Source organism: Chromobacterium fluminis, assembly GCF_011602385.1.
GTDB lineage: Bacteria > Pseudomonadota > Gammaproteobacteria > Burkholderiales > Chromobacteriaceae > Chromobacterium > Chromobacterium fluminis.
Genome location: NZ_JAAOMA010000002.1, coordinates 1 through 57671 on the forward strand (window position 1 = coordinate 1; position 57671 = coordinate 57671).

Here is a 57671-nt window from a genome sequence, read left to right on the forward strand (position 1 = left end):
ACCTTCAAGGTGATGCCCAAACGCTGGGTTGTTGAGCGCAGCTTCGCTTGGTTGGAAAAGAGCAGAAGGCTGTGGAAGAACTGCGAGCGGAAACTCAATACCAGCTTACAGTTTATCCATCTGGCCTTCTTGGGGCTCTTACTCAAAAGACTTTGAACAGGCTCTTAGAGCCGCTAACAAAACCTCGCAGAGAACCTGAGCCAAGGCGCGCCGACGCAGGCAGTACAAGTAGTACGGCAAGGAGGCGCAACGCAGGATCAGGGGTTTTGTTAGCGGGTCTTAGGCAAGGTCCGGCATGGCGGCGGCGGGGCTGGACAGCGTCTCGGCGAGTTCGCTGTTGAGGCGGGCGAGCACGGCGTCCCGGGCGCTGGCGATGAAGAAGTGGTCGCCGTCGAACCAGTGGACGCGCGCGGGCGCGGCGGTTTCCCGCTGCCAGCCTTCGGTTTGTTCCGGCAGGCGTTGACGGTCGTCGCGCCCGGCCAGCACGGTGATGGGCAGGGCCAGCGGCGGGGCCGGCTGGTAGCGATAGGTTTCCACCAGTTCGAAATCGGTGCGCAGGGTGGGCAGCAGCAGATCCATCATTTCCCGGTGGGCCAGGATTTCCGCGGGCGTGCCGTTGTAGTCGCGCAGCGCGTCGATGAAGCCGTCGTCGTCCATCCGGTGCAGCATGCGCGGCGGCTGGCGGTGTTGCGGCGCGTCGCAGCCGGACACGATCAGCCGCCGCGGCAGGGGCCTGCCCTGAGCGCGCAGCAGCCGCGCCAGTTCAAAGGCGATCAGCCCGCCCATGCTGTGGCCGAAGAAGGCGAAGGGCAGTTCGTCGTCCAGCGGCAGTTCCCGCGCCAGCGCGTCCACCAGCGGCGGCAGCGCCTTGAAACCGGCTTCGCGGAAGCGGGCGGCGCGGCCGGGCAGTTGCGCGGCACAGACTTCTACTTCCGGAGGCAGCCGGCCTTGCCAGCCGGCATAGGCGCCGGCGTGGCCGCCGGCGTAGGGAAAGCAGTACAGGCGCAGCCGCGGCGCTTGGCTGGCGGGCTGGCGCTGGAGCCAGGGTGAGGGGTGCATCGATTCAGTCTCCTGTTTGCAGGGAAGGGGTGGGGCGGGGCTCCGCCGGGCCGGAGCCGCCGGGCGCGCCGATGGCGCGCAGCCGGGGGCTGCACAGCGCCAGCACGGCGACGCCGATCAGCAGCAGGCCGGCGCCGGCGAACAAGGCGCGCACCGGCGCGGACGCCAGGCTCACGCCGGCCAGCGTGGTGGACAAGGGCGTGACCGCCGCCATCATGAACATCAAAAAACTCATCACCCGGCCGCGCATTTCCGCCGGGATGCGGGCCTGGATCCAGGCCATCAGCCGGACTTGCACCAGGCCGCCGAAGAGGCCGATCAGGAACATCATCGCGCAACTGGCGGCAAACGCGGGGGACAGGCCCAGGCCGATGATCAGCGCGCCCATCAGGGCGTCGGCGCAGAATACCATCCATCCCAGCCTGCCCAGGGCCTTGAGCGGCAGCAGGCTGAGCAAGGCCATGCCCAGCAGGCTGCCGGCGCCTTGCGCGGACAGCAGGGTGCCGAAGTGGCCGGCGTCCAGGCCCATCGCGGTTTTGACCAGCAGCGGCAGGCCGATCTGGATGGGGCCGGCGGTCAGGAAGGCGATTACCGCCCAGTAGAAGAACAGCGCGCGCAGGGTGGCGTCGCCCCAGGTCCAGGCGGCGCCGCGGCGGATGGCGCGCAGGATGCCGGCGGCGGATTGCGCCGATTGCGCTTGCGCGGCGGCGGCGCGGGGCCGCAGCCGGCTGAGCATCAGGCCGGCGCTCAGGAAGCAGGCGGCGCCCAGCAGGAAGGCGAGGCTCAGGCCGCCGCCGGCGCGGACGCCGGGCAGGGCGATCAGCGCGCCGGCTAGCATGGGGCCGGTCAGCAAGGTGAGCTGGTTGACCGCCATGAACACGGAGTTGGCCTGTTGCAGCTTTTCTTCCGGCACGGTGTTGGGCAGCAGCGCGGCGGCGGACGGCCCGGTGAAGGCGGCGACCACGCCCATCGCCGCGGCGAAGGGGTAGAGCCAGGCCAGCGGCAGGCCGCCGCGGTAGGCGGCGTAGCCGAGCAGGGCCAGCAGCGCCGCGCAGCACAGCAGCGAGCACTGAAACACCCGCCGCGGCGAGTACCGGTCCGCCACCGCGCCGCCGACGATGATGAACACCGCGCGCGGCAGCTCCATCGCGGTGACGACCAGGCCGAGGGCGAGGCCGTCGCCGCCCAGCTGCAGCACCAGCCAGGGCAGGGCGATCAGCGCGGTCTGCTGGCCCAGGATGGCGCAGAACCAGGCGGCGGAGAGCCAGAGAAAGCGCCGGTCGCGCCAGAGCGAGGACGGCGGGGCGGCGGGGGCGGCGGACATGGGCTTAGACATGGCGTTCTCGCATCGCGCGCTCCAGGCTGTCCGCCAGCCCGGCCACATGCGGTTCGCGCAGCATGTCGGCGTGTTCGCCGGCGGCGCGGAACACCTGGACGGGGCCGGCGGCGTAGTCGGACCAGCCCAGGTCGGCCGGTCCGGCCGTGGCGGCGGCCAGGCCGTCGGTGATCCACACCGCCACCGGGCAGGGCGCGGTTTGCGGCTGATGGCCGCGCAGGCTGAGCAGGTTGGCGCGGTAGACGTCGAACATGGCTTCCACCCGGCGCGGGTCCATGCCCTGGGGGAACAGGCCGGAGGCCCGTACTTGCCGGCTGAGCAGCGCGAAGCGGCCGGCGCGGTCTAGCGGCCGCAGCATGTCCTCCGAGACGGCCAGCGTTTTGCCGGTGGCGATTTCCACGGTGCGGGCCATGTAATGCAGCAGCCCGGCTTCGTCCTGGGGCAGCTCGCTCAGGAAGCCGGCGTCCGGGCGCGGCGGCGCGTCCAGCGCCGCCAGCAGGCTGACTTCGGCGCCGGCCTCGACCAGCCGCCGCGCCAGTTCCGCCGCTACCGCCGCGCCGAAGGAATGGCCGGCCAGGATCAACGGTCCGTTCAAGCCGGCTTGCAGCACGGCGGCGGCGTAGCGCGCGGCCATGGCCGCCACGCTGTCGTCGGACGCGACGGCCGGGTCCAGCCCCGCCGCTTGCAGGCCGTAGACGCGCCAGCGCGGCGACAGCCGCTCCACCAGCTTCTGATAGCCGATGATCTGGCCGGAGCCGTCGTGCACCAGCAGCAAGGTGGCTTCGTCGCCATCGGTCCGGATCGGCACCAGCACCGACGGCGCGGCGGTTTGGCCGGCCTCCTGAACCAGCCGGGCGAACTCGGCGACGGTGCCGGAGGTGAACAGCGAGGCCAGCGGCAGCTCCACGCCCAGTTCCTCGCGGACGCGGGACAGCAGTTGCAGCGTGAGCAGCGAGTGGCCTCCCATGTCGAAGAAGCTATCGTCCACGCCTATGTTCGGCAGGCCCAGCGTGGCGGCGAACAGCGCGGCCAGCTGTTCTTCCAGTGGGGTGCTCGGCGCGCGGTAGGCGCGTGCGGTCAGTTCCGGCGCCGGCAGCGCGCGGCGGTCCAGCTTGCCGTTGGGCGTCAGCGGCAGCGCCGTCAGGCTGACCCAGGCGCTGGGAATCATGTATTCCGGCAATTGCTCCGCCAGCGCGCGGCGCAGCGCGGCGGTGTCCGCCTCGCCGTCCGTCGGCACCAGATAGCCCACCAGCCGCGGGGCGGCGGGCGGCGCGTGGTGCAGCGCCACCGCGGCGGCGGCGATGCCGGGCTGGGAACTGAGCGCGGCTTCGATCTCGCCGGTTTCGATGCGGTAGCCGCGCAGCTTCAGCTGTTGGTCGCCGCGGCCCAGGTATTCGATGCGGCCGTCCGCCAGCCAGCGCGCGCGGTCGCCGGTGCGGTAGATCCGCTCGCCGTGGCGGAAGGGGTTGGGGAGGAAGCGCTCCGCGGTGAGCCGCGGGCGGCGCAGATAGCCGCGGGCGACGCCGGGGCCGGCGAGGTAGAGTTCGCCGGCCAGGCCCGGCGGCGTCGGCTGCAAGGCCTCGTCCAGGATGTAGGCGCGGTAGCCGGGGATGGCGCGGCCGATGTCGACGGGCTGGCCGTCGCGCGCGGCGATTTCCGTCGCGGTGCCCCAGACGGTGGCCTCGGTGGGGCCGTATTCGTTGTAGAAGCGCCGGCCTTCGCCTATCAGATCGCCGGCCGACACCGTTTCGCCGCCGAACAGGACCGCGCGCAGCGATCCGCCCCAGCCGGCGGGCTGGGCCTGGGCGACGGTCCGGTACAGCGAGGGCAGGCTGAGCCAGACTTCGGCCCGCTCGCGCTCCACCAGGCCGGCCAGGTAGCCGGGCTCCAGCTGGCCACCGGCGCGGCTGACGATCAGCCGGCCGCCGCAGGCCAGCGACCAGAACAGCAGGGCCACCGAGCTATCGAAGGAGAAGGAGGGCAGCAGCAGGAAGGCGGTGCCCGGCCGCGACAGTTCCGCCGGATAGAAGGCGAGCCGGGCGGCGGTGGAGGCGTGGAGATTGCCGTGCTGGATCGCCACGCCCTTGGGGACGCCGGTGGAGCCTGAGGTGTAGATCAGGTAGGCGGGGTGCTCGGGCCGCAGCGGGCGGACGCGCTCGGCGTCGGCGGGGTTGCCGTCCGGCAGCGCGGCCAGTTGCGCTTGCAGGGCCGGGTCGTCCAGGTTCAGCCGCGTCGCGCCGTCCGGCAGCGTGACGTCGCTCAGGGTCAGCACGCAGCGCGGGACGGCGTCTTGCAGCATGAAGGCGAGACGGGCCGGCGGGTAGTCCAGGTCCAGCGGCAGATAGGCGGCGCCGGCTTTCAGCGCGGCCAGCATGGCTACCACGGTGTCGGCGGAGCGCGGCAGCGCGATGGCGACGATGTCTTCCGGGCCGACGCCGAGGGCGATCAGGCGTCGCGCCAGTTGATTGGCGCGGCGGTTGAGTTCGCCGTAGCTCAGGCTGCGGCGCTCGTCGCTCAAGGCCGTCGCCTCCGGCGCGGCGGCGGCGCTGGCCTCTATCAGGGGCAGCAGGGTGGCCGGCGCGGACGCCGCTTCGCCGTCTTGTTCCCGCAGCAGCCGGCTTTCGTCCGCGTCCAGCAGCGCCAGGCGCGACGGCGCTTGCTCCGGCTGCGCGGCCATGGCCAGCAGCAAGCGTTGCAAGCGGGAGGCCAGGCGGCGCGCGCCGGCTTCCTCGAACAGGTCGACGTCGTATTCCAGCATCGCCTGCAAGCCGCCGTCGGCTTCGTGCAGGGTCAGGGTCAGGTCGAAGCGCGGGGAGCTGTCGTCGCTGGACAGGGTTTCCAGCTCCAGCCCCGGCAGGCGCAGCGTGTCCAGCGGCGCGTTTTGCAGCACCAGCATGGTCTGGAACAGCGGGTTGCGCGTCAGCGAGCGATCCAGCCGCAGCGCGTCGACGATGGTTTCAAAGGGCAGGTCTTGCAGTTCGTAGGCTTCCAGCACCACATCGCGCACCCGCGCCAGCAATTGCAGCGCGCTGGGCGCGCCGCTCAGATCGACGCGCAGCGCCAGGGTATTGACGAAGCAGCCGATCAGGCCTTCCAGGTCCGCGTGCTGGCGGTTGGCGATGGGGCTGCCTATCACCAGATCGCGCTGGCCGCTGTAGCGAGACAGCAGTTCGGCGTAGCCGGCCAGCAGCACCATGAACAGGGTGCCGCCGGCGCGCTCGGCCAGCCGGCGCAGGCTCTGGGTTTCCGCCGGCGAGAAGCCGAAGCGGACGAAGCGCCCGCGGCGCGGGCGGCCGACGGCGCCCATGCCGCGCGGCCGGTCGCCCAGCAGCTCCAGTTCCGACGGGGCGTCGGCCAGGCGCGTTTTCCAGCGCGCCAGCATGTGTTCGAAGCGCTCGCCGGCCAGGGCGTCGCGTTGCCATTGGGCGAAGTCGCCGTATTGGATGGGCAGGGCGGGCAGGCGGGGCGGACGTTGCTCCAGCGCGGCGGCGTACAGTTCGCCGAACTCCCGCACTAGCACCCCCAGCGACCAGCCGTCGGACAGGGAGTGGTGAAGCGCGATCAGCAAAGCGGCGTCGTCCGGCGCGATGCTCAGCAGGGCGAAGCGCAGCGGCGGCGCGGCCTCCAGGTCGAATTTGGGCCGGGCGAAGGCTTCGGCGGCGCGATTCAGCGCCGCGTCCAGGCTCTCGCCGGCGGCCACGCGCAGCGTCTGTTCTTGCAGTTCCGGCCCGTCGCCGTTTTCGACGATTTGCCGCAGCTCGCCGTCGCACAGTTCGAAACGGGTGCGAAGCGCCTCGTGGCGGCGGACCACACCGGCCAGCGCGGCGCGCAGCGCGGCGAGGTTCAGGCGGCCGCGCAGGCGCAGGCCCTGGGCGATGTTGTAGACGCCGTTTTCGCTCTGGTCCAGCCGCTCCAGGAACCAGAAGCGTTGCTGGGCAAAGGAGGACGGCAGCGGCCGCGAGCGGTCCGCCAGGGGGATGCGGCGCTCCGGCGCGGACGCCGGCGCGACCGGATCTTCCAGCTCAACGCGTTCCGCCAGGGCAACGGCGAATTCGGCCACCGTCGGGTGTTCGAACAAGGTGCGCAGCGGCAGTTCGACGCCGAATTCGGCGCGCAGCCGGGACATGACCCGGGTGGCCAGCAGCGAATGGCCGCCGGCTTCGAAGAAGTTCTGTTCGCGGCCCAGGCTGCCGGCGCCCAGCACTTCGCCCCAGATGCGGGCCACCTCGCTTTCGGCGCGGCTGCGCGGCGGCGCACCGGCATCGACGCCGCCTTGTTCGGACTGGCCGGGTTCGGGCAGCGCGCGCCAATCCAGTTTGCCGCTATGGGTCAGCGGCAGCTTGTCCAGTGTGACGAAGGCGGCGGGCAGCATGTAGTCGGGCAGCCGCGCGGCGAGATGACGGCGCAATTCCGGCCCCAGCGCGTCGCGCGGCTGGCTTTGCGCCGGGGTGTTGAAGCAGTCGGCGGGCTCGCCGTCGTCGTTGCCGTCTAGCCGCTCCAGCGGCAGCGCGGGCAAGGCGTCGGCGGTGGCGGCCAGCGCCAGGTCGAATCGGCCGTCGGCGGCGTTTTCGCTCCAGCAGAGGCGCGCGGCCAGGCCGTCGGCCGCGGCTTCGGCCAGCAGTTCGGCCGGCTCGGCGGCCTCGGTGGCGTCAGGCAGCGCTTGCGCCCGCCAGGGCTGACCGTCGGCGGCTTCGTCGTCGGCCGTGCTGTTGGCCTGATCATGATCCAGCCAGGCGAGGAAGCGGTTGACCTCGGCGGCGCGGCGGTTGGCCAGGCCGGGCCGCAAGCGCGAGGCGTCGGCGGCCGGCGCGGCGGCGGCGCGCGGCGCGCCCTTGCTCAACACCACGTCGTAGCGGTAGGTGGTCAGTTCGCAGTCGCCGCCGTCTTCTTTCAGGCGGATTTCGATCGCGGCGATGTCGCCTCGGCGACGCGCCAGCCGGCGGAACAGCGCCGGGTCCACCAGTAGTTCCTTTTCTTCCGCGATCAGCGCGTCCAGTTGACGGCGCAGTTCCGCCCGCGTCGGGCGGGCGACGGCGGGCAGGCGGTGCAGCAGGCGGCTGGCCTGGAAGTGCCGCAGCAGGCCCAGGTGGCGCAGGTCGCCCAGCAGCAGTTTGCCGCCCGGACGCAGCCGCGCCAGCGCCTGGTCCACTACGTCCAGGAAGTAGGCGGCGTCGGGGAAGTATTGCGCCACGGAATTGACGATCACGGTGTCGAAGTCGTCCGGCAGGCCGGCCAGGTCGCGGGCTTCGCGCCGCTCCAGCTTCACCTGGCCCAGGCCGCGCGCGGCCACGGTGCGGCCCAGGCGTTCCAGCGCGCGGGCGGAGAAGTCCAGGCCGTGGTAGCGCTCGCTGTCCGGGGCGACGGCGAGCAAGAGCATGCCGCTGCCGACGCCGATTTCCAGCACCCGGCGCGGGCGCAGCGCGCGGATGCGGCTCAGGATCTCGTCGCGCCAGCGCCGCATGTGGGCGGCGGGAATCAGGGCGTTGTCGTAGGAGTCGGTCCAGCCGACCAGGTCGAGGTCGGCGTCCTCGGCCGGCGCGTCTTCGTAGATCATGTCGAAGGCGGGCAGCCAGCCCTTGTCCTTGTCCTTGGCGGCGGCGTCCAGACCGCTGCGCTTGGCGACGTAGGCGACCAGCCGCGCCTGATCGCCGTCGCCGCGCACCACCACGGCGGCTTCCGCCACCGCCGGGTGCTGGCTGAGCAGGGCCTGGATTTCGGCGGTTTCGATGCGGAAGCCGCGCAGCTTGACCTGTTGATCGGCGCGGCCGCGGTATTCCAGCTCGCCGCGCGGGGTGACGCGCGCCAGATCGCCGCTGCGGTAGAAGCGCAGGCCGCTGTCCAGGTGCGGGTCCGGCATGAAGCGCTGGGCGCTCAGCTCCGGCTGATTGACGTAGCCCAGCGCCACGCCGGCGCCGCCCACGTGGATTTCGCCCACCATGCCCGGCGGCACCGGCTGCAGGGCGTCGTCCAGCAGGCGGATGCACAGGTCGGGCAGCGCCGCGCCGATCACGCTGCCCAGCTTGCGCTTGATTTCGGGCAGGCCGATGCGGCGGAAGGTCACGTGCACGGTGGTTTCGGTGATGCCGTACATATTGATCAGCAGCGGGTAGTCGTCGCCGTGACGGTCCAGCCAGGGCTCCAGGCTGCTGAGGTCCAGCGCCTCGCCGCCGAAGACGACGTAGCGCAGCGCCAGATCGCCTTCGCGCGGGTTCGCTTCCTCGGCAGCCATCAATTGGCGGAAGGCCGACGGGGTCTGGTTCAGTACGGTGACTTTTTCCTCGCACAGCAGCTGGTAGAAGGCGTCCGAGGAACGGGCCAGCAGCGGCGGCACAATCAGCAGGACGCCGCCGTGGGCCAGCGCGCCCCAGATTTCCCACACGGAGAAATCGAAGGCGTAGGAGTGGAACAGCGTCCACACTTCGCGCGGGCCGAACTGGAACAGCTCGGCGCTGCTGGAGAACAGCCGGGCGCAGTTGCGGTGGCTGACCGCCACGCCCTTGGGCCGGCCGGTGGAGCCGGAGGTGTAGATGATGTAGGCCAGGCCGTCCGGGTCGTCGCCGGCCGGCAGCGCCGCCGCCGGCGCGGGCTCCGCCGCGTCCAGCGTCAGCAGCGGACCGGCGAAGGGCGGCAGCGAGGGCGCCAGCGCCTCGGTGCTGAGCACGGCGCGCGCGCCGCTGTCTTCCAGAATGTAGCGGATGCGGTCGGCCGGATAGGCCGGGTCCATCGGCACATAGCCGGCGCCGGCCTTGAGCGCGGCCAGCACGCCGATCAGCATTTCGAACGAGGGCGTCAGCCACAGGCCGACGGGATCGCCGGGCCGCACGCCGGCGGCCGCCAGACGCCGCGCGGCGGCGTCCGACAGCCGTTCCAGTTCGCCGTAACTGAGCTCTCGGCCGTCGCAGCGCAGCGCCGCGGCGTCGGCTTGCCGCGCGGCGAAGCGGCTGAAGGCGCGGTGCACCGGTTCGCAATCGCGCGCGGCGGCGCGCAGCGGCAGGGTCAGCAGGGCGGCGGCCTGCCGCGGCGTGGTCAGCGGCAGCGCGGCCAGCGGCGCGTCCGGCTGACGGCTGGCGGCGTCCAGCAGCAGGCTCAGTTGTTCGGCGAGGCGCTCGACGGAGAGCCGCTCGAACAGCGCGGTGTTGTAGGAGAAGGCGCCGGACAGGCCGTCCTCGGTCTCGCGCATGAACAACTCAAGGTCGAAGCGGGCGGCCTCCTGGCTCAGCACCGGGGTCAGCCGCAGCCCGTCCAGCGTCGGCATTGCCGCTGGGATGTTGAGCAGGGTGAAGGCGACCTGGAACAGCGGGTTGCGGCTGGGATCGCGGCTGGCTTGCCCCAGCGCGCCGACCAGTTGGTCGTAGGGCACGGCGGCGTGTTCCACCGCGTCGCGCATGGTGTCCGATTGCCGGCGGGCGAACTGGCGGAAGCTGTCTTCCGGGCCGATGCGGGCGCGGATCACCAGCATATTGGCGAAGAAGCCGATCAGCGCCTCGGTTTCCACTCGTTCGCGTCCGGCCAGCGAGGTGCCGATGGCCAGATCGTCCTGACGCGCGTGGCGGGCCAGCAGCGCTTGGAAGGCGGACAGCAGCAGGCAGAACAGCGTGGTGCGTTCGGCCGCCGCCAGCCGGCGCAGGCGCTCGGCGGTATCGGCGGGCACGGCGAAGCCTACGGTGGCGCCGTCGAAGCCCTGCACCGGCGGGCGGGGCTTGTCGGTGGGCAGTTCCAGCGTGGGCAGGCCGGCTAGCTGGGTTTTCCAATAGGCGAGGTCGGCGTCCCAGCGGTCTTGTCGGCCGCAGGCGTGCTGCCAGCGCGCGTAGTCCAGGTACTGGATGGGCAATTCCGGCAGATCCGGCGCGCGGCCGCGGCTGAGCGCGGCGTAGGCGCTGGCGGCTTCGTCCATCAGCACCGCTAGGGACCAAGCGTCGCCGACGATGTGGTGCAGGGTCAACACCACCGCGTGTTCGTCCGCCGCCAGCTTCAGCAGCGCGATGCGCAGCGGCTGGCCGGAGGACAGGTCGAAGGCATGGGCGCTTTCGCGGCGCGCCAGCGCTTCCAGCCGGGACGCGGCCTCTTCGGCCGGCAGGCCGGACCAGTCCAGGCGATCGATGAGGGCGCGGCCGGCGGGCTGCGGGATTTGCGTTGCCACGCCGTCCACTTCGCGGATGGCGGTGCGCAGGGAGGCGTGGCGCGTCACCACGCAATCGAAAGCCTGGCATAGCGCGTCCGCTTGCAAGGCGCCGCTGAGACGGAAGGCGGAGCAGATATTGTAGGCGGCGGCACCGGCGCTGAGCTGGTGCAGAAACCAAAGCCGCTGCTGCTGAAAGGACAGCGGGCCGGAGGCGGCGTCGCCGCGCGGAATCCGTCCGCCGTCCACGGGCGCGGGGGATGGGGGCAAGACGTCTAGCTCTTGTTCCAGCAAATGGTCGAGAAGGTCCAGATCGTTATCGTTCCAATCGCTAACGCTCATTTCAATGGCTTTCCAGGTGATGTGTTGTCGTCGCCCATCGGGCTGCATGTTTATCGCGCCCGATTTGATTTCGATTATTTTTCGAGGTCTGTAAAAATATTCAATTTGTGCGGTATATTCTTTGGCGGGTTTTGTGGGTCGGTATTCTCCGATTTAAACAATTCCAATTAGCAATGTTTTGGTTGAATAAATTATTTGTTTGGAACAGTCTTAATTTTCTAGCGACGGCATGGAGGTTGATATGACACAGGACGCGATGAACGAAACCAAATACATCGTGGTGATGAATCATGAGGAGCAATATTCGATATGGCCGGAATATCGCGAAATTCCCGCCGGCTGGCGCTCGCTTGGCGTCAGCGGCGCGGAACAGGAATGTCTGGACTATATTGAAAAGAACTGGACGGATATGCGTCCTTTGAGCCTGAGGCAGTTCATGCAGGAAAATCAAACGGCTTCCCCTTCCGCGAATTAATGGTTTCTATGTCTTGTTTTTGAAGTCGCCGCATTGCGGCGACTTTTTCATTGCAAAGGCAGCCGTCGCGTCAGCCAGGGCAGCAGCAGCCGGTTCAGCCGGGACAATAGCCGGTGGCGCAGGTCCAGCCAGTTGAGGTCCATGTGGTGGCGGGCATAGCCGCCGTCGGGATCGTCGGCCGGCGGCCAGGAGCTGCCGTCCGGCGTGGGCGAGCCGGGTTCGAAGTAATAGCCGGGGCAGCACAGCGTGGCCGCGTCGTCCAGGCAGCCGCTTTGCTGCACGCACCAGGTGAAGAAGCGCGGCCCCACGGTGACGGCGGTGCGCATCGCCGGCGATTCGCGCAGCCGGGCCGGCATCGCCGGGTCCAGCGGCGCGCACTGGCCGGCGGCCAGCCGGTCCAGCACGGTGTCCCACAAGGGGTGGCCGGGCGCGCTGCCTATCAGCGCGTTGTTGAAGCCGTGGGTGCGCGACAGGATCAGCCGCCTCTCCGGCAGCAGCGGGTCTATGGGCCGCAGGTTTTCGATGTCCATGTCGATGTAGAAGCCGCCGTGCAGCGCCAGGAACAGATAGCGCGCGGCGTCTATGCGCTGGATGTCGCGCTCGAAGCCGGCGTAACGAGCCGCGAACCAGGGATAGTGCTCGTCGACCAGCGCCTGCATCTTGGGCGCGTCCCAGAACACGAACTCCCAGTCCGGATGGCGTCGCATCCAGCTGTCGCGGTAGCGGCGATATTTGTCCGGCAGCGCGGCGGCGCCTTGATACCAGATCTGATGGATGCGGCGCGGAATGTCCGCGGCCGGGGTGGCGAGTGTCGGATTCACGAGAAGGTGGCTCCGCCGTCGATGGGGATGATGCGGCCGTTGAAGTAGTCGCATTCGATGATGAATTTCAGCCCCTGCCAGATTTCGGCCGGCTCGGCCATGCGCCGCAGCGGCACTTGGGCGATCAGTTCCTCGCGGGTCGCGGGCGCCAGGCCGGCCGCCATCGGGGTATCGGTCAGGCCCGGGGCGATGCCGGCCACGCGAATGCCGAAGGGCGCCAGCTCCAGCGCCCAGGTCCGGGTTAGCGCGTCCAGGCCGGCCTTGGACGCCGCGTAGTTGGACTGGCCGGGATTGCCGGCACTGGTGACCGAGGAGACGTTGACGATCAGGCCCGGCGTCTTGAGGCCGGACTCCACGCGAGCGGCGGCGAACTCGCGGCTCAGCAGATAAGGCGCGGTCAGGTTGGTTTCCAGCACCGACCGCCATTGCGCGGTGGGCAGCTTGCGGACGAAGCCTTCCACGTCCAGCCTCACCAGCCAGCCGTCGCGCAGGATGCCGGCGTTGTTGACCAGCAGATTGGCCGGTTCAGCCTGTTCCGACGCGGTTTTCAGAAAAGCGCGGACCGCGGCCTCCTGGCTCACGTCCAGCACCGAGCCGCGCACCGCGCCGGGCAGGCCGGCGGCGTCCTCTTCCAGCCGGCGCAGGCCGGCGGCGTCCAGATCCGCGGCGTGGACCCGCGCGCCGGCGCGGGCCAGCTCCAGAGCGAAGGCGCGGCCGATGCCGCTGGCGGCGCCGCTGACGATGGCGTTGATGTGTTCCAGTTTCATTCTGCGGTTTCCATGGTGGAGGGTTGAGCGGCGGCCCGGCGCAGCGCGTCGCGCTCGGCGTCGGACATGCCGCGCAGCTTCAGGTAGACGGCGGCGATCTTGGCGGCCAGGCCGGGCGCGGACTCGCGCTCCGCCAGCAGCGCGGCCAGGGCGCGCGGGGTTTGGGCGTGGAAGGTGGCGCGCAGCGGCAGCGTCTGCCGGAAGATTTTGTTGACGCGCACCTGGATGCGGGTGGCCAGCAGCGAATGGCCGCCCAGTTCGAAGAAGTCGTCGTCGGCGGCGATGTAGGCGCGTTCGAACACTTCTTCCCACAATGCGCACACCGTTTGCTCCAGCGGGCCCTGAGGGGCGCTGCCGACGCGGGTCGGCGCGCTGGCCGCCGGTTCGGGCAGGGCCTTGCGGTCCAGCTTGCGGTTGGCGGTCAGCGGCAACTGGTCCAGGGTGACAAAGCGGCTGGGCAGCATATAGCCGGGCAGCGCGGCGGACAGCTGGGCGCGGACCCGCTGCAAGGCAGTCGGGTCGGCTTCGTCGCCGGCGCGCCAGGCGCCGCCGTCGTCCGGCACCAAGTAGGCCACCAGCCGCGCGTGGCCTTGCGGGTCGCGGCGGACGGCCGCTGCCGCCTGGCGCACGCCGGGCAGTTCGCGCAGCCTGGTTTCCACTTCCTCCAGCTCCAGCCGGAAGCCGTTGAGCTTGGCCTGGCCGTCCAGCCGGCCCAGCACGCGGACGCTGCCGTCCGGCCGCAGGCAGGCCAGGTCGCCGCTGCGGTAGACGCGGGCGCCGGACCGGCCGGCCAGCGGATCGGGGCGGAAACGGGCGGCGGTTTGCGCCGGCGCGCCCAGATAGCCCAAAGCCAGGCCGTCTCCGCCGATCTGCAGTTCGCCCGCCAGTGGCGGCGGCAGCGGCTGGCCGTGGTGGTCGGCCACCCATAGCGTGGTGCGGCGGACGGCGTGGCCGGCCGGCGGCGGCAGTTCCGCGCCGTCCACCCGGTGCAGCGCGGACCAGATGGTGGTTTCGGTGGGGCCGTAGACGTTCCACAGCGCGGCGCCGGCGTCCAGCAGCGCGCGGGCCAGGTCGGCGGGCAGCGCCTCGCCGCCGCACCAGGCGCGCAGCCCGGGCGCGGGCTTCCAGCCGGCCTCCAGCAGCATGCGCCAACTGGCCGGCGTGGCCTGGATCACGCCGGCGCCGCGGCGCGCGGCCTCGGCGGCCAGCGCCGGGCCGTCGCCGCTGGCCGCAGCCGGCGCGATGGCGACGGTGCCGCCGCGGACCAGGGGCAGCAGCAGTTCCAGCGCCGCGATGTCGAAGGACCAGGTGGTGACCGACAGCAATACGTCGTCCGCGCCGAAGCCGGGCTCGGCGCTGAAATGCCTCAGGATGTTGGCCAGCGAGCGATGGGCGATCTGCACGCCCTTGGGCCGGCCGGTGCTGCCGGAGGTGAACAGGGTGTAGGCCGGCGCTTCAGGGTGGAGCGAGTCGCCGGGCAAGGGCGCGTCGTCGCCATCGGCTTGAGGCAGAGGCGTCGGCAGCGTCAGCAGTTTGGCGGACGCGGGCCAGCCGGTCTGCTCGCCGTCGACGAGGACCAGGCCGGGGAGGGCGTCTTCCAGGATGGCGTCGCGTCGCAGCGGCGGCAGCGCCGGGTCCAGCGGCAGGTATTGCGCGCCGGCCCACAGCGTGCCCAGCAGGGCGGTCAGCGCGCGTCCGTCCGGCGGCAGGGCCAGCGCCACGGTGTCGCCGGGAGCGACGCCGCGCTCCGCCAACCGGCGCGCCAGCGCGCGCGCGCCGTTCACCAGTTGGCGGTAGCTCAGCTCGCCGTCCTCGGCGGCAACCGCGATCTTGTCCGGGCTGAGCCGCGCGGCGGCGGTCAACATGGCGAGCACGTTGTCGCCGCGCTCCGGCGGCGGGAAGACGGCCGGAGGCGTCGGTTCAGCCAGACGCAGGTCGCCGACGCGGGCCGCGCCGCCGGCGATCTGCCTCAGCAGCCGCGGAAGCGCTTCCAGCAGCGCCGCGACGCGTTCCGCTTCGATGCGGCCGGCGTCGAATACGCCGTCCAGCTCAATGGCGTCGGCGCCGGGTTTGACGTAGAGGGTCAGCGGGTAGTTGGACTGCTCGCGCGCGGAGGCCGCGCCCACGCGCAGCGCTTGGGCGGCGTCGCCGACCGAGGCGCGAATCGGGTAGTTCTCATAGACCAGCACCACGTCGAACAGCGCCTGGCGCGCGGACAGGCCGCTCCAGCGCTGAATGTCCACCAGGGCGCTGGCTTCGTGCGGAACTAGCCGGCTTTGGGCGTCTTGCAGCCGGCCGAGGAAATCGCCGATAGGCTGCGCGGCCGAGCAGTCGGCGCGCAAGGGCAGGGTGGAAATGAACAGGCCGACGGCGGCGTCGCAGCCGGGCAGCGATTCGGGCCGGCCGGCCATGGCGACGCCGAACACTAGGTCGTCGCAGCGGCCGACGCGGGACAGAGCCACCGCCAGCGCGCCCTGGAACAAGGTGTTGAGCGTGACTTTGCGCTCTCGCGCCGTCCGCCGCAGCTCGGCGGTCAGCGCGGAGTCCAGCCGCAGCGAATGGGTGCGCGGCTGGGGCGGGCCGCCGGCCGGCAGCAGGGCCAGATCGGCCGCGGCGGCGTAGCCGCTGAAGTAGTCGCGCCAGAAGTCTTCCTGGGCTTGGCGGTCGCTGTGCGCGCGCAGCCATTTGATGAAACGCCCGAAGGAGGGCGCCGGCGGCAGCGCCGCGCTCTGGCCTTGGCTCAGCCCGCGGTACAGGGCCAGCGCCTCGTCGAAGACGACGGCCATGGACCAACCGTCCAGCAGCGCGTGGTGATGGGTCCAGACCAGCCGCCAAGGCGCGCCGTTCCGGGTCAGCAGCGCCAGGCGCATCAAGGGCGGGGCGTCCAACGCGAAGCCGGCGGCGCGGTCGTCGGTCAGATAGCGTTCCAGCGCGGACTCGTCCGGCGTTTCGCGGACCGAGAACGGCAACGCGGGCGCGCGATGGACCCGTTGCAGCGGCGCGGCCAAGCCTTCCCAGGCGAAGCTGACGCGCAACGCGTCGTGCCGCGCCAGCACCTGTTCCCAGGCTTGACGCAGCAAGGCCGGGTCCACCGCGCCGTCCAGTTCGGCGACCACTTGTTCTATGTAGACGCCGGCGGGGCCGGAAGAGGCTTCCATTCGCGAGTGGAACAGCATGCCTTCCTGCACCGGCGTCAGCGACCACAGGTCGACGATGTCGCCGCGCTGGCCCAGCGCCGCGGGCAGGCCGGCTTCGTCCAGCGCGGCCAGCGGGAAGTCGTCCGGCGTCAGCGCCGCCGCCGCGGCGTCCGCGTCCAGGCTCAGCAGCGCGAGCAGCCGCTGCCGCATTTGCCGGGCGAGGGCTTCCACCGTCGCGCGCGGCAGCGTGGCGCGGCCGTAGTTCCAGCGCAGGGACAGTTTGCCGTCGCTGACCAGGGCCACGATGTCGATCAGCCGGGGGCGCAAGCCGTCCGGGTCTTCCATCGCGCCCACGGATTCCGGCGCGGGCGCCAGCGCGCCGTCGGCCGGCAGGCTGGCGTCGAACTGGCCCAGATAGTTGAAGGCGATTTGCGGTTCCGGCATGGCGGCCAGCGTGCGGGCGTCGGCGTCGTCCTTCTGACGCAGCGCGCCGTAGCCGGCGCCGCCGGCCGGCACCGCGCGCAAGGCTTGCTTGACCCGGCGTAGCAGCCGCGGCGGCGAAGCCTCGGCCAGGCCGGTCACGGTCAGCGGATACATGGCGGTGAACCAGCCCACGGTGTGGGAGAGGTCCAGCGCCTCGTCGTCTCGGCCGTGGCCTTCCATGGTGAGGACCAGCGCGTCGGCGTCCAACCAGTCGCGCAGCGCGCCCAGCGCCGCCGTCAGCAGCATTTCCTCGGCGCTGGCGCGCAGCGCTCCGCCGCGGAGCAGGGCGGCGGTTTCGCCGCCGTCCAGCGACAGCTCAACGGTGTCGGTCGCGCCGTAGCGGTTGTCGCGTGCCGCCTCCGCCGTCAGCGGGATGCGGACCGCGTCGGCGGCCAGCCGCGCCTGGTCTAGCCAGTAAGCGCGTTCTTCGGCGGAGGGCGCGAGCGGGCGCAGCGCCCAATGGCCGAAGCCGACGTTCGCCGGCATGGGGGCGACGCTGGCCAGCAGGCTGGCGAGATCTTGCAGCAGCACGCGCCAGGACACGCCGTCCACAATCAAATGATGAATGACCAGCAGCAGCCGGCCGGCTTCGCCGTCGCCGCAGTCGAAGTGCACGGCTCGCAACAGCGGCCCGCGTTCCAGATCCAACTCGCGCTGCGCCGCTTCGGCGCGGGCCTCGATGGCGGCGGCGCGTTCAGCGGCAGGCAGCGCGCTCAGATCGACGCGTTCCAGCCAGTCTTCTTCGCGCAAGGCCTCGCGCGGCGCGTAGTGTTGGCGCCAGCCGTCGGCGCCGGCGGCGAAGCGCAGGCGGAAGGCGTCGTGGCTTTGTTCCAGCCGCAGCAGGGCGCTGCGCAGCGTCGGCGCGGCAATGCCGGCGGCCACGCTCAGCAGCAGCGCCTGGTTCCAGTGGCCGGGACGCGGCAGGGTGTTTACGCGTTCGAAGAACCAGCCTTGGGCCGGCGTCAGCGGAAGCGGAGCGCCGGGTGGAATGTTCTCCAGCTTGGCTTCCTGCCGCGCCGGGCGCGCTTGGGCGGCCAGCTCGGCGATGGTGGGGTGGCTGAAGATGTCGCGCGCGGCCAGCGTCAGGCCGGCCTGGCGGGCTTGAGCCACGATTTGCAGGCCTAGGATGGAGTCCCCGCCCAATTGGAAGAAGTTGTCGTCGGCGCCGATGTCCTCGCGGCCCAGGATTTGCCGCCAGATCGCGGCCAGAGCCTGTTCCTCTGGGGTCTTGGGCGCGCGGCTGGGCCTTGGGGCCGTCGCGTCCGCCTGCGGCGCGGGCAGCGCGGCGCGGTCGGTTTTGCCGTTGGCGCCGACCGGCCATTGCCGCAGCGCGATCAACTGCGCGGGCAGCATGTATTCCGGCAGACGCAGGCGCAGCGCCGCCAGGATGGCCGCGCGCCAATCTCCGGCCTCGGCCTCAGGCGTCAGCCCGACATAGCCGGCCAGCTTGTCCGCGCCGGAGCGGTCGCGGTAGAGCGCGGCGGCGGCTTGGCGCACGCCGGGGCAGGCGGCGAGGCCGGCTTCGATCTCTTCCAGTTCCACGCGCTGGCCGCGCAGCTTGACCTGGCCGTCGGCGCGGCCCAGGTATTCCAGCAGGCCGTTCGGCAGCAGGCGCACGATGTCGCCGCTGCGGTACATGCGGCCGCCGGGCAACGGCGACAACGGGTCCGGGATAAAGCGCCGCGCGGTCTGCGCCGGCTGGCCCAGATAGCCGCGCGCCAGGCCGCAGCCGGCGATGTAGAGTTCGCCGCGCACGCCGTGCGGCACCGGATTGAGGCGGGCGTCCAGCACGTGGAAGACGGCGCCGTCTATGGGCTGGCCGATGCCGACGGCGGGCGCGGGCGGGTCCGTGCGCAGGTATTCCGCGCTGGAGGCGTCGATGGCGGTTTCGGTGGGGCCGTAGAGGTTGACCAGCGGGATGTCCAGGGTGGCGTGGAAGCGGGCTTGGGTGGCGGCCGGCAGCGCTTCGCCGCCGACGAAGACCCGGCGCAGCGTGCGGCAGCCGGCGAAGTCCGGCGTCGACAGCAGCACGGCCAGCAGGCTGGGTACCAATTGCAGCACGGTGACGCCTTGTTCGCGCACGGCGCGGATCAGGTAGTCCGGGTCGCGGTGTCCGTCCTCGGTCGCCAGCAGCAGCCGCGCGCCCTGGGTCAGCGGCGCCCAGAACTCCCAGACCGAGGCGTCGAAACCCACCGGGGTTTTCTGCAGCACCGCGTCGTCCGCGTCCAGCGGGTAGCGGCGGTTCATCCAGGCCATGTGGTTGTCCAGTGCGGCGCGGGCTACGGCGACGCCTTTGGGGCGACCGCTGGAGCCTGAGGTAAACAGCAGATAGGCCAGCGCGTCGCCATGGACGGGCGCGGCGGGGGCCGCCGCGTCTTCGTCGTTCAGATCTTCGGCCAGGTTCGCCTGCAAGACGGCGCAGCCGGGCGGCGCGTAAGCGGCGGGATCCAGGCTGAGCAGCAGCGCCGGGGCGGCCTCCTGCAGGATGTCGCGGCGGCGGGCCTCGGGCTGGCCGCGGTCCAGCGGCAGATAGGCGGCGCCGGCTTTCAAGGTCGCCAGCATCGCCACCACCAGTTCGGGCGAGCGCGGCAAGTCCAGCGCCACCACCGCGTCCGGGTCAAGGCCATGCGCCAGCAGCCGGCGCGCCAGCCGGTTGGCCTGGCCGTCCAGCTGGGCGTAGCTCAGCGCTTCGCCGTTTCCGGCGACGGCGGGCGCCTCCGGTTGCCGCCGCGCGATGGCGGCGACCGCCTGCGGCACAGAGAAGGCCGCGAGGCCGGCGGACGGTCCGCGGAGCGGCTCGACAGCGGTCTCCGTCAGCGGGACATCCAGGCACAGGGCGTCGGGATCTCGCGCCAGCGCGGCGGCGGCGGCCAGGTAGAGCTGGCCGATGGCGGCCACTTGCTCGTCGGGGAAGGCGGCGCGGTCGTAGGAAAAGCCCAGGGCGACGGCGCCTTCGGCGCGGCTGGCGCTGAAGGTGACGGCCAGCGGGATGTCCACCGCTTCCAGGCGGCTGCTGTCCAGCACCTCCAGGCCGCCGGTCTCGCTCAGCTCGCGGTAGACGTGGAAATCCACATAGTTGAACGAGGCGTCGAAGCGGGCGGCCTCGTCCAGCTTGAGGATTTCCGCCAGCGGGAAGAAGCGGCGGGGCAGGCTGTTTCCCTCCGCCGTCATGGTTTCCGCCAGCAGCGCGCGCCAACTGCCGCCAACGCGGACGCGCAGCGGCAGGGTGTTGAGGAAGAGTCCCAAGGCTTCGGCGCCGTCGGCGTCGGCCGGACGGCCGTTGCTGACCAGGCCGGTGACGATTTCGTTCTGGCCGCACAAGCAAGCCAGCACGCGGGCGTGCACGGCCAGCAGCAGGGTTTTCAGCGGCATGCCGCTGTCCGCGGCCTGCCGGATCAGCGCCGCGGCGGTGGCGTTTGGCAAGCGCGTTTCCCGCGATCCCACCCTGGCCTTGCCCGTCGGCGCAACGCGTTGAGGCCAGCGCGGGATGGCGGCGGACGGCAGGCCGTTCAGCTGCGCGCGCCAGTAGTCTCGTTGCGCCGGATCGGCCAACGCCGCGCGTTCGGCGGCGACGAACTCTCGGAAGGCCGCGCGCGGCGCCCGCGCGGGGCCGCCTTGGTCGCGCATCCGTTTGAACAAGGCCGAGCACAAGGTGGCGACGCTCCAGCCGTCCAGGATGGCGTGGTGGAAAGCCAGCGTCAGCTGCCACTCGTCGTCGGCCAGCCGCAGGCAGCCGACGCGCAGCAGCGGCGGCCGTTCCGGCGCGAAGCGCTGTTCGCTTAGCTGTCGCAGCTGACTGGCGACGGCGTCGTCCCTTTGCTGCGGCGACAGGCCGCGCAGGTCGTCGATTTCCAGGCTGGGCGTCAGATCGCGCCAAACCAGTTGCAGCGGCTGGGAGTAGCCGGCCAGCGCGAAGCCGGTGCGCAGCAACGGGTGTTCGCGGCTCAGCTCCGCCAGCGCCCGGCGCAGGCGCTCCGGGTCGATGTCGGCGCGCAGCCGGTGGGAGAACACGTCGTGGTACAGGTTGCGGCCGTCGTCGTATTCATTGTGGAACAGCATGCCGGCCTGCAGCCTGGCCAGCGGCAGCGCGTCTTCCACCTCGGGCGGCAGCCGCGCGCGGTCCGCGGCGTCTATCAGCGCGAACGGGGGCAGTGCCGCGTCCGGCGCGGGCGTGCTTTCGGCTTCGCCTATCGCTTCGACGATGGCTTCAATGGTGCCGTGGCGGAAAATGTCCTGGATGCTCAGCGGGCAGCCGCGCTCCTTGGCCAGGCCGGCGATGCGCACGCTGCGGATGGAGTCTCCGCCCAGCGTGAAATAGTTGTCTCGTATGCCTACGCGGGGCAGGTCCAGCACCTGGCGCCAGATATCCGCCAGCAGTTTTTGCCTGGGGGTGGCCGCTTCGACATAGGGCGTGTCCAGCGCCGAACGCGCGCCTTGCGGCGACGGCAGCGCGCGCGCGTCCACCTTGCCGTTGAGGGTGAGCGGAAACTCGGCCAACGCGATGAAGACCGCCGGAATCATGTGGGCCGGCAAGCGCGCGGCCAGATGGCGGCGCAGGGTTTCGGCGCCGGCCGCGGCGGGGTCGTCGGCGAGCAGATAGGCGATGAGTTGGTCGTCGGCGGCGACGAGATGGACGTCGCGCACCGCCGGGTGGCTCAGCAGCGCCGCGCGCACTTCGCCCAGTTCGATGCGGAAGCCGCGAATCTTCACTTGATGGTCGATGCGGCCGCAGTAGAGCAGTTCGCCGTCGGCGGTTCGCCGCGCCAGGTCGCCGGAACGGTAGCGCCGTTCCGCGCCGACGCCGGGAAAACGCTCGGCGTTGAGTTGCGGGCGGTTCAGATAACCGAGGCTGACGCCAGCGCCGCCGACCAGGATTTCACCGGGCGCGCCCAAGGGAACGGGATGGCCGCAGGGGTCCACCAGTTCCAGGCTCAGGTCGTCCAGCGGTTCGCCTATCGGGCTGAGTTCGCCGCCGGCCTCAAGATCGGCGGCGAGGATGCGGCGGAAGGTGACGTGCACGGTGGTTTCGGTGATGCCGTACATATTGGCCAGCCGCGGACTGTCGTCGCGGTGCCGCTCCAGCCACGGGCTCAATTCCGCCAGCCGCAGCGCCTCGCCGCCGAAGATCACCCAGCGCAGCGCGGACGGCCGCGGCAGCGGGGCGGCGGCTTCGGCCGCTATCGCCAGCTTGAACGCGGACGGAGTCTGGTTCAGCACGGTGACGCCTTCGCGGCCCAGCAGTTCGACGAAGGCGGCCGGATCGCGGCTGAGCTCGCGCGGCACCACGACGCAGCGGCCGCCGTGCAGCAGCGCGCCCCAGATTTCCCATACCGAGAAATCGAAGGCGAAGGAGTGGAAATAAGTCCAGACGTCGCTTTCGTCGAAGGCGAAGTGGCGGGCGCTGGCGGAGAACAAGCGCAGCACGTTGCGGTGGGAAACCAGCACGCCCTTGGGCTGGCCGGTGGAGCCGGAAGTGTAGATCACGTAAGCGCCGTGCCCAGCTTCCAGGCCGGTGGGCGGCCGCGCCGCCGGCCTGGCGCCGCAGCCTATCTCCGCCAACGACAAGCAGCGGTGCTCCGCCGGCAGCCGCGGCTTGAGTTCGGCGTCGGTCAGCGTGAGCAGCGCTTGGCTGTCGGCCAGTTGGTAGGCCAGCCGCTCTGCCGGATAGTCCGGATCCAGCGGCAGATAGACGCCGCCGGCCAGCGTCACCCCCAGCATGGCGGCGATTTGTCCGGCGGAGCGCGGCAGGCAAATGCCCACCCTGACGCCGGGCGCCACGCCGTCCTGGCGCAAGCGTTCCGCGATGGCGGCGGCTTGGGCGCGCAATTGCCGGTAGCTTAGTGTCGCGGGGCCGTCGCTGACGGCTATGCGGTCTGGAAAGCGTTCGGCGGCGGCCAGGAAGCCTGCGGCCAGGGTGTCCGGCCCGCCGCGGCTAGCCAGCGAGGCCGATGCGGGCGGTTGGATCGCGCTTGGCCGGACCAGGCCCAACTCGCGCAGCGCGGCGTCCGGCCGCGCGGCGATCTGGCGCAGCAGTTCCAGATAGGCCTCGGCCAGCGCCGCGGCCGGAGCGTCGTCCACTCGAGCGCGGTCGAAGCCCAGCTTCAAGCTCAAGCCGTCCGCGCCCGGCACCAGGGTCAGCGTCAGCGGATAGTGGGTGCGCTCGCGCTGGGAGACGTCGGAAATCCGGAAGCCCAAGCCGTCCGAGGGCAGGGCATCGCCTATCGGGAAGTTGTCTATCGCCACCAGGGTTTCGAACAGCGGCTGGCCGCGCGGCACGCCGCTGTGGCGCTGGACTTCGGCCAGATCGCTGTGCGACAGCGATTGCAGCTCCAACTGAAGGCGTTGCACCTCGGCCAGCCATTGCGGCAGCGCGGCGTCGGCCGGCACCGGCAAGCGCAGCGGCAGGGAGTTGATCAAGAGGCCCACCATGCCGTCCACGCCGGGCAGATCAATGGCCCGGCCGGACAGCGTAAGACCGAAGACCACGTCGTCCTGGCGGCTGTATCGGCTGAGCAGGATGGCCCAGGCGCCCAGCAGCAGGCTGCCCGGCGAGACCCGGCAGCGTTCGGCGGCGGCGGCGAGGTCGCCGTCGGCGCGGTAGTCCAGCCGCATCTCGATCTGGCCGACGTCGGCGCCGGCCAGCGCGCCAGGCAGCGCCGGCCGGTCCAGGCCCAGCGGCGTGGGCGCGGCCAGATCGCCCAGCGCGGCGCGCCAGCGCTTGGCGGCGTCGTCCTGGTCCTGGCGGCCCAGCCAGCTCAGGTAGGCGGCGAAGGGCGGCGGCGCCGAGGGCAGCGCCGCGCCGGACAGCAACGAGAAGTAATCGCGCATCAGGATGGGTAGCGACCAGCCGTCCAGCAGGATGTGATGGTGGCTCCAGATCAGCCGCCATTCCTCCTGCCCGTAGCGCAGCAGGGTCAGCCGCATCAGCGGCGGCCGGTTCAGCTGGAAGCCGCGGCGGCGGTCTTCGTCCAGCAGCGCTTCCAGCCGCCGTTCGCGCTCGGCGGGGTCGTCCCGGCTCCAGTCGTGGACGTCCAGCGGCGTTCGCGCGTGGCGAAACACCACTTGGCGGGGCTCGGCCTGGCCCTTGGTGACGAAGGCGGTGCGCAGGATGGGATGGCGCTCGGCCAGCCGCTCCAGCGCGTCGGCCATGGCGGCGGGATCCACCGCGCCGTCCAGCCGGCAGATCAATTGCTCGAAATAGACCGGGGAGCCGGGCGCGAACAAGGTGTGGAACAAGACGCCGCGCTGCAGCGGGCTCAGGGGCAGGATGTCCTGGATCTGGTCTTTGAGGTTCGGTGTGCTTGTCATGTTCATTCGATGTCGGTGAGGTCGTCCAGCAAGGCGGCCAATTCGTTCTCTTCCAGCGCGACGCCGGCGAAGTCCGAGGTGTGGTAGGCGACGGCGGGCTGGCCGCCGGCGCGGCAGAGCGCGGCCAGTTCTTCCAGCGCCAGCCGGCACTGTTCGGCCAGCGCCGGGGTGTCGTGGGCGTCGGCGTAGTCGAAGTCCAGCCGCAGGCGGCCTTTCTCTATGCGGGCGTTGACGGCGACGGCGTGTGGTAGCCGCTGGCGCGGGTCTTGCGCCGGCCCGGCCTCTAGCGTCGACAGCCGCGCCCGCAGCCGTGGCAGCACGCCGTCGGCGGCGTCGTCCAGCCGGCCCAGGTAGTTGAAGCTGAGCGGCCGAGGCGGCGCCAGGTCCAGAGCGGCGGCCTGGGCCGGATCGCCCAGATAGCGCAGCACGCCGAAGCCGATGCCGCCGCCGGGCACGCCGCGCAGCGCGGCCTTGGCCGCCGCCGCCGCCGGCTCCCAGCCGTCGCCGGCCGGCTCTATGCGCAGCGGGTGCAAGCAGGTGAACCAGCCCACGCTGCGCGATAGATCGGGCGCGGGGCCGGCCGCCGCCTTGCGGCCGTGGTTTTCCAGGTCCAGCGCGAGCGCGGGCAGGCCGCTCAGCCGGCGCCAGGCCAGGGTCAGCGCCGCCAGCAGCAGTTCCTGCGGCTGGGCGCGGTAGCGTTCGGCGCCGCCCTCCAGCAGCGCGGCGCTGGCGTCGGCGTCCAGGCTGACCGTCGCGCGGCGGCGTTCCGCCACGCGGCCGACGGCGGCGAGTCCGGGCGGCGCGGCCAGCGGGGAGACGGCGCGGCGCCAGTAGTCGAACTCGCCGGCCAGCGCGGGCGCGTGCTCGGCCAACGACTGCGCCCAGGCCCGGTAGCTGACGGGCACCGGCGGCAGCGAGAGTTCAGCTCCGTCTGCGGCCTCGCCGTAGGCTTGGTCCAGGTCGTCCAGCAAAATGCGCCAGGACACCACGTCTACTACCCAGTGATGGGCGATCAGCAACAGTTCGGCGCGGCCGTCCGGCCCGGCTTCGATCAACACGGCGCGCAGCAGCGGGCCGCGCTCCAGGTCCAGCGAGGCTTGCAGCCGCGCGCCGTGGGTTTGCAGCTCCGTCTCGCGGGCGGCCGCTTCCGTCGCCCGCAGCGTCAGCGTTTCAAGCGGCAGCGCGGCGCGCGGCCCGTAATGCTGGCTCCAAGCGCCGTCGGGGCCGCGGCGCAGCCTCAGGCGCAGCGCATCGTGCCTCAAGGCCACGGCTGTCAGCGCCGCCTGCAAGGCGGCGGGGTCCGCGGCGGCGTCCAGGCTCAATCGCAGGCTGAGGTTCCAGTGCTGCGGCGCGGGCCAGTCTTGTTGTAGGAACCAGCGCTGGATAGGCGCCAGCGGCGCCTCGGCCTGTTCCGGCTCCTCGATGTGCGCCCGCCGCGCGGCGGCGCCGGCCACGGCGGCCAGTCCGGCTACCGTGGGATGGGCGAACAGCGCGCGCGGCTCGATGTCGAAACCGGCCTGCTTAGCGCGCGAGACGATCTGCAGGGCCAGAATGGAGTCGCCGCCGACGGCGAAATAATTGTCGTGAACGCCGATGCCGCTCCGCCCCAGCGCCGAGCGCCAGATCTCCAGCAGCGCGGCCTCGGCCGCGTTCAGCGTCTTGTCCGCGTCCGGCGAGTCCGGCGCGGCCTCCTCCGGCGACGGCAGCGCCGCGCGGTCTATCTTGCCGGCCGGGGTCAACGGCCATTGCCGCACGCTGACGATGGCTTGCGGCAGTTCGTGGGCCGGCAGGCGGGCGGCCAGGTGTTCTCGCAGCGCGGCGGCGTCGAAGTCGGTTTCCGGTTTGAGCCGCGCGTAGGCCACCAGTTGGCGGCGCTCGCCGTCCAGGCGGATCAGCGCCAGCGCTTTGTCCACGCCCGGGTGGGCGTTTAGCGCGGCGGCGACGCCGTCCAGCTCGATGCGGTAGCCGCGGTGTTTGACTTGGCCGCCGGCGCGGCCGAGAAAACGGATGCCGCCGTCGGGCAGGTATTCGCCGAGGTCGCCGCTGCGGTACAACCGCGCGCCGGGCAGGCCGGACACGGCGTCCGGTACGAAGCTGGCGGCGGTGCGGCCGGGCTGGCCGATATAGCCGCGCGCCAGCGCCTCGCCGCCGATGTGGATCTCGCCGGGCACGCCGGGCGGCACTAGCGCGCCCCAGCGGTCCAGCAGATAGAGGCGGACCCCGGCCATGCCGCGGCCTATGGACGGCAGCGGCTCGACGGCGTCGCAGACCTGCATGCTGGCGCAGACCGTGGCTTCGGTTGGGCCGTAGGCGTTGACCACGCGGCGGGCGGCGGCCCAGCGCGCCAGCAGGCCGGGCGAGGCGGCTTCGCCGGCGGCGATCAGGGTGCGCAGGCCGGGCAGATCGTCTTGGCCCAGCGCCGCCAGCAGCGCCGGGGGCAGGGTGGCGTGAGTCAGACCGTGGCGCTGCGCGGCGCGGCGCAGGGCGCCGGCCGGGTCTTGCGCGGCGTCGGCCTCCGGCAGGCACAGGGCCGCGCCGCTGCCCAGCGCCATGAAGATTTCCGACACCGAGGCGTCGAAGCTCAGCGGGGCGAACTGATAGACCCGGCTGCCGGCGTCCACCTGGAAAACTTCGCATTGGGCGCGGCAGAGATTGGCGACGCCGCGATGGCTGACGCCCACGCCCTTGGGCCAGCCGGTGGAGCCGGAGGTGTAGATCAGATAGGCCAGATTGTCGACGCCGGCGGCGCAGGGCGGGGCGGAGTCCTGCGCGGCGTCCGGCGAGTCGGCGGCTTGGTCCAGCAAGAGCAGGCTGGCCGGCAGCCGGCTCAGCGTCGGCAGCAGGCGGGTTTCGCTGAGCAGGATGGCGGCGCGGCTGTCGGCCAGCATGTAGTCCAGCCGCTCGGCCGGGTAGGCCGGGTCCAGCGGCAGATAGACGGCGCCGGCCTTCAGCGTGGCCAGCAGCGCGGTCACCGCGGCCGCGCCGCGCGGCAGCAGCACGCCCACCACGGTTTCCGGGCCGGCCCCCAGCGCTTGCAGCCGGTGGGCCAACTGATTGGCGCGGGCGTCCAGCCCGGCGTAATCGAGCGCGCCGTTTTCGTCCAGCAGCGCCGGCGCGCGCGGCGCGGCGGCGGCCTGGCGCTCGAACAGACGCTGTGCCAGTTCCGGCGAGGCCAGCGGCGGCCGGGCGGCGTCGGCGATCCGCGCCCGCCGCGCTTCCGCCGGCAGCAGCTCGATGGAGGCGACGGGGGCGTCCGGCGCGGCGACGATGGATTCCGCCACGGCGAGCAAGCCTTGCAGCAATGCCTCGGCCGCGGCGTCCGCGACGCGGCTGCGGTCGAAGGTGAGCTTGACGGTCAGGGCCGCGCCCGGGATCACGGCCAGCGTCAGCGGGTAATTGGTGTGTTCGCTGAAGCGCGGCGTTTCAAAGCCCAGGCCGGCGGCCTCGTCGCGCAGCAGCGCGTCGGCGGGGTAGTTCTCGAAGACCAGCAGCGAGTCGAACAACTGGGCATTGTCGCGGCCGGCCCAGCGCTGGACGTCCACCAGCCGGTTGTGGGCGTAGTCCTGCACCCGGGCTTGATTGGCCTGTACCTGGGCCAGCAGCGCGCGCGCGTCGGCGGCGGGGTTAAGCCGCACCCGCAAGGGCAGGGTGTTGATGAACAGCCCTATCATTTCGGCTATGCCGGGCAGATCGCCGTTGCGGCCTGACAAGGCCGCGCCGAAGACGATGTCCTCGCCGTGGCCGCTGCGCGCCAGGGTCAGCGCCCAGGCGGCCTGGAACAGGGTGTTCAAGGTGCTGGCGCAAGCCTGCATCGCGGCGGCGGCGCGCGCGCTCCATTCCGGCGACAGCCGGATCTCCCGCTCGACGAAGTCGGCGTCGCCGTCGGCGGGGCCGGCGAGCAGGGTGGGGTGTTCCAGCCCGGAAAAGTAACGACGCCAGAAAGCTTCGTCCGAGCGGGCGCGGCGGCCGGCGCGGTCCAGCCAGCCGATATAGGCGGAGAACGGCCGCGCCGGCGGCAGGGCCGGGGTTTCGCCGCGGCTGAGCGCGCGGTACAGGGTCAGTAGCTCGCGGAAGAATAGCGGCAGCGACCAGCCGTCCAGCAGCAGGTGGTGATAGCTCCAGATCCAGCGCCAGCGGTCCTGGCCCAGCCGGATCAGCGCCAGCCGCATCAGCGGCGCGGCGTCCAGAGCGAACGGCCGCGAGGCGTCTGCGGCCAGGTAGTCGGCTAGCGCGGCTTCGGGCTCGGCCAGATCGGACCAGTCCAGCCGGCTGATCGGCAGCGGTGCCGCGCGCATCGCCGCCTGTAGCGGTTGGGCCAGGCCCCGCCAGTGGAAGCTGGAGCGCAGCAGCGGATGACGCGCCAGCATTGCGCGCCAGGCCTCGGCGAAGGCGTCCGAGTCCAACGCGCCGTTGACCACGCTGCTGAGCTGTTCCAGATAAGCGCCGTCGGCGGCGTCGGCCACGCTGTGGAACAGCATGCCCTGTTGCAGCGGGGACAGCGGATAGAGATCGTCGAAGGGGCCGGTCCGGCGCGCCAGCTCGTCGACGGCGGCCTGCTCCAGACGGGCCAGCGGGTAATCGGCGGCCAGCAGCGGCGCGGCTTCGATCTCGTCCAGCGCCAGCGCCAGTTCGCGGGCGAAGGCGTCGGCCCAGCCGGCGACGGTGGCCGCTTCGAACTGGCCGCCGGGGTAGCGCCAGTCCACGCGCAGCTTGCCGTCCAGCACTACCAGCACCAGATCCAGCGCGAAGGGGCGCAGGTTGTCGGCGGCGCGTTCTCCGGCGATCAACTCGGGCCGCAGCTGGAACCAGGCCTTGTCGACGCCGCGCGGCGCGCCCAGGTAGTTGAAACTGATTTCCGGCAGGCCGGCCGCGTCCAGTTGCCGGCGCGCGTCCAGGTCCGGCCCCAGCCAGCGCGCCTGGCCGTATTCAGGCGCGACGGGGGTTAGCCGCGACAATTGCGCGGCGATGGAAGCCAGGAGCTCGGCCGCGCCGGCGGCGGCGGCGTCGCCGGCCACGCTCAGCGGATACAGCGCGGTGAACCAGCCCACGGTGCGGGACAGGTCCAGGCCGGACTCGGCGTCGCGGCCATGGTGTTCCAGCGTCGCCGCGAAGCGCGGCGCGTCGAGCCGGGACGCCAGCGCGCGCCACAGCGCCAGCAGCAGCAAGGCGCTGACGCGCTGGCCGGCGGCGCGGGCGCCGGCGCGCAGCAGGCGGCCGGTCAAGGCCGCGTCCAGTTCGCGGCTGAGCAGCCGCGAGGCGGCTTCGGTATTCGCCGTCGGGGCGGCGGCGTCGCGGCGCAGCGTCGGGAAGCCGGCCGCGGCCTGGCTGAGCCAAGGCGAGGGGTCCGCCTCGGCGGCCTCGGCCCGTTGCAGCTCCGCCCAGCGGCGCCATTGGGTTGGCACGGCGGGGAGTCGCGGCGTTTCGTCGCGCGTCAGCGCGTCCAGCGCCTGGTTCAGATCGTCCAGCAGAATGCCCCAGGACACCGCGTCCACCGCCAGATGGTGGACGATCAGCGCCAGCAGCGGCGCTTGCCGGCCGCGGCGCAGCAAGAGCGCGCGGGCCAGCGGGCCGGCGTCCGGGTCCAGCTGGCGCTGGGCCTGTTCTATCGCCGCGCGCGCGGCCTCCTCGCTCTCGTCCGTCAGCTCCAGTTCGCGGCAGGGCCAGCCGCCGGCCGCCTCGGCCAGCGCCGGCTCCGGCGCGAAGCGCAGGCGGAAGGCGTCGTGGCGCGCGGCCACGGCGTCGAGCGCGGCTTGCAGCCGGACCGCGTCCACGGGGCGGGCCAGTTGCAGCGCCAGCGCCTGGTTCCAGTGTCGCGGCTCGGCTAGACCCAGGCCGGCGAACCAGCGCTGGATGGGCGTGGCCGGCAGCGGGCCGGCAGCCGCGGCTTCCTCCTCGATCGCGGCCGTGCCGAGCGCGGCGGCCAACTGGCGGATGGTGGGCTCCAGCAGCAGCTGACGCGGACTCAGCGCCAGGCCTTGCGCCCGCGCCCGGGCGACCACTTGAAGGGAGAGGATGGAATCGCCGCCGAGGGCGAAGAAGTTGTCGTCGATGCCGGGCAGGGGCACGGCGAGGACGTCGGCCCAGATGTGGGCCAGCGCGCGTTCGGCGTCCGAGCGGGCTTCGACGCGCAGGGCGGCGCTGAGCGCTTGCGGCGCGGGCAGGGCGGCGCGGTCCACCTTGCCGTGATGGGTCAGCGGGAAACGCTCCAGCGCCACGATGACGGCAGGCAGCATGTGCTCGGGCAGCTCGGCGGCGAGCGCCGCGCGCAGGGCGGCGGGTTCGGCGTCGCCGACGGCGTAGGCCACCAGCCGCGGTTCGCCGGCGGCGGGTCGGTCCAGCAGGACCAGCGCCTCGCGCACGGCGGGCAGCCGGCACAGCGCGGCTTCGATCTCGCCCAGCTCGATGCGGAAACCGCGCAGCTTGACCTGATGATCGGCGCGGCCCAGGTATTCGATCTCGCCGTCGGCGCGGCGGCGGGCCAGATCGCCGGAGCGATACAGGCGAGAGCCGTCGGCGGCGAAGGGATTGGGCAGGAAACGGGCGGCGGTCAGCGCCGGGCGGTTCCAATAGCCGCGAGCGACGCCGGGTCCGCCGACATAGATCTCGCCGGGCACGCCGACGGGCACCGGCTGCAGGAAGCGGTCCAGCAGATGGAAGGCCAGATCGGGAATCGGCTGGCCGATCACCTGGCCGCGACGAGCGTCGAGATCGGCCTGACGGATGGCGCGTTCGGTCACGTGGACGGTGGTTTCGGTGATGCCGTACATATTGACCAGCTCGGGACGGCGATCGCCGCGTTGTTGGAACCAGGGCTCCAGGCTGGCCAGCTCCAGCGCCTCGCCGCCGAAGATCACCAGGCGCAAGTCGGGCAAGGCGTGAGCGGCGGCGGCGGGGATCAGCTGGCGGAAGGCGGCCGGGGTCTGGTTCAACACCGAGACGCGATGCTGCTGCAGCCAATCGGCGAAGGCCTCGGGCGAACGGGACACCCAATAAGGCACCACCAGGCAAGTGCCGCCAAACAGCAGCGGCCCCCAGATCTCCCACACCGAGAAATCGAAGGCGTAGGAGTGGAACAGCGACCACACATCGTCGGGCCCGAAAGCGAAGCGCTCGGCGGTGGCGGCGATCAGTCGGACCACATTGTGATGGCTGACCACGCAACCCTTGGGTGTGCCGGTGGAACCGGAGGTATAGATGACGTAAGCAGCCTGCTGCGGATGCAGGCGGCGCGGCGGCGGCGCGGCGTCGCCCGACGAGACGGCGACGTCCAGCCAGCGCAGGGCCAGTCCGGCGGGCAGGGCTTCGGCGGATTCGGCGTCGCCGACGACGACGTGGATGGCGCTGTCGCGGACCAGAAACTCCAGACGCTCGGCGGGATAACCGGGGTCCAGCGGCACATAGGCGGCGCCGGCCTTGAGGATGGCGAGAATGGCGACGAGGAGATCGGGCTGGCGCTGGCAGCAGAGTCCGACGCGCTGTTCCGGTAGCACGCCGAGCTGGAGCAATTGGCGGGCCAGTTGATTGGCGCGGGCGTCGAGTTCGCGGTAGCGCAGCGCGGAGGTGTCGCCCTGGACGGCGATACGCTCGGGAAAGGCCTGGGCGGCGCGTTCGAACCAGCTGCACAGATCGGGGTGGGGCGGCGCGACGGCGAGAGGCGTCGCGCCCAGGGCCTGGGCGATTTGCTCGGCGTTCAGCAGCGGCAGCCGCGCCACCGGACAATCCGGTTGGGCGACCGCGGCTTGCAGCAGTTCGCGGTAGTGTTCCAGCCAGCGGGCCGCGGTGTCGGCGCCGATCAGGCCGGCGCGGTATTCCAGCGTGGCGCGCAGGCCGTCGCCGGCCGGCTCCAGCATCAGGCTCAGATCGAATTTGGCGTCGGCGGGGAATAGCGGCAGCGCTTCCGCTTCCACGCCCTGCCAGTCCAGGCGGCCCAGCGGCGCGTTCTGCAGCGCGAACAGGGCGCGGAACGGCGCGTCCTGGGCCTGGGCGCGCGGGCCGGCCAGCTTTACCACTTGATCGAAGGGCGCGTGCTGATGGGCGAAGGCGTCCAGGCAATCGGCGCGGTTGCGCGTCAGCAATTGAGCAAAGCTGGGCGAGCCGCTCAAGTCCTGGCGCAGGATCAGGGTGTTGACGAAGAAACCCAGGGTCTGTTCGAACTCGGCGCGGTCGCGGTTGGCCACCGGGCTGCCGACGCAGACGTCGTCGCGTCCGCTCAGCTTTTGCAGCAGCGCCTGGAAGCCTGAGAGCAAGGCCATGAACAAGGTGGCGTCGGCGGCGAGGGCCAGTTTGCGCAGCGGGTTGATCAGCGGGGCCGGCAGCGTCAGGCTGACGTGGCCGGCGGCCTCGCTCCGGCTTGGGCCGGCGGCGTAATCGCCGGGCAGCTCCATTTCGCCGTCCAGGCCGGAGAGGCGTTCGCGCCAGTAGTTCAAGGCCTCGTCGTCTTGGACGCGGGTTTCGCGTTCCCATTCCGAGAAATCGGCGTATTGCAGCGCCTCGGGCAGGGCCGGCGCGGGCAGGCCGGCGGCCAGCGCCGGATAGAGCGCGCCCAGCTCGCGCACCAGCACGCCCAGCGACCAGCCGTCGCAGGCGATGTGATGGACCACGATGGACAGCACATGGTGTTGCGGGCCGAGGACGAACAGGCGCGCCCGGATCACCGGATCGCGCCGCAAATCGAAGCGCAGGGCGGCTTCCGCGCGCAGCAGCGCCGCCAGGCCGGCTTCGTCGCAGGCGGTGAGCGGCAGCTCGCAGCCGGCTTCCGGGCGGATCAGTTGGCAGGGTTCGCCGTCGATCAGATCGTATTGGGTGCGCAGGATCTCGTGGCGCGCCACCAGGGCGCCCAGCGCGGCTTGCAGCGCGGCGGCGTCCAGCGCGCCGCGCAGGCGCAGGGCCAGCGGGATGTGGTAGGCGGTGGAGTCCGGCTCAAGGTCCGTCAGCGTCCATAAGCGGCGCTGGGCGCCGGATTGCGGGAAAATATAGGCGTCGAAAGAGGCGTGGGCGTCGATTGCGTTCATGGTTGGCCTTGCTTGGACTGCTGGAATGAGGTGTCGCCGTCGGCGCCGGGGGTGACGCGCGCCAGTTGGCGGCGCGCCGGCCGCACCGGCGCGGCGGCCGAGGCCTGGCCGCGCAGCGCGTCGGCGGCTTGCGCCAGTTCCGCCGCGCGCGGATGTTCGAACAAGAGGCGCAGCGGCAGCGGCACGCCCAGGCGCTCGCGCAGCCGGTTGGCGGCGCGCACCGCCAGGATGGAGTCGCCGCCCAGCTCGAAGAAGCTCTCGTCGCGGCTGACTTGCGGCAGCTGCAAGAGCTCGGCGAACACTTCGGCCACCAGGTATTCGCTGGGCGTGCGCGGCGCTTCGAAGGCGCGCCGGGCCAGCGGCTCCGGCGCGGGCAGGGCGGCGCGGTCCACCTTGCCGTGATGGGTCAGCGGGAAACGCTCCAGCGCCACGATGACGGCGGGCAGCATGTGCTCGGGCAGCTCGGCGGCCAGCGCCGCGCGCAGGGCGGCGGGTTCGGCGTCGCCGACGGCGTAGGCCACCAGCCGCGGTTCGCCGGCGGCGGGGCGGTCCAGCAGGACCAGCGCCTCGCGCACGGCGGGCAGACGGCACAGCGCGGCTTCGATCTCGCCCAGCTCGATACGGAAACCGCGCAGCTTGACCTGATGATCGGCGCGGCCCAGGTATTCGATTTCGCCGTCGGCGCGGCGGCGGGCCAGGTCGCCGGAGCGATACAGGCGGGAGCCGTCGGCGGCGAAGGGGTTGGGCAGGAAACGGGCGGCGGTCAGCGCCGGGCGGTTCCAATAGCCGCGGGCGACGCCGGGGCCGCCGACGTAGATCTCGCCGGGCACGCCGACGGGCACCGGCTGCAGGAAGCGGTCCAGCAGATGGAAGGCCAGATCGGGAATCGGCTGGCCGATGACCTGCCCTTTGCGGGCATCCAGATCAGCCTGACGGATGGCGCGCTGGGTCACATGCACGGTGGTTTCGGTGATGCCGTACATATTGACCAGCTCGGGACGGCTATCGCCGCGTTGTTGGAACCAGGGTTCCAGGCTGGCCAGCTCCAGCGCCTCGCCGCCGAAGATCACCAGGCGCAAGTCGGGCAAGGCGTGAGCGGCGGCGGCGGGAATCAGCTGGCGGAAGGCGGCCGGGGTCTGGTTCAACACCGACACCCGGTGTTGTTGCAGCCAATCGGCGAAGGCTTCCGGCGAACGGGACACCCAATAAGGCACCACCAGGCAAGTGCCGCCAAACAGCAGCGGCCCCCAGATCTCCCACACCGAGAAATCGAAGGCGTAAGAGTGGAACAGCGACCACACATCGTCGGGGCCGAAAGCGAAGCGCTCGGCGGTGGCGGCGATCAATCGGACCACATTGTGATGGCTGACCACGCAACCCTTAGGGGTGCCGGTGGAGCCGGAGGTATAGATGACGTAGGCGGCCTGCTGCGGATGCAGACGGCGCGGTGGCGGCGCGGCGTCGCCGGAGGAGACGGCGACATCCAGCCAGCGCAGCGCCAGTCCGGCGGGCAGGGCGTCGGCGGATTCGGCGTCGCCGACGACGACGTGGATGGCGCTGTCGCGGACCAGGAACTCCAGGCGCTCGGCGGGATAGCCGGGGTCCAGCGGCACATAGGCGGCGCCGGCCTTGAGGATGGCGAGAATGGCGACGAGGAGATCGGGCTGGCGCTGGCAGCAGAGTCCGACGCGCTGTTCCGGTAGCACGCCGAGCTGGAGCAATTGGCGGGCCAGTTGATTGGCGCGGGCGTCGAGTTCGCGGTAGCGCAGCGCGGAGGTGTCGCCCTGGACGGCGATACGCTCGGGAAAGGCCTGGGCGGCGCGTTCGAACCAGCTGCACAGATCGGGGTGGGGCGGCGCGACGGCGAGAGGCGTCGGGCCCAGGGCCTGGGCGGTTTGTTCTGCATTCAGCAGCGGCGCGGCCAGCCAGTCGGCGTCCGGGTCGGCGGCCAGCGCCGTCAGCGCCTGTTGCAGATAGGCGGCCATGTCCTCGATCTGCGGCGCGTCGAATTCCGCCTCGTCCCAGGCCAGCGTCAGCTCCAGGCCTTGGTCGCGCGGGTCCCGGCTGAACTGCACCAGGCAGGGGAAGTCGGTTTCCTCGAACACTTCCACGCCTTCCACCGTCACCTCAGGCAAGCGCAGCGCCTGTCCGTAGACATGGAAGTGGATGTAGTTGAAACCGACCTCGAAGCCGCGCCGTCCCTGATTCAGCTGCATGACGGCGGCCAGCGGCAGGCGGCGCAAGGGCTGCAGCGCGGTTTCCTCTGCGAAGACGCCGCGCGCCAATTGCGCCCAGCTGCCGGCTTGCAGCGCCACGTTCAGCGGCAGGGTGTTCAGGAACAGGCCCAGCGCGGCGGCGCTGTCTTCGCGCTCGGGGCGGCTGTGGGTGACGTAGCCGGTACTGGCGGCGGCGGAACCGGTCAGCAGCGCCAGCACGCGCAGATGGGCGGTCAGCAGCAGGGTTTTGAGCGGCAGCGCCAGCCGCGCGGCGGCGGCGTCCAGCGCGCCGGACAGCTCGGCCGGCAGCATGCGGCTGAGGCGGCGGACGCTGCGCGCGCCGGCGGCTGGGCGCGCAGGCCTCAGCCGGGGCAGGATGGAGGCTTCCGTTCCGGCCAGCCGTCGCCGCCAGGCCGTTTTCAGTTCCGGGTCGTTCTCGGCCTGTTTTTCCTGTTCGATGAACAGCGCGCTCAGCGCGCCGGCCGCGTCGCTACCGGCTGTGCTGTCCGGCTGGCGGGCCAGCCGCAGCAAGTCGGTGACCAGGGTGGCCACGCTCCAGCCGTCCAGAATCGCGTGATGGAAGCTCAGCGTCAGCCGCGCGCGGCCCGTTTCCAGCCGGAACAGGGCGAGGCGTAGCAGCGGCGGGGATTGCGGCTGGAAGGGCCGGGCTTTTTCCGCGGCGACGAAGTCGGCCAGCGCCTGGCTTTGCGCCTCGGGCGCCAGCGCGCGCAAGTCGGCGATGCTCAGTGGGATGTCGCCGTCGCGATGAATCAGTTGCAGCGGTTCCGAGTAGGCGTTCCAGTGGAAGGTGGTGCGCAGCGCGGCGTGGCGTTCCGCCAGGCGGCGAACGGCGGCGCGCCAGGCGGCCTCGTCCCAGGGCAGGCGCAGGTCGAAGCTGAAGATGTCGTGGAAGATGGCGCCGTTTTGCGACAGCTCGCTGTGGAACAGCATGCCGGCCTGCAGCCGCGACATCGGCAGCGCTTCGATCACATCGTCGGGCAAGCGCAGCCGGTCGGCTTCGGCAATCAGGGAGAAGGGCCGCCGCGCGGCGGCCTCGCCGGCGGCGGCCGCGTCCGGCGCTTCGCACAGCTGACGGATGGTGGGCAGGCTGAACAGTTTTTGCACGCTCAGGGCCAGGCCCTGGTCGCGGGCGCGGGCGACCACTTGCAGGGAGAGGATGGAATCGCCGCCGAGGGCGAAGAAGTTGTCGTCGATGCCGGGCAGCGGCACGGCGAGGACGTCGGCCCAGATCTGGGCCAGCGCGCGTTCCGCGTCGGAGCGCGGCTCGACGCGCGGCGCGTCGCTGGCGACCTGCGCGGCAGGCAGGGCGGCGCGGTCCACCTTGCCGTGATGGGTCAGCGGGAAACGCTCCAGCGCCACGATGACGGAGGGCAGCATGTGTTCGGGCAGTTCGGCGGCCAGCGCGGCGCGCAGCGCGGCCGGCTCGGCGTCGCCGACGGCGTAGGCGACCAGCCGCGGTTCGCCGGCGGCGGGGCGGTCCAGCAGGACCAGCGCCTCGCGCACGGCGGGCAGACGGCACAGCGCGGCTTCGATCTCGCCCAGCTCAATGCGGAAACCGCGCAGCTTGACCTGGTGATCGGCGCGGCCCAGGTATTCGATCTCGCCGTCGGCGCGGCGGCGGGCCAGATCGCCGGAGCGATACAGGCGAGAGCCGTCGGCGGCGAAGGGATTGGGCAGGAAACGGGCGGCGGTCAGCGCCGGGCGGTTCCAATAGCCGCGAGCGACGCCGGGGCCGCCGACATAGATCTCGCCGGGCACGCCGACGGGCACCGGCTGCAGGAAGCGGTCCAGCAGATGGAAGGCCAGATCGGGAATTGGCAGGCCGATCACCTGACCGCGACGGGCGTCGAGATCGGCCTGACGGATGGCGCGCTGGGTCACGTGCACGGTGGTTTCGGTGATGCCGTACATATTGACCAGCTCGGGACGCTGGTCGCCGCGTTGTTGGAACCAGGGCTCCAGGCTGGCCAGCTCCAGCGCCTCGCCGCCGAAGATCACCAGGCGCAAGTCGGGCAAGGCGTGAGCGGCGGCGGCGGGAATCAGCTGGCGGAAGGCGGCCGGGGTCTGGTTCAACACCGAGACGCGATGCTGCTGCAGCCAATCGGCGAAGGCTTCCGGCGAACGGGACACCCAATAAGGCACCACCAGGCAAGTGCCGCCAAACAGCAGCGGCCCCCAGATCTCCCAGACCGAGAAATCGAAGGCGTAGGAGTGGAACAGCGACCACACATCGTCGGGGCCGAAAGCGAAGCGCTCGGCGGTGGCGGCGATCAATCGGACCACATTGTGGTGGCTGACCACGCAGCCTTTGGGCGTGCCGGTGGAGCCGGAGGTATAGATGACGTAGGCGGCCTGCTGCGGATGCAGGCGGCGCGGCGGCGGCGCGGCGTCGCCCGACGAGACGGCGACGTCCAGCCAGCGCAGGGCCAGTCCGGCGGGCAGGGCTTCGGCGGATTCGGCGTCGCCGACGACGACGTGGATGGCGCTGTCGCGGACCAGAAACTCCAGACGCTCGGCGGGATAACCGGGGTCCAGCGGCACATAGGCGGCGCCGGCCTTGAGAATGGCGAGAATGGCGACGAGGAGATCCGGCTGGCGCTGGCAGCAGAGACCGACGCGCTGTTCCGGGCTGACGCCGAGCTGGAGCAATTGACGGGCCAGTTGATTGGCGCGGGCGTCCAGCTCGCGGTAGCGCAGCGCGGCGGTGTCGCCCTGAACGGCGACGCGCTCGGGAAAGGCCTGGGCGGCGCGTTCGAACCAGCTGCACAGATCGGGATGCGGCGGCGCGACGGAAGCGGGCAATACGACGGCGCGCGGCGGCTTGGCCAGCGTTTGCTGCGGATCGCGCAAGAGGCTGTGCAGCAAGGGTTCCACGCCGTCGATGAAGGCGGCGGCGTCCAGCTCGGCGAAGCCGGCCAGGTTGTAGTCGAGGTCCACTTTCACCGGCTGGCGGGAGTCCGCCTCGCGCACGAAGACCTTCAGCGGATAGTGCTGCGACAAGGCGCGCATCGCGGTCATATTGCTGACGGTGCCGTCGAACATGGCGTCGTAATCGTGCTTCTCAAACGACAGGCTGATTTCGTAGGGCAGCCGGTCCCGGCTGAGGCCTTCGGTTTCGCCTATCGGGAAGCGGTGATGGCGGAAGTCGGCTCTCAGTTCGCGCTGGATCAGGCTGAGCAGCTCGGCGAAGCTCCAGTGCGGCCGCAGCTTCAAGCGCAGCGGGCACAGGCTGGCGAACAGGCCGGGGGTGTTCTTGGCCAAGGCGCTGCGGCGGTTGAGGATGGGCAGCGCCAGCAGCAGATCGTCGGCGCCGAATTCCCGCAGCGCGTGGGTGTAGATCAGGCCGATGAAAAAGTGGAAGACGGTGGCCTGGTGCGCGGCGGCCAGTTCGCCGATGCGGCTATAGCTTTCCGCCGATAACTGGAAGCTGCGCTGGCCGCAGGCGAGGTGTCCGCCTGCGTCGGCGAACAGCCGGGTTTGATAAGAGGCGAGCTTGTCTTGCCAGTATTGCCGGTCCTTCGCGTAATGGCGCGATTCGTAGTAGCCGTCTTCTTCCTCCACCAATTCGGCCGGCGTCATCGTCGACGCCGGCTCCGGCAGCATGCCCTGGCGCAGGGCGTTGTAGTAACGACACTTCTCGCCGTAGAGCTGGGCGATGGCCCAGCCGTCGAAGGCGATATGGTGGAAGCGGCCGTACAGGATGAAATCCTTTTCCCCGTGCCGCAGCAAGGTGTAGGCGGCCAGCGGCGTTTGACCGTCGAAGGGGAAGGCGCGGGCGAAGTCGCGCTCGGTCCATTCCTTGGCCGCGCGCTCCGGATCCGTCTCGCCGCGGGTGTCTATCACCGTCAGCGGGCGGGGATGGCGCGGGCAGAGCACTTGGCGCGGCTGGCCGTCGGCATCGTCTATGGCGATGCGCAGCGCCGGCGTGTGCTCCGTCAGGGCGGCGAGCGCGGCTTGCAGGGTTTCGATATCGAGTGCGCCCTGGATTTTGATAAAACCGCCGATATTGAATAGTTCGGGTGCGGAGAATAACGATTGATGAAAATAAATTTCCAGCTGCCGGCGTGTAAGCGGGAAGGTTTTCATTTGAGTTATTCCAATCTTATTTAGAAAGTATTATGCCGAAATATGCTTTTGTACTGCTTTGCGTTTCGCGTAAATCTACACTGATGTGAATTAAATTAGTGAAGCAATTTGACTGGCAAATAAGTCAGGTTTTTAATGGTTGCCATACATGATAGCGTCATTCTATTAAGATAATGGGATAGCTAAATCAGCGATTCGCATTATAAATTTTCAAATATTCCTGCTGAATACGGTTTAAATAATTCATGTTTAATCCGTATTGTTTTTATTTTTACTTTTGTATTTGCGAGGAGTTTTGGAATGAATTCGAATGATGCGGAAAAACCTTTGGCCGCCAGCCGTCGTGACTTTTTGACCGGAGGCTTGAAATTGGCTTCCGCAGGGGCCTTGGCGGGGTGGTTGCCGGCCGAGCGGATCATGGCGGCGAGGCTGACTTGCAGCCAACCCAATAATTTCCCTGCGGAAATTCCCTTATATAAGCAAAGCTTCAAGAACTGGGCCGGCGACATCAAGGTGGACGATGTCTGGACCTGCGCGCCGCGTTCCGCGGACGAGGTGGTGAAAGTGGCCAACTGGGCCAAGGACAACGGCTATAAGGTGCGGGCGCGCGGCATGATGCACAACTGGTCGCCGTTGACGCTGGCCGCCGGCGTCAGCTGCCCGGCGGTGGTGCTGTTGGACACCACGCGCTATCTGACCGCGATGTCCGTCGACGCCTCGGGCCCGGTGGCCAAGGTCACCGCCCAGGCCGGCATCACCATGGAAGCCTTGCTCACCGGAATGGAAAAGGCCGGCCTGGGCGTGACCGCCGCGCCGGCGCCGGGGGATCTGACCCTGGGCGGGGTGCTGGCCATCAACGGCCACGGCACCGCGATTCCGGCCAAGGGCGAACGGCGTCTGGCCGGCGCCAGCTACGGCTCGATCAGCAATCTGGTGCTCAGCCTCACCGCCGTGGTCTACGACAAGGCCAGCGGCGCTTACGCCTTGCGCAAGTTCGTCCGCAACGATCCGCAAATCGCGCCGCTGCTGGCGCACGTAGGCCGTTCGCTGATCGTGGAGGCCACTTTGCAGGCGGCGCCCAACCAGCGCTTGCGCTGTCAGAGCTGGTTCAATATTCCCTATGGCGAAATGTTCGCCGCGGCGGGCAGCGGCGGGCGCACCTTCGCCAGCTATCTGGACAGCGCCGGCCGGGTGGAGGCGATCTGGTTCCCCTTCACCAGCAACCCTTGGCTCAAGGTGTGGACGGTGACGCCGAACAAGCCGCTGTTCTCCCGCCAGACCGACAAGCCGTTCAACTATCCCTTCTCCGACAACCTGCCCGACGAAGTGACCGATCTGGCCAACAAGATTCTGTCGCTGGGCGACGGCAAGCTGACGCCGGCCTTCGGCAAGGCGCAGTTCGCCGCGGCCAGCGCCGGCCTGGTGGCCACGGCCAGCTGGGACCTGTGGGGCTGGTCCAAAAACCTGCTGCTCTACGTCAAGCCCACCACCTTGCGCGTCACCGCCAACGGCTACGCGGTGCTGACCCGCCGCGAAAACGTGCAGCGCGTGCTCAACGAGTTCGTCACCTTCTATCAGGCGCGGGTGCAGGCCTATCAGCAACAGGGCCGCTATCCGATGAACGGGCCGGTGGAAATCCGCGTGACCGGGCTGGACGATCCTAGCGAGACGGCCTTGAACGGCAGCGTGGCGCCGGCCTTGTCCGCCATCCGCCCGCGGCCGGACCATCCGGAATGGAACGCCGCGGTGTGGCTGGACATTCTGACGCTGCCGGGCACGCCGTACGCCAACCAGTTCTATCGCGAGATAGAGCAGTGGATAGAAGCCAATTTCAACGGCTCCTACGCGGCGGTGCGTCCGGAATGGTCCAAGGGCTGGGGCTATACCGACCAGGCGGCGTGGGCGGATGCCGCCATGCTGCAAACGACCATTCCCAACGCCTTCCGCGCCGGCCAGCCGGCGGCGGCCAATTGGGACGCGGCCAAGGCGGCGCTGGCGACGTATGACCCCTACCGCCTGTTCTCCTCGCCCTTGCTGGACAGCCTGGGCCTCTGAACGGCTTTAGACGCTGGAGCTTGTTGAAGACGGCGCGCGCTCCGATGACGGCGCGCCGTTTTTTGCCGCGCGCTCGCCTCCGCCGGGCCGCGGGCGCTACACTGCAAGCATCGCCGCCGCGCCGGATTCGCGCCCCTTAGCCCAGCCATGTCCACCTGCTACGCCCAAGTCGATTGCAATTCCTTCTACGCTTCCTGCGAGCGGGTGTTCAACCCGCGCCTGGCCGGCACGCCTATTGTCGTGTTGTCCAACAACGACGGCTGCATCGTGTCGCGCTCGGCCGAGGCCAAGGCTTTGGGCGTGCCTATGGGCGCGCCTTACTTCCTGCACAAGGCGCGGTTGGAGCAGTTGGGCGTGGCGGTGTTTTCCTCCAACTACGCTTTGTACGGCGATTTGTCCGGCCGCGCGATGCGGCTATTGGCCGGTTTCGCGCGCGCGCAGGAGGTGTATTCGATAGACGAATGCTTTCTGGACATCGGCGGGGAGCCGGAGCCGGAACGGCTGGCGCAAGAGATGCGCTACGCCATGCTGCGCGGCCTGGGCCTGCCGGTCTGCGTCGGCATCGGCCCCAGCAAGACCTTGGCCAAGCTGGCCAACCACCTGGCCAAGCTGGACCCGTCCCGCGACGGGGTGATGAATCTGCAAGCGCTGGATGCGGCGGAGCTGCGGAGCTTGTTGGCCGCCGTTCCGGTGGAGGATATCTGGGGCGTGGGGCGCAAGCTTTCGGTCAAGCTGCGGCTGGAGCGCATCAACCACGCCGCGGCGCTGGCGGCGGCGGACCGGGATTGGCTGATTCGCCGTTTCGGCGTCACCGTGGCGCGCATCGCCGACGAACTGGACGGCCTGTCCTGTCTGAGCCTGGAGGAGGCGCTGCCGCCACGGCAGTCTTTGATGTCCACGCGCTCCTTCGGCCACAAAGTGACGCGGCTGGAGGAGGCGCGAGAGGCGGTGGCGATGCACGCGGCGCAAGTGGCGGAGCGCTTGCGGCGACAAGGCTCTCTGGCCTCCTTCCTGCAAGTGAGCCTGCAGCGCGGCGTGTATCAGCAGGGCACGGTGCAGCGCGACAGCGAGGTGGTGCCGCTGTTGCCGGCCAGCGCCGATAGCCGGGTGCTGGTGGCCGCGGCCGGACGGGCGGTGGAGCGTTTGTGGCGGCCCGGCGCCGGCTACCAGAAGTGCGGGGTGATGGCCTGGCAATTGGTGGACGCGGAGCGGGCGCAGCCGGATTTGTTCGCCAGCGGGCCGGATCCTGAGAAAGGAAAACGCTTGATGGCGGCGCTGGACGCGATCAACCATCGCATGGGCCGCGGCACGGTCAAGCTGTTGGCGGAAGGGCTGGAGCAGCCGTGGAAGATGAAGCAGGACATGCTGTCGCCGGCCTACACCACGCGCTGGGAGGACATCCCGGTGGCGAAGGCGAAGTAGGCGCGGCCGGATGCGGCGGAAAGCGGATGGGGCCACGGCTCTTGGAGTAAAATGCCGCTCTTGATTTGCAACCTGCGGGGCCAGGGCGGCGGCTATAGTGCAATCAAGCCGCCGCGCGCCGCACTTGAAAGCCAGACATTGAACCCTCTGTTTGCCCAGCCTTGCGCCATCGTCGACTTGGAAACCACCGGCGGCCACATCAGCCGCGACCGCATTACCGAGGTGGGCGTCATCCTGATCGACGGCGACCGGGTGGAGCGCTTCAGCTCTCTGATCAACCCCGGCCAGCCCATCCCTCCCTTCATCGAGAACATGACCGGCATCTCCGACGCCATGGTGGCGGAAGCGCCGAGCTTCGCCGATCTGGCCGAGCGCTTGCTGACCATGCTGTCCGGCCGCCTGTTCCTGGCGCACAACGCGCGCTTCGATTACGGCTTCCTGAAAAACGAATTCCGCCGCGCCGGACTGCGCTTTCAGAGCCAGTCGCTGTGCACGGTCAAGCTGTCGCGCCGGCTCTACCCGCAGTTTTTCAAGCACAGCCTGGACAGCTTGATAGAGCGTTACGACATCCGCCTGCCGGAGCGGCATCGGGCCTTGGCGGACGCGGAAGCGGTGCATCGCTTCCTCGGCATCGCCAGCCAGGAGCTGGGCGAAGCGGCCGTGGGCGCGGCGATGGCGGCGGTATTGGCCGCGCCGCCGGAACTGGCCGGCCTGCCGGCGGCGCTGCAAGAGCAACTGGAACTGCTGCCGGACGTGCCGGGGGTGTACGCGCTGTACGGGGAGGAGGGCAAACCCTTGTACGTGGGCAAGGGCGGCAATCTGCGCACGCGGGTGCTGGCGCATTTCGCCGCGGTCAAGGGCGGCGGCAAGAGCCGCGAGGTGCATATCGGCGAGCCCATCGGCCGGGTGGAGTGGCAGGAGACCCTGGGCGAGTTCGGCGCGCATTTGCTGGAACTGCGCTTGATTCACGCCTTGAAGCCGCAGCATAACCACCGCGGCAAGCTGAGCCCGGAACTGTGCTCCATCCAGCTGGAGACGGAGGACGGCTTCACCCGTCCCAAGGTGGTGTACGCGCGCGAGCTGGATTTCAGCCGTACCGCGGATTTGTACGGCCTGTTCCGCCATGCGCGGGAGGCGCGCAAGATCCTGGCGGAAATCGCGCTGGGCAACGCGCTGTGCCAGTCGGTATTGGGCGTGGAGGCGGTGACCAGCCGCAAGGGCGCGCCGTGCGCGGCTTTGAAGTTGGGACGCTGCCGCGGCGCCTGTATCGGCCGCGAGCCGGCGGAGGTACACGATATCCGGTTGCTGGGCGCCTTGGCCAAGCTGAAGGTGAAGGCCTGGCCGTTCGCCGGCGCCATTGCGGTGGTGGAAACCGACGAGGTGACCGGCGAGCGCGCCGAGCATGTGTTCGACCGCTGGTGCTATCTGGGCTCGCGCCAGGGCGACGGCGGTCCGCTGGAGGGCGCGCCGTCCTTCGATCTGGACAGCTACAAGCTGTTGGAAGGCTGGCTGCGCAAGCCGGCGGAGGGCACGGCGCTGCGCGAGCTGTGAGTCAGAGCCAGTTCTTCAGCAGCAAGGCCGCCAGCAGAACGGCGATCAGCGCCAGCAGCCAGTTCTGGCGCTTCTGTTCCCGCATCAGCTGGATATAGCCGCTGATCAGCAGCTCGCTGTTGGCGGAGGACAGCGCGTCATTCAGTTTGCGCGGCAGCGTGGGCAGGGTGGTGGCCCATTGCGGCGCCTCGTGCTTCAGCGTGCGCAGCAGGCCGCGCCAGCCTATTTGCTCGTTCATCCACTTGGTCAGGAAGGGCTTGGCGGTGTCCCACAGGTCCAGATTGGGATCCAGTTGGCGGCCCAGGCCTTCGATATTGAGCAGGGTCTTTTGCAGCAGCACCAGTTGCGGCTGGATCTCCACATTGAAACGACGGCTGGTTTCGAACAGGCGCAGCAGCACCATGCCGAAGGAGATTTCCGACAGCGGCTTCTCGAAGATGGGTTCGCACACGGTGCGCACCGCCGCTTCCAGCTCCTCGGCGCGGGTGTCTTTCGGCACCCAGCCGGATTCGATGTGAGCGGTGGCGACGCGGTGGTAGTCGCGGTTGAAGAAGGCGAGGAAGTTGACCGCTAGGTAGTGCTTGTCGGTGTCGGTCAAAGTGCCGACGATGCCGAAGTCCAGCGCGATGTAGCGGCCGTCGGCGGCGACGAAGATATTGCCCGGGTGCATGTCGGCGTGGAAGAAGCCGTGGCGGAACACCTGGGTGAAGAAGATTTCCACGCCGAAGCGGCTGAGCTTGGACAGGTCCACGCCGGCTTCGCGCAGCCGGTCTACCTGGCCCACCGGGATGCCGTGCATCCATTCCAGCGTCAGCACGTCGCGGCTGGTGTAGTCGTAGAACACCTCGGGCACGATCAGCATGTCCGAGTTCTTGAAGTTGCGGCGCAGCTGCGAGGCGTTGGCGGCCTCGTGCATCATGTCCAGTTCGTCGTGCAGGTATTTGTCGAACTCGGCTACTACTTCGCGCGGCTTCAAGCGCTTGCCGTCGGTGAACAGTTTTTCCACCCAGCCGGCCAGCGTGGTCATCAGCGCCAGGTCTTGCTCGATCACCGGCTGAATGCCGGGGCGCAGCACCTTGACCGCCACTTCGCGGCCGCGGCTGCCGTCGGGCTGGCGCAGCCAGGCCTTGTGCACCTGGGCCACGGAGGCACTGGCCACCGGGGTGTTGTCGAAGTCGACGTAGAGCTCGTCCACCTTGCGGCCCAGGCTGCGTTCTATCATCTCCCGCGCCTGCAGGCCGTCGTAAGGCGGCACCTGGTCTTGCAACCGCGCCAGTTCGTCGGCGTAGTCCGGGGGCAGCAAGTCGCGGCGGGTGGACAGCACCTGGCCGAACTTGACGAAGATGGGCCCCAGGCTTTCCAGCGCCAGCCGCACCCGCTGCGGCAGCGGCGCGCTGGTGTCGCGGCGCAGCGGCAGCAGGCCGAACAGCTTGTGGACGAAGCCGAGTTTGGAATGACCTTCCAGGAAGTCGTCCAGGCCGAAGCGGTAGAAGGTGGAAACGATCTTGATGAAGCGCGAAATCCGCATGTGCCGTCAGGCCTTTGTCTGTTCTTGTTGCAGCGCGGCCTGCAGCCGCGCCAGGCGTTTTTCCAGGCGGCTGGCGTCATCGCGCAAGGTGTCCACCGCGGCGACGAAGCCCTGCACCTGCCGGCGGCCGGTCAGAACCGGCGTTTCCTCGCGCAGATGCTCCACCCAGTTGGCGGCCAAACGCCAGGCCACCTGGCCCTTGAAGCCGAGCAGGCCGCGCGCCAGCGTTTCCGCGCGTTGGGCGGCGGCGTCGCCCACCAGCCGGGACAGGTCCTCGGCGGCGCTCCACTGCAAGCGGCCCAATAGGCGGCCGACGGCGGCGGCCAGTTCGGCGTCGCCTTCCAGCTGGATGTCGTTCAGCGCCGGGTCGCGCCCGGCCACCGCCGCCAGCGCGACGGCGTGCTTGAGCCGCACCGTGGCTTCCGGCTCGCCCTCGCAGGCGGCCAGCCAGCCGTCGTCGGTGAACACGCCGGCCACGTGGAAGGGCGGCAGCGCCACGGCGACGCGCCGGCCGGCGTGCGCGGCCAGTTCCGCCCGCACCGCCGGGTGTTGGTTCAACAGATGGTTGAATGCCGCGATCTGGATGCCCATGCGCTGTCTCCGCCGTGATTGGAAGGTGAAGGGGTCTAGTCTGATCAAGGCGGCATTGCCGGAGCGCCGCGGATCGTAATCAGGCTCTTAGAAGCTGTTCAAAGTCTTGCGGGCAAGAGCGAGACAAGGCGAAAGCGAGCGAAAAAGCGGAATGTACACGTGGCACATGAGCATTTTTGAGCTGGTTTTCAACGCCGTATCGCTGACGCGCAGCAGACCTTGAACAGGCTCTTAGAACTTGTAGCCCTTATGCAGGGCCACCACGCCGCCGCTCATATTGTGGTAATCCACCTTGCCGAAGCCGGCGTCCAGCATCATCTGCTTCAGCGTTTCCTGATCGGGATGCATGCGGATGGATTCGGCCAGGTACTGATAGCTGTCGGGGTCGTTAGCCACCAGCTTGCCCATGACCGGCAGCGCCTTGAAGGAGTAGAAATCGTAAAACGGCGACAGCGGCTTCCACACTTTGGAGAACTCCAGCACCATCAATTTGCCGCCCGGCTTCAGCACCCGGCACATTTCCTTCAGCGCCGCGTCCTTGTGGGTCATATTGCGCAGGCCGAAAGCCACCGACACCGCGTCGAAGTAATTGTCGGGGAAGGGCAGCTTCTCCGCGTCGGCCAGCGATACCGGCAGCATCAGGCCGTCGTCCAGCAGCCGGTCTCGGCCCACGGTCAGCATGGAGCTGTTGATGTCGGTCAGCCACACTTCGCCGCTCTTGCCCACGCGCTTGGCCCAGCCGCGGGACAGGTCGCCGGTGCCGCCGGCGATGTCCAGCACCTTGTCGCCGGCCTTGACGCCGGAAGTGGTCAGGGTGAAGTGCTTCCACACGCGGTGCAGCCCGCCCGACATCAGGTCGTTCATCACATCGTATTTCTTGGCCACCGAGTGGAACACATCGGCCACCTTGGCGGCTTTTTCGCTTTCGGCTACGGTCTTGAAGCCGAAGTGGGTCGTCTTGTCCATGGTCACTCCCTGCTCGCGCCTGCGGCGGCGAGGCGATTGAGATAATCCTGCCAGTACTGGTCGCGCTTGGCGCCCAGCTCGTATAGATAGCTCCAGCTGTACAGCCCGCTGTCGTGGCCGTCGTCGAAGGTGATCTTCAGCGCGTAATGGCCCACCGGCTCCAGCGCGGTGACGGCGACATGGCGCTTGCCGGTTTGCAGTACTTCCTGGCCGGCGCCGTGGCCGCGCACTTCCGCCGAAGGCGAGTAGACGCGCAGGTATTCGCAAGGCAGTTCGAAGCGGGCGCCGTCGTCGAAGCTGATTTCCAGCACGCGGGACACCGCGTGCAGCTGGATTTCCTGCGGCGCGGGCGCGTCGGGGGAGAGTCCGGACATGGTCTGATCCTCAAAGGCGGCCGATTAAGCCGCGCATCAGTCTTTTCGTTCCAGCAGCATGGCGTCGCCATAGCTGAAGAAACGGTATTCCTGCTCCACCGCGTGCTGGTAGGCGGCGCGGATTTCCTCGTAGCCGGCGAAGGCCGAGACCAACATCAGCAGCGTGGACTTGGGCAGGTGGAAATTGGTCAGCAGGCGGTCCACCACCCGGAAGCGGTAGCCCGGGGTGATGAAAATGTCGGTTTCGCCGCAGCCGGCGGCCAGCTCGCCGCCGCGGGCGGCGGATTCCAGCGCGCGCATGCTGGTGGTGCCCACCGACAGCACTTTGCGGCCGGCGGCGTGGGCTTCTGCTATCAGCGCGCGGGTGGTTTCCGGCACTTCGTAAATCTCGCTGTGCATCTTGTGCTCGGCGATATTATCCACCCGAACCGGCTGGAAGGTGCCGGCGCCGACGTGCAGGGTGACATAGGCCAGTTGCACGCCTTTGGCGCGCAGTTGCTCCAGCATGTCTTCAGTAAAGTGCAGGCCGGCGGTGGGCGCCGCCACCGCGCCGCGTTCGCGGGCGTAGACGGTTTGGTAGCGCTCGTCATCCTCGTGGCCGGCGCCGCGTTCTATATAAGGCGGCAGCGGCAGCTTGCCGGAGGCTTCCAGGATGTCGAACAGATTGTCTTCGGCCAGGAAGCGCAGCTTGAACAGTTCGCCGTGGCGCTCTACCATTTCCGCCTCCCAGCGATCGGCGAAGATCAGCCGGGTGCCGGGTTTGGGCGATTTGGAGGCGCGGACGTGGGCCAGCGCGGTGTGCGCGTCCAGCACGCGTTCGATCAGCGCCTCAACCTTGCCGCCGCTGGCTTTTTCGCCAAACAGCCGCGCCTTGATCACGCGGGTGTCGTTGAACACCATCACGTCGCCGGGGCTGACCTGATCGATGAAATCGGTAAAGCGCAGATTGGCGCGGTCATGGCCGGCCACGCGCAGCAAGCGGCTGGCGCCGCGCTCCGCCGGAGGGTGCTGGGCGATCAGGCGCTCGGGCAGGTGGTAGTCGAAGTCGGAAAGCTGCATAAGACGTAAAAGATTCAGAATCGGCAAATTATACCCGTGCCGCCGCCCGCCGGCATCTGCTTAGTGAGCGAAGTGGCGGGATTTGCGCTGAATCAACATCGATTTTCGGCAAGACGGTAAAAACTTGCCAGGGGGAAAAACGCCCGTGGATACTAGTGCTTTGACTCGAAGAATCGCCGTGTTTGGCGTCCAAACAACTGTTTGAAATGATGCAAAAGCTAGACATCTTGCAGCGAATTGCGGCAAACTCGCGCCCAAGATGATAAACAGGAGCAGGCTTTGACCGGAAAAATCCTCGTGTTGCACGGCCCCAACCTCAATCTGCTGGGACAGCGGGAGCCGCAGCACTACGGCCGGGAAACGCTTGACGATATCAACCAGCGGCTGGAACAGCAGGCTAGCGCCGCGGGGTTTGAATTGTCGGCATTGCAGAGCAATGCGGAACATGTGTTGATTGATCGCGTGCAGCAGTGCCTGCATGACGGTACTGCCTTCATTCTGGTCAATCCGGCCGCTTTCACCCATACCAGCGTCGCCTTGCGCGATGCGTTGGCGGCGGTGCGAGTGCCGTTTATCGAAGTCCACCTTTCCAACGTTCATGCCCGCGAACCGTTCCGCCAACATTCGTATTTCTCCGACCTCGCGGTCGGCGTGATCTGCGGACTCGGCGCCCATGGTTATGAACTGGCGCTTGCGCACGCCATCCGGCACCTTGCCGCGCAAGCCTAACTCACTCTACCGAATATCCCACTCGAAGGATTATCAATGGATCTCCGTAAACTCAAGAAGCTGATCGATCTCGTCGAGGAATCCGGCATCGCCGAACTCGAAGTGACCGAGGGGGAAGAAAAAGTCCGCATCACCCGCGTATCCGCCGCGCCGCAGATGGCCTACGCTCAGCCGATGACCGCGCTGCATGTGCCCAACGCCCAAGCCGCCGCCGTGGCCGCTCCGGCCGCCGAGGCCGCCGCGCCGGCCAGCAACGACAAGAACGCGATGAAGTCGCCCATGGTGGGTACTTTCTATCGCTCGCCCAGCCCGGGCGCCAAGAGCTTCATCGAGGTGGGTCAGAGCGTTAACGCCGGCGATACCCTGTGCATCATCGAAGCGATGAAGCTGATGAACGAGATCGAAGCCGACCGCTCCGGCGTGGTCAAGGCCATTCTGGTTGAAGACGGCCAGCCGGTGGAATTCGGCGAGCCGTTGTTCATCATCGAGTAAGCCAGACGACAGGCTGACGGCAAGGGGGCACGGCGCAGCGTCTGTGCCCTTGTCGTTTGCCACGACAGCATTGGCGGCCCCGCCGGCGACAACGCCGGCGGGGCCGCCAGCGGAGAATTCCATGTTTGAAAAAATTCTGATTGCCAACCGGGGCGAAATCGCCCTGCGTATCCAGCGCGCCTGCCGCGAAATGGGCATCAAGACCGTGGTGGTGCATTCCGAGGCCGACCGCGAAGCCAAGTACGTGAAGCTGGCCGACGAGTCGGTTTGCATCGGCCCGGCGCCTAGCGGCAAGAGCTATCTGAACGTGCCGGCCCTGATCGCCGCCGCCGAAGTGACCGACTCCCAGGCCATCCACCCGGGTTACGGCTTTTTGTCCGAGAACGCCGACTTCGCCGAGCGTGTGGAGCAATCCGGCTTTGTGTTCATCGGCCCGCGTCCGGACACCATCCGCGAGATGGGCGACAAGGTATCGGCCAAGAACGCGATGATAGCGGCTGGCGTGCCCTGCGTGCCGGGTTCCGACGGCGCCTTGCCGGACGATCCGGCCGAGATCGTCAAGATCGCCAAGAAAATCGGCTTCCCGGTGATCATCAAGGCCGCCGGCGGCGGCGGCGGTCGCGGCATGCGGGTGGTGCATACCGAAGGCGCCTTGATCAATTCGGTGCAGATGACGCGCACCGAAGCCGGCGCGGCTTTCGGCAACCCCACCGTCTACATGGAAAAATTCCTGGAAGAGCCGCGCCACATCGAAATCCAGATCCTGGCCGACGAATACGGCAACGCCATCTATCTGGGCGAGCGCGACTGCTCCATGCAGCGCCGCCACCAGAAGATCATCGAGGAAGCGCCGGCGCCGGGCATCACCGACAAGCAGCGCCAGAAGATTGGCGAAGCCTGCGCCGAAGCCTGCCGACGCATCGGCTACCGCGGCGCCGGCACTTTCGAATTCCTGTTCGAGCGAGGCGAGTTCTACTTCATCGAGATGAATACCCGCGTGCAGGTTGAGCACCCGGTGACCGAGATGATCACCGGCATCGACATCGTGCAAGAGCAGATCCGCATCGCCGCTGGCGAGAAACTGCGCTACAAACAGAAAGACGTGGTGTTGCGCGGCCATGCGATGGAGTGCCGGATCAACGCGGAGGACCCGTTCACCTTCGTGCCGTCTCCGGGCAAGATCGAAAGCTACCATCCGGCCGGCGGCCCGGGCATTCGCATCGATTCGCATATTTACCAGGGCTACACCGTGCCTTCGCATTACGATTCCATGGTGGGCAAGCTGATCGCCTTCGGCGATACCCGTGAGCAGGCGATGGCGCGGATGCGGGTGGCGCTGTCGGAAATCTCCATTTCCGGCATCAAAACCAATATCCCGCTGCATCAGGAACTGTTCATGGACGCGGCCTTCCAACGCGGCGGCACGTGCATTCATTATCTGGAGCAGCGTTTGTCGCAGCAGAAAAAAGGGGGCGCGTGATGGCCTGGCTGCAAGCCACCATTGACGCCGAGTCAACCGTTGCCGAGCGTCTGGCCGACGCGCTGATGGACGCCGGCGCGCTGTCCACCGCGATCGAGGACGCCTATGCCGGCACCGAGCGCGAAGAGCCTATTTTCGGCGAGCCCGGCGAGCCGGTGGACAAACTGTGGAGCCGCAGCCGCATCATCACCTTGTTTGATGAAGCGGCCGACGTGGCCTTGCTGATCGCCGCCGCCGCCAATGCCTGCGGTCTGAGCCTGCCCAGCTACAACGTGGAGCGGGTGGAAGAACAGGATTGGGTGCGTCTGACCCAGTCGCAGTTTGATCCGATCCGGATTTCGGACCGGCTGTGGATCACGCCGACCTGGCACGAACCGCCGGCGCCGAACGCCGTCAACCTGCAACTGGATCCGGGCCTGGCCTTCGGCACCGGCAGCCATCCCACCACGCGCTTGTGCCTGCAGTGGCTGGACGCGCATCTGCAAGGCGGAGAAAGCGTGCTGGACTACGGCTGCGGCTCGGGCATCCTCGCCATCGCCGCGCTAAAGTTGGGCGCGGTCTCGGCCTTGGGCGTGGATATCGATCCGCAGGCGGTGCGGGCCAGCCAGGACAACGCCGAGCAGAACCAGGTCAAGGCGGATTTCCGCCTGCCGGACCAGAACCCGGAAGCGGTCTACGACGTGGTACTGGCCAATATCCTGGCCAATCCGCTGCGCATGTTGGGCCAGTTGCTGGCGAGCCACGTCAAAACCGGTGGTAGAATCGTGCTTTCAGGCATTCTCGCCGAACAAGCCGAAGAACTGTCGGCCATCTACGAACAATGGTTCCAGATGGACGCTCCGGTGTTCGACGAAGGATGGACCAGACTGACAGGAACCCGACGCCCCACGGTATGACATATACGACACAGTGCCCCAATTGCCAGACACGCTTCAAGGTCAATGATGCCCAATTAGCGGCCGCCAATGGCTTGGTGCGCTGCGGGCGCTGTTCGCATGTGTTCAACGCCACCGAGCATTTTGTCGCGGCGGAAGCGCCGCCGGCGGAGCCTCCGCGCGCCGCGGCGCCTCAGCCGGCCGTTCAGCAGCCGGCTGCCCAGCAGCGCGAGGCGCTGGACGATTTCGAACTGGAAGTGCCGGATTTCGATCCGGGCGCCAGCGCGGCGGAAGCGCCGCCGGACGAGTTGCTGATGCCGCCTCCAATGGCGGAGGAAGCGCCGGCCGCGCGCGCCGACGTCGAGGAATTCCAGCGCGCTTTGGCGGAGGCGATGCAGAATCGCCATGTCAGCGCGCCGCTGGGCAATCCGTTTGACGCCGAGCCACCTGCCGCCGCGGAGCCCGCGCCGGAGGTGTTCGGCAACCGCCGCCGCCCCGCGCCGGAACCGGAACCCGCGCCGACAGCGGTGCCTGAACCCAAGTTTGAAGAGCCGCCCGCCAGGCCGATGCAGCAAGCGCGCGTCGAACCACTGCCTAGCCACGGAGAAGGCGAGCCGGACGAGTCGCCGCGGGGACGCCATCCGGCGCTGACCTTCCTGGCCGTCCTCGCCTCGGCGATCGGCGTGCTGGTGTTGGCCGGCCAATTGGTGTATTTCAACCGCACCCGCATTGCCGCGGAAGTGCCGGAACTGCGTCCGACGCTGGAAAACCTCTGCGGCGCCGTAGGCTGTGCGGTGCCTTGGCCCACCGACATCGCTCGCGTGCGAACCGAGTGGTCGGAATTGGCCTTCGTCCCGGATTTCCCCAATCTGATCCAACTGTCCGCCACGCTGAAGAACCACGCCACTTACTCCCAGGCCTATCCGATGCTGGAAGTGACGCTGAAGGATTCGGACGATCAGGTGCTGATTCGCAAGGTGTTCGCGCCCAAGGAGTATTTGAAGGCCGATGATTTCAAGCTCGGCCACTTCAACTCCAACAGCGAGGTCAAGGTGACTATGCGGCTGGACGCGGGCAAGGTGCATGCGATGGGGTATAGCCTTTACTGGTTCTATCCCTAGCGACCAACGGAGATAGCACCTCTCCCGTACTGATGTATGGTTGCCAGTGCGCTGTTTACCTCTAGTGGCCGCTCCGACAGTAGGCTGCTTCTTCAAAGGCCTGCCATGCCTGGCAGGCCTTTTTGTCTCCTTGGAACTTGGTGATCTGCCCTTTGTGACAGTCGGCAGTGCATTTCTTTTATTGTAATTTAACAAATTAATAAATTTGGTAAAACACTCTGCCCCGGGGATGCGCTCATAACTTGCGATGCGAGGTGAGGAATGCTGCACCGTGTCAGCTGTGCGCTGGTGTTGTCAGGGATGCCATTTTTAGCTGTGAAAGCTGAAATGCTGCCGCTGGTGACGCCGGCGAAAACCGTATACGTGGTTTACCCTCCTGGGATCAACTGGGATAAGCGATCCGATACTCAACAAGGCGCTTGCGCCAACTTCAATACTACCTTTCTACCACCGGACCGCTGCCGGCAACCCAATCTGCCTGACTATATGGCCTTGTCGCTGATGACTTCGGCGGAGTGCCCGCCTGGTGCGGGATATTGGGCTAGCAGCCATAGCTGCGTATTGCCGGCCTGCCCGGATGCTTCCTGGACCTTGTCAGAGGATGGGCGCAGCTGCAGCAGGCCGGACCCAGAGCAATGCGTGGAAACCGCAATGCTGGCCCCATGGGCCAAGGCCGCTCCCGGCAAACCCTGCCCGCCACCTTGCAAGTCCGATATCAATGCCGTTACCCAAGAAAAGCTGCTGGCCGCCATCGTGTACGGTGAAAGCTCGGTGCAGCAAGTGAAGGAGGAGATGTACGGCATTGCTTCGGCGATGGTCAGGAAACGCGATGCCTGGCAACAAGGAGGGTCGCTGCAAAAGTTCCTGAAGAAGTACCCACAATATGCTTATGCGGTTACCGATGGCAATGTGCGTTACAAGGAGTTGATGTGCGCTAGTGATGCTAAAAAATACACGCAGGCATATGAGGCGGCGAGGAATGCTCTGGCCTATGGAGTGGATTACAGCAATGGAGGATGTTTTTGGGATGGCCGAGATCTGAAAGTGAAAGGAACGAGTGCTTATCGATATATAGAAGGTTTTAAATTTACATCTCCTTCTCATAATGTTTTTGATATCGCGGAACCTCCTGCTAAAAATAAGAGAGCAGAATTTGGATTTTATGATTATGTTTATGAGTCAACCTCCGCATATGGCGAAACCATTTTTTGGAAAATTAATGATCGTTATATGACGGCAAGAGGAGCAAAGCAATGCAATTGATTAGATTTTTTGCAGGGGTGTGGGGGGTTTATGCGGTGAGCTCTTTGGCGTCGCCATCAGCGGATATTGTGGAAAGCTGTCGCAAAATGAAGGTGGTATCACAAGGGGTGCAAGTTGAAGATGTGGTAAGTGGGTTTGCGAAGAAGGCTGCTGCCGGCTGTGAAAATCAACTGGAGGCTAAAGTTGATGGGAAAATATATGGGTATAGTACTTGTAATAGTCAGCAATATTTGATTGTGTCTAATAAATTCTTCCTAGCTTCTCAGGCAATTAATCATTCAATTGATAAAAATATTGTCCCGGGCAATACTTTTTCGGGTAGCTCAACAACTTTGCTGAATGTCAAAAAGGGAAGTGAATCTTACCTTTGTATCATTTCCCCCATTTTTGATAGTGGAAAATGGAATAATTATCTAACTTTCTATTTGATCAAGCATGGCCAGTCTAGTATAACCCCTGAAGTTGACTTTTATTTTATAGATAAAATCGATTGGGATAAATAATATTTGTCTTAATGAGAAGGGCTGATCGCGCTAGCCCTCTTTTATTAGCAAACAGGCCTGTACTTACCGGCCTGTTTTTTTACACCTCAAGCTTTAGCGCTGGTAATGATTAGGACATGCGATACCTGGCAACAGGTTGGGTCGCTTCAAAAATTCATGAAAAGTACCCTCGGTATGCCTATGTGCTTACCGATGGCAATGTGCGTTACAAGGAGTTGATGTGCGCTAGTGATGAAAAAAATACATACAGGCATATGAGGCAGCGAGAAATGCGTTGGCCTATGGGGTGGATTACAGTAATGGTGGGTGTTTTTGGAATGGCCGAGATCTGAAAGTGAACAGAACGAGTGCTTATCGATATATAGAAGGTTTTAAATTTACATCTCCTTCTCATAATATTTTTGATATAGCTGAACCTTTTGCTAAAAATAAGAGAGCAGAATTTGGGTTTTATGATTATGTTTATGATTCAACTTCCGCATATGGTGAAACCATTTTTGGAAAATTAATGACCGTTATATGATGGCAAGAAGAGCAAAGCAATGCAATTAATTAGATTTTTTGCAGGGGTGTGGGGGATTTATGCGGTGAGCTCTTTAGCGTCACCATCAGCGGATGTTGTGGAAAGCTGTCGCAAAATGAAGGCAGTATCACAGGGGGTGCAAGTTGAAGATGCGGTAAGTGGGTTTGCTAAGAAGGCTGCTGGTTGTGAAAATCAACTTGAGGCTAAAGTTGATGGGAAAATATATGGGTATAGCACTTGTAATAGTCAGCAATATTTGATTGTGTCTAATAAATATTCTTAGCTTCTCAGTCAATTAATCATTCAATTGATGAAAATATTGTCCCGGGTGATGCTTTTTTGGGCAGCTCAACAACTTTGCTGAATGTCAAAAAAGGAGGTGAGTCTTACCTTTGTATCATTTCCCCCATTTTTGATAGTGGAAAATGGAATAATTATCTAACGTTCTATTTGATCAAGCATGGCCAATCTCGTATAACTCCTGAAGTTGACTTTTATTTTCTAGATAAAATAGATTTGGCTAAATAATATTTATATTAATGAGCAGGGCGGATAGCGCTAGCCCGATTTTGTTAGCAAACAGGCCTGTACTCATCGGCCTGTTTTTTTACACCCTAAAGGCAGAAAGGGCGAAGCAATGCAAGTGAGAAAATATATGATCAGTGTGTTATTGGTGTGCTTTAACTATGTGTTGGCGGCTCCACCTGATGACGTTGTGAAAAGTTGTTATAACTGGGGCTCGGCATCTCATAATATCAAAATGACCAAGTTGTATGGGGCTTTTTCAGATAGGCCAGATTTTGGCTGTGAAGATCAGCTAGATATTTTTGTTGATGGTAAAAAATATGGCTATGGTTTTGTAACTTGTAATGATCAATCATACCTAATTATAGGTAGTGAAAAGTTTTTGGCAGCGCAAGCAGTTAATAACTCTGTTGATGGACGGGTTAAACCTGGTGACGGCTTTTCAAATGCTGGGACTGTTTTTTTTGATATCACAAAAGAGAGACAGTCTTATATTTGTGTGTTGACGCCGGCTTTTGAAACAGGGAAGGGGGCAGCTTATGCTACCTTTTATCTTATTAAGCGTGCTTCATTATCAGTTAAGCCTGAGGTGAATTTTTACTTTTTAGATGAAATAAGATAATTGAAATGCCTATATTGGTTGTTTAAGAGTAAGGAAACCAAGGCGATGCAATTAATTAAATGTGCCATTGGTGTGGTGATGATGGGGGCAAGCTATGCTATAGCAAATCCATCTGCTGACATAATTAATAGTTGCTATCAAAGAAAAGGGGTTTCTAATGATGTAAAAATGGAGGATGTAGAAGGTGCTTTTGTTGATAAGCCTTCAGCAGGTTGCGAAGATCAATTGGAAGCTAATTTTGAAGGGGAAACCTATGGGGCAGCTACTTGTAATGATAATCAATACTTGATAGTTGCTAATAAAATGTTCCTCGCCTCGCAAGCCATTAACCTGTCAATCGATAAGCGGATTAAGCCGGGTGATGATTTTTCAGCGACAAGATCGGTTTGGTTTGCATTTTCGAAAGGCAATGAATCCTATGTGTGCATGCTTAGAACTGCATTTGAAATAGGGAAGGGGCGTGGATATGCAGCTTTTTATTTAATGAAACATAGACCCGCTCCTGCTAAGCCAGAAGTATATTTTTATTTTCTAGATAAAGTTGACTGGTCTAAATGAATTCTGTCTGTGAATGGGGGGCTCGCATCACATCGCTGTTATTAATAAACAGGCCTGCATTTGCCGGCCTGTTCGCTTTTCCCGTCCAGGAAGATTTTATTGCCGCGCGGTGCGGGTATTCCCCACCGGCATCTCGCCGCAATTGCTGCGGAAGGGGTTGATGTCCAGCCCGCCGCGGCGGGTGTAGCGCGCGTAGACGGTGAGCCGGCTAGGCGCGCAGGCGCGCAGCAGGTCGGTGAAGATGCGTTCCACG

The 57671-nt window shown here is 67.5% G+C and carries 30 protein-coding genes (1 of these 30 running past the window's edge); 16 read left to right on the forward strand and 14 right to left on the reverse strand.

What is annotated here, in order from left to right; translation table 11 throughout:
- Positions 1-156: transposase (locus HA052_RS01535; protein ID WP_166450522.1), on the forward strand; the 156-nt coding region annotated here is incomplete at its 5' end.
- A gap of 123 nt (positions 157-279) precedes the next feature.
- Here HA052_RS01535 and HA052_RS01540 read toward each other — a convergent pair.
- From HA052_RS01540 to hmlG, 3 genes are read right to left on the reverse strand one after another with little or no spacing between them, the layout of a single operon-like run.
- Complete coding sequence (locus tag HA052_RS01540; protein ID WP_166450523.1) at positions 280-1059, reverse strand: thioesterase II family protein; 780 nt, start codon at positions 1057-1059, stop codon at positions 280-282.
- A 4-nt stretch (positions 1060-1063) separates the two neighbouring features.
- Positions 1064-2395, reverse strand: coding sequence for a jagaricin export MFS transporter HmlH (gene hmlH / locus HA052_RS01545; protein WP_166450524.1), 1332 nt, complete (start codon positions 2393-2395; stop codon positions 1064-1066).
- Positions 2388-10856: a jagaricin-like haemolysin non-ribosomal peptide synthetase HmlG gene (gene hmlG / locus HA052_RS01550; RefSeq protein ID WP_166450525.1), complete on the reverse strand. Its 8469-nt coding sequence runs from the start codon at positions 10854-10856 to the stop codon at positions 2388-2390. Before hmlG ends, hmlH begins: the two co-directional genes overlap by 8 nt.
- 241 nt (positions 10857-11097) lie before the next feature.
- Between hmlG and HA052_RS01555 the strand changes: the two genes are divergently transcribed.
- Positions 11098-11331, forward strand: a complete 234-nt coding sequence (locus tag HA052_RS01555; RefSeq protein WP_166450526.1) for an MbtH family protein — start codon at positions 11098-11100, stop codon at positions 11329-11331.
- Positions 11332-11378: 47 nt separating this feature from the next.
- Here HA052_RS01555 and HA052_RS01560 read toward each other — a convergent pair whose 3' ends face one another.
- Genes HA052_RS01560 through hmlA form a run of 5 tightly spaced genes read right to left on the reverse strand, consistent with a single transcriptional unit; the run spans position 11379 to position 39181 of the window.
- Positions 11379-12152 (reverse strand): glycosyltransferase, encoded by a 774-nt coding sequence (locus HA052_RS01560; RefSeq protein ID WP_166450527.1) that lies wholly within the window; start codon positions 12150-12152, stop codon positions 11379-11381.
- Positions 12149-12919: an SDR family oxidoreductase HmlD gene (gene hmlD, locus HA052_RS01565; RefSeq protein WP_166450528.1), complete on the reverse strand. Its 771-nt coding sequence runs from the start codon at positions 12917-12919 to the stop codon at positions 12149-12151. The genes HA052_RS01560 and hmlD overlap by 4 nt, the downstream gene beginning before the upstream one ends.
- Positions 12916-23853, reverse strand: coding sequence for a jagaricin-like haemolysin non-ribosomal peptide synthetase HmlC (gene hmlC, locus HA052_RS01570; RefSeq protein WP_439823230.1), 10938 nt, complete (start codon positions 23851-23853; stop codon positions 12916-12918). The genes hmlD and hmlC overlap by 4 nt, the downstream gene beginning before the upstream one ends.
- A complete protein-coding gene (gene hmlB, locus HA052_RS01575) occupies positions 23850-32858 on the reverse strand; it encodes a jagaricin-like haemolysin non-ribosomal peptide synthetase HmlB (protein ID WP_166450530.1) in 9009 nt (3002 codons plus the stop codon). The genes hmlC and hmlB overlap by 4 nt, the downstream gene beginning before the upstream one ends.
- Positions 32855-39181 (reverse strand): jagaricin-like haemolysin non-ribosomal peptide synthetase HmlA, encoded by a 6327-nt coding sequence (hmlA, locus tag HA052_RS01580; protein ID WP_166450531.1) that lies wholly within the window; start codon positions 39179-39181, stop codon positions 32855-32857. Before hmlA ends, hmlB begins: the two co-directional genes overlap by 4 nt.
- A gap of 300 nt (positions 39182-39481) precedes the next feature.
- Between hmlA and HA052_RS01585 the strand changes: the two genes are divergently transcribed.
- The 3 genes from HA052_RS01585 (at position 39482) to HA052_RS01595 (ending at position 44209) form a co-directional block, all read left to right on the forward strand.
- Entirely contained in the window at positions 39482-41236 is a 1755-nt protein-coding gene (locus HA052_RS01585; protein WP_166450532.1) for a cholesterol oxidase substrate-binding domain-containing protein, read from the forward strand.
- Positions 41237-41383: 147 nt separating this feature from the next.
- A complete protein-coding gene (locus HA052_RS01590) occupies positions 41384-42658 on the forward strand; it encodes a Y-family DNA polymerase (RefSeq protein ID WP_166450533.1) in 1275 nt (424 codons plus the stop codon).
- Positions 42659-42709: 51 nt separating this feature from the next.
- Positions 42710-44209, forward strand: coding sequence for an exonuclease domain-containing protein (locus HA052_RS01595; protein ID WP_166450534.1), 1500 nt, complete (start codon positions 42710-42712; stop codon positions 44207-44209).
- Between the two features lies 1 nt (position 44210).
- Here the strand turns inward: HA052_RS01595 and ubiB are convergent, their stop codons facing one another.
- The 5 genes from ubiB to queA form a co-directional block, all read right to left on the reverse strand.
- Complete coding sequence (ubiB, locus tag HA052_RS01600; protein WP_166450535.1) at positions 44211-45737, reverse strand: ubiquinone biosynthesis regulatory protein kinase UbiB; 1527 nt, start codon at positions 45735-45737, stop codon at positions 44211-44213.
- A gap of 6 nt (positions 45738-45743) precedes the next feature.
- The gene (locus HA052_RS01605; RefSeq protein WP_166450536.1) at positions 45744-46328 is read right to left on the reverse strand and encodes a ubiquinone biosynthesis accessory factor UbiJ; all 585 of its coding nucleotides are present in this window, start codon (positions 46326-46328) and stop codon (positions 45744-45746) included.
- A 231-nt stretch (positions 46329-46559) separates the two neighbouring features.
- Positions 46560-47294, reverse strand: coding sequence for a bifunctional demethylmenaquinone methyltransferase/2-methoxy-6-polyprenyl-1,4-benzoquinol methylase UbiE (ubiE, locus tag HA052_RS01610; protein ID WP_081550630.1), 735 nt, complete (start codon positions 47292-47294; stop codon positions 46560-46562).
- Between the two features lie 2 nt (positions 47295-47296).
- Complete coding sequence (locus tag HA052_RS01615) at positions 47297-47668, reverse strand: gamma-butyrobetaine hydroxylase family protein (RefSeq protein ID WP_081550632.1); 372 nt, start codon at positions 47666-47668, stop codon at positions 47297-47299.
- Between the two features lie 36 nt (positions 47669-47704).
- On the reverse strand, positions 47705-48727 hold the full coding sequence (queA, locus tag HA052_RS01620; protein ID WP_166450537.1) for a tRNA preQ1(34) S-adenosylmethionine ribosyltransferase-isomerase QueA: 1023 nt from the start codon (positions 48725-48727) through the stop codon (positions 47705-47707).
- 279 nt (positions 48728-49006) lie between these two features.
- Between queA and aroQ the strand changes: the two genes are divergently transcribed.
- The 11 genes from aroQ to HA052_RS01675 all read left to right on the forward strand — a co-directional run bounded on the left by aroQ (position 49007) and on the right by HA052_RS01675 (position 57418).
- Entirely contained in the window at positions 49007-49456 is a 450-nt protein-coding gene (gene aroQ / locus HA052_RS01625; RefSeq protein ID WP_043592887.1) for a type II 3-dehydroquinate dehydratase, read from the forward strand.
- Positions 49457-49492: 36 nt separating this feature from the next.
- Positions 49493-49948, forward strand: coding sequence for an acetyl-CoA carboxylase biotin carboxyl carrier protein (gene accB, locus HA052_RS01630; RefSeq protein WP_081550636.1), 456 nt, complete (start codon positions 49493-49495; stop codon positions 49946-49948).
- A gap of 121 nt (positions 49949-50069) precedes the next feature.
- Positions 50070-51428, forward strand: coding sequence for an acetyl-CoA carboxylase biotin carboxylase subunit (gene accC / locus HA052_RS01635; RefSeq protein WP_166450538.1), 1359 nt, complete (start codon positions 50070-50072; stop codon positions 51426-51428).
- On the forward strand, positions 51428-52324 hold the full coding sequence (gene prmA, locus HA052_RS01640) for a 50S ribosomal protein L11 methyltransferase (RefSeq protein WP_166450539.1): 897 nt from the start codon (positions 51428-51430) through the stop codon (positions 52322-52324). The genes accC and prmA overlap by 1 nt, the downstream gene beginning before the upstream one ends.
- Positions 52321-53424 carry a DUF3426 domain-containing protein gene (locus HA052_RS01645; protein WP_166450540.1) on the forward strand — a complete coding sequence of 368 codons (1104 nt, stop codon included), beginning with the start codon at positions 52321-52323 and terminating at the stop codon, positions 53422-53424. The genes prmA and HA052_RS01645 overlap by 4 nt, the downstream gene beginning before the upstream one ends.
- Positions 53425-53685: 261 nt before the next feature.
- On the forward strand, positions 53686-54687 hold the full coding sequence (locus tag HA052_RS01650) for a hypothetical protein (RefSeq protein WP_166450541.1): 1002 nt from the start codon (positions 53686-53688) through the stop codon (positions 54685-54687).
- Entirely contained in the window at positions 54678-55190 is a 513-nt protein-coding gene (locus HA052_RS01655) for a hypothetical protein (protein WP_166450542.1), read from the forward strand. Before HA052_RS01650 ends, HA052_RS01655 begins: the two co-directional genes overlap by 10 nt.
- Before the next feature lie 286 nt (positions 55191-55476).
- Complete coding sequence (locus tag HA052_RS01660) at positions 55477-55713, forward strand: hypothetical protein (RefSeq protein ID WP_166450543.1); 237 nt, start codon at positions 55477-55479, stop codon at positions 55711-55713.
- Between the two features lie 19 nt (positions 55714-55732).
- Entirely contained in the window at positions 55733-55996 is a 264-nt protein-coding gene (locus HA052_RS01665) for a hypothetical protein (protein WP_166450544.1), read from the forward strand.
- 354 nt (positions 55997-56350) lie between these two features.
- The gene (locus tag HA052_RS01670; RefSeq protein ID WP_166450545.1) at positions 56351-56860 is read left to right on the forward strand and encodes a hypothetical protein; all 510 of its coding nucleotides are present in this window, start codon (positions 56351-56353) and stop codon (positions 56858-56860) included.
- A 45-nt stretch (positions 56861-56905) separates the two neighbouring features.
- Positions 56906-57418: a hypothetical protein gene (locus HA052_RS01675; RefSeq protein WP_166450546.1), complete on the forward strand. Its 513-nt coding sequence runs from the start codon at positions 56906-56908 to the stop codon at positions 57416-57418.
- A gap of 96 nt (positions 57419-57514) precedes the next feature.
- Here HA052_RS01675 and queF read toward each other — a convergent pair whose 3' ends face one another.
- A protein-coding gene (gene queF / locus HA052_RS01680) for an NADPH-dependent 7-cyano-7-deazaguanine reductase QueF (protein ID WP_206118745.1) crosses the window boundary here: on the reverse strand, positions 57515-57671 show its end. Its footprint extends 683 nt past the window's final position; 157 of the gene's 840 nt are visible here — the last part of the coding sequence; the start codon falls outside the window, past its right edge; it ends in the stop codon at positions 57515-57517.

Bases quoted from the DNA above. Each gene is read 5' to 3' on its own strand.
- hmlA (WP_166450531.1), bottom strand. From the start codon at position 39,181: ATGAAAACCTTCCCGCTTACACGCCGGCAGCTGGAAATTTATTTTCAT.
- HA052_RS01595 (WP_166450534.1), top strand. From the start codon at position 42,710: ATGCCGCTCTTGATTTGCAACCTGCGGGGCCAGGGCGGCGGCTATAGT.
- HA052_RS01670 (WP_166450545.1), top strand. From the start codon at position 56,351: ATGCAAGTGAGAAAATATATGATCAGTGTGTTATTGGTGTGCTTTAAC.
- hmlD (WP_166450528.1), bottom strand. From the start codon at position 12,919: ATGAAACTGGAACACATCAACGCCATCGTCAGCGGCGCCGCCAGCGGC.
- hmlG (WP_166450525.1), bottom strand. From the start codon at position 10,856: ATGAGCGTTAGCGATTGGAACGATAACGATCTGGACCTTCTCGACCAT.
- hmlB (WP_166450530.1), bottom strand. From the start codon at position 32,858: ATGAACGCAATCGACGCCCACGCCTCTTTCGACGCCTATATTTTCCCG.
- HA052_RS01655 (WP_166450542.1), top strand. From the start codon at position 54,678: ATGCAATTGATTAGATTTTTTGCAGGGGTGTGGGGGGTTTATGCGGTG.
- HA052_RS01615 (WP_081550632.1), bottom strand. From the start codon at position 47,668: ATGTCCGGACTCTCCCCCGACGCGCCCGCGCCGCAGGAAATCCAGCTG.
- ubiE (WP_081550630.1), bottom strand. From the start codon at position 47,294: ATGGACAAGACGACCCACTTCGGCTTCAAGACCGTAGCCGAAAGCGAA.
- HA052_RS01665 (WP_166450544.1), top strand. From the start codon at position 55,733: ATGCAATTAATTAGATTTTTTGCAGGGGTGTGGGGGATTTATGCGGTG.
- accC (WP_166450538.1), top strand. From the start codon at position 50,070: ATGTTTGAAAAAATTCTGATTGCCAACCGGGGCGAAATCGCCCTGCGT.
- hmlH (WP_166450524.1), bottom strand. From the start codon at position 2,395: ATGTCTAAGCCCATGTCCGCCGCCCCCGCCGCCCCGCCGTCCTCGCTC.
- HA052_RS01555 (WP_166450526.1), top strand. From the start codon at position 11,098: ATGACACAGGACGCGATGAACGAAACCAAATACATCGTGGTGATGAAT.
- accB (WP_081550636.1), top strand. From the start codon at position 49,493: ATGGATCTCCGTAAACTCAAGAAGCTGATCGATCTCGTCGAGGAATCC.
- HA052_RS01675 (WP_166450546.1), top strand. From the start codon at position 56,906: ATGCAATTAATTAAATGTGCCATTGGTGTGGTGATGATGGGGGCAAGC.
- HA052_RS01650 (WP_166450541.1), top strand. From the start codon at position 53,686: ATGCTGCACCGTGTCAGCTGTGCGCTGGTGTTGTCAGGGATGCCATTT.
- HA052_RS01605 (WP_166450536.1), bottom strand. From the start codon at position 46,328: ATGGGCATCCAGATCGCGGCATTCAACCATCTGTTGAACCAACACCCG.
- queA (WP_166450537.1), bottom strand. From the start codon at position 48,727: ATGCAGCTTTCCGACTTCGACTACCACCTGCCCGAGCGCCTGATCGCC.
- HA052_RS01585 (WP_166450532.1), top strand. From the start codon at position 39,482: ATGAATTCGAATGATGCGGAAAAACCTTTGGCCGCCAGCCGTCGTGAC.
- HA052_RS01540 (WP_166450523.1), bottom strand. From the start codon at position 1,059: ATGCACCCCTCACCCTGGCTCCAGCGCCAGCCCGCCAGCCAAGCGCCG.
- ubiB (WP_166450535.1), bottom strand. From the start codon at position 45,737: ATGCGGATTTCGCGCTTCATCAAGATCGTTTCCACCTTCTACCGCTTC.
- prmA (WP_166450539.1), top strand. From the start codon at position 51,428: ATGGCCTGGCTGCAAGCCACCATTGACGCCGAGTCAACCGTTGCCGAG.
- hmlC (WP_439823230.1), bottom strand. From the start codon at position 23,853: ATGAACATGACAAGCACACCGAACCTCAAAGACCAGATCCAGGACATC.
- HA052_RS01590 (WP_166450533.1), top strand. From the start codon at position 41,384: ATGTCCACCTGCTACGCCCAAGTCGATTGCAATTCCTTCTACGCTTCC.
- HA052_RS01645 (WP_166450540.1), top strand. From the start codon at position 52,321: ATGACATATACGACACAGTGCCCCAATTGCCAGACACGCTTCAAGGTC.